The 57671-nt window shown below is 60.6% G+C and carries 43 protein-coding genes and 1 pseudogene (1 of these 44 running past the window's edge); 26 read left to right on the forward strand and 18 right to left on the reverse strand.

Annotated features, from left to right (window positions below; genetic code table 11):
- Nucleotides 1-83: 83 nt before the first annotated feature.
- The 4 genes from ACO6VD_RS04560 to gap all read right to left on the reverse strand — a co-directional run bounded on the left by ACO6VD_RS04560 (nt 84) and on the right by gap (nt 5512).
- Nucleotides 84-2678: a TonB-dependent receptor gene (locus ACO6VD_RS04560; protein WP_422417318.1), complete on the reverse strand. Its 2595-nt coding sequence runs from the start codon at nt 2676-2678 to the stop codon at nt 84-86.
- Nucleotides 2679-2797: 119 nt separating this feature from the next.
- Complete coding sequence (locus ACO6VD_RS04565) at nt 2798-3760, reverse strand: FecR family protein (protein ID WP_422417320.1); 963 nt, start codon at nt 3758-3760, stop codon at nt 2798-2800.
- 68 nt (nt 3761-3828) lie between these two features.
- Nucleotides 3829-4347 carry an RNA polymerase sigma factor gene (locus ACO6VD_RS04570; protein ID WP_422417322.1) on the reverse strand — a complete coding sequence of 173 codons (519 nt, stop codon included), beginning with the start codon at nt 4345-4347 and terminating at the stop codon, nt 3829-3831.
- A 163-nt stretch (nt 4348-4510) separates the two neighbouring features.
- Entirely contained in the window at nt 4511-5512 is a 1002-nt protein-coding gene (gene gap, locus ACO6VD_RS04575) for a type I glyceraldehyde-3-phosphate dehydrogenase (protein ID WP_422417324.1), read from the reverse strand.
- A gap of 268 nt (nt 5513-5780) precedes the next feature.
- On the opposite strand from gap, the gene edd reads away from it, so the two are divergent.
- From edd to ACO6VD_RS04625, 10 genes are all read left to right on the forward strand, one after another.
- Nucleotides 5781-7607, forward strand: a complete 1827-nt coding sequence (edd, locus tag ACO6VD_RS04580; protein ID WP_422417326.1) for a phosphogluconate dehydratase — start codon at nt 5781-5783, stop codon at nt 7605-7607.
- On the forward strand, nt 7604-8605 hold the full coding sequence (locus ACO6VD_RS04585; RefSeq protein ID WP_422417328.1) for a glucokinase: 1002 nt from the start codon (nt 7604-7606) through the stop codon (nt 8603-8605). Before edd ends, ACO6VD_RS04585 begins: the two co-directional genes overlap by 4 nt.
- A complete protein-coding gene (locus ACO6VD_RS04590; RefSeq protein WP_422417330.1) occupies nt 8571-9290 on the forward strand; it encodes a response regulator in 720 nt (239 codons plus the stop codon). The genes ACO6VD_RS04585 and ACO6VD_RS04590 overlap by 35 nt, the downstream gene beginning before the upstream one ends.
- A gap of 43 nt (nt 9291-9333) precedes the next feature.
- Nucleotides 9334-10728, forward strand: a complete 1395-nt coding sequence (locus ACO6VD_RS04595) for an ATP-binding protein (RefSeq protein ID WP_422417381.1) — start codon at nt 9334-9336, stop codon at nt 10726-10728.
- Nucleotides 10729-10872: 144 nt separating this feature from the next.
- The gene (locus ACO6VD_RS04600; RefSeq protein WP_422417332.1) at nt 10873-12135 is read left to right on the forward strand and encodes an ABC transporter substrate-binding protein; all 1263 of its coding nucleotides are present in this window, start codon (nt 10873-10875) and stop codon (nt 12133-12135) included.
- A 102-nt stretch (nt 12136-12237) separates the two neighbouring features.
- Nucleotides 12238-13146 carry a carbohydrate ABC transporter permease gene (locus tag ACO6VD_RS04605; protein WP_400173726.1) on the forward strand — a complete coding sequence of 303 codons (909 nt, stop codon included), beginning with the start codon at nt 12238-12240 and terminating at the stop codon, nt 13144-13146.
- Complete coding sequence (locus tag ACO6VD_RS04610; RefSeq protein ID WP_400173727.1) at nt 13139-13984, forward strand: carbohydrate ABC transporter permease; 846 nt, start codon at nt 13139-13141, stop codon at nt 13982-13984. The genes ACO6VD_RS04605 and ACO6VD_RS04610 overlap by 8 nt, the downstream gene beginning before the upstream one ends.
- 6 nt (nt 13985-13990) lie before the next feature.
- Nucleotides 13991-15148: an ABC transporter ATP-binding protein gene (locus ACO6VD_RS04615; protein ID WP_422417334.1), complete on the forward strand. Its 1158-nt coding sequence runs from the start codon at nt 13991-13993 to the stop codon at nt 15146-15148.
- 54 nt (nt 15149-15202) lie between these two features.
- Nucleotides 15203-16549, forward strand: a complete 1347-nt coding sequence (locus tag ACO6VD_RS04620) for a carbohydrate porin (protein WP_422417336.1) — start codon at nt 15203-15205, stop codon at nt 16547-16549.
- Nucleotides 16550-16629: 80 nt separating this feature from the next.
- Nucleotides 16630-17484, forward strand: coding sequence for a D-hexose-6-phosphate mutarotase (locus ACO6VD_RS04625; protein ID WP_422417338.1), 855 nt, complete (start codon nt 16630-16632; stop codon nt 17482-17484).
- Here the strand turns inward: ACO6VD_RS04625 and hexR are convergent.
- Nucleotides 17477-18337, reverse strand: a complete 861-nt coding sequence (gene hexR, locus ACO6VD_RS04630; RefSeq protein WP_422417383.1) for a DNA-binding transcriptional regulator HexR — start codon at nt 18335-18337, stop codon at nt 17477-17479. The two genes, ACO6VD_RS04625 and hexR, sit on opposite strands and share 8 nt — an antisense overlap.
- Before the next feature lie 214 nt (nt 18338-18551).
- On the opposite strand from hexR, the gene zwf reads away from it, so the two are divergent.
- From zwf to ACO6VD_RS04645, 3 genes are read left to right on the forward strand one after another with little or no spacing between them, the layout of a single operon-like run.
- The gene (gene zwf, locus ACO6VD_RS04635; RefSeq protein WP_422417340.1) at nt 18552-20021 is read left to right on the forward strand and encodes a glucose-6-phosphate dehydrogenase; all 1470 of its coding nucleotides are present in this window, start codon (nt 18552-18554) and stop codon (nt 20019-20021) included.
- Nucleotides 20008-20721, forward strand: coding sequence for a 6-phosphogluconolactonase (gene pgl, locus ACO6VD_RS04640; protein ID WP_422417341.1), 714 nt, complete (start codon nt 20008-20010; stop codon nt 20719-20721). Before zwf ends, pgl begins: the two co-directional genes overlap by 14 nt.
- A gap of 17 nt (nt 20722-20738) precedes the next feature.
- Complete coding sequence (locus ACO6VD_RS04645) at nt 20739-21413, forward strand: bifunctional 4-hydroxy-2-oxoglutarate aldolase/2-dehydro-3-deoxy-phosphogluconate aldolase (protein WP_422417344.1); 675 nt, start codon at nt 20739-20741, stop codon at nt 21411-21413.
- A gap of 77 nt (nt 21414-21490) precedes the next feature.
- On the opposite strand, the gene ACO6VD_RS04650 is transcribed toward ACO6VD_RS04645, so the two are convergent.
- The 6 genes and pseudogenes from ACO6VD_RS04650 to ACO6VD_RS04675 form a co-directional block, all read right to left on the reverse strand.
- Nucleotides 21491-22357, reverse strand: a complete 867-nt coding sequence (locus ACO6VD_RS04650) for a methyl-accepting chemotaxis protein (protein ID WP_400173889.1) — start codon at nt 22355-22357, stop codon at nt 21491-21493.
- Nucleotides 22358-23476 (reverse strand): annotated as a pseudogene (locus tag ACO6VD_RS04655) (nitrate- and nitrite sensing domain-containing protein); the annotation flags it as partial. It abuts the gene before it with no gap.
- A 251-nt stretch (nt 23477-23727) separates the two neighbouring features.
- Entirely contained in the window at nt 23728-25401 is a 1674-nt protein-coding gene (gene leuA / locus ACO6VD_RS04660; RefSeq protein ID WP_422417346.1) for a 2-isopropylmalate synthase, read from the reverse strand.
- A 312-nt stretch (nt 25402-25713) separates the two neighbouring features.
- Complete coding sequence (locus ACO6VD_RS04665) at nt 25714-26538, reverse strand: peptidoglycan DD-metalloendopeptidase family protein (protein WP_400173882.1); 825 nt, start codon at nt 26536-26538, stop codon at nt 25714-25716.
- Between the two features lie 3 nt (nt 26539-26541).
- Complete coding sequence (gene xseA / locus ACO6VD_RS04670) at nt 26542-27921, reverse strand: exodeoxyribonuclease VII large subunit (protein WP_400173883.1); 1380 nt, start codon at nt 27919-27921, stop codon at nt 26542-26544.
- 53 nt (nt 27922-27974) lie between these two features.
- Nucleotides 27975-28919: a LysR family transcriptional regulator gene (locus ACO6VD_RS04675; protein WP_422417348.1), complete on the reverse strand. Its 945-nt coding sequence runs from the start codon at nt 28917-28919 to the stop codon at nt 27975-27977.
- 102 nt (nt 28920-29021) lie between these two features.
- Here ACO6VD_RS04675 and ACO6VD_RS04680 point away from each other — a divergent pair, with 102 nt between their 5' ends.
- From ACO6VD_RS04680 to guaA, 4 genes are all read left to right on the forward strand, one after another.
- Complete coding sequence (locus ACO6VD_RS04680; protein WP_422417350.1) at nt 29022-29804, forward strand: sulfite exporter TauE/SafE family protein; 783 nt, start codon at nt 29022-29024, stop codon at nt 29802-29804.
- Between the two features lie 18 nt (nt 29805-29822).
- A complete protein-coding gene (locus tag ACO6VD_RS04685; protein WP_400173886.1) occupies nt 29823-30380 on the forward strand; it encodes a sugar ABC transporter ATPase in 558 nt (185 codons plus the stop codon).
- An 85-nt stretch (nt 30381-30465) separates the two neighbouring features.
- Nucleotides 30466-31935 carry an IMP dehydrogenase gene (gene guaB / locus ACO6VD_RS04690; RefSeq protein ID WP_400173887.1) on the forward strand — a complete coding sequence of 490 codons (1470 nt, stop codon included), beginning with the start codon at nt 30466-30468 and terminating at the stop codon, nt 31933-31935.
- 79 nt (nt 31936-32014) lie between these two features.
- Complete coding sequence (guaA, locus tag ACO6VD_RS04695; RefSeq protein WP_422417352.1) at nt 32015-33592, forward strand: glutamine-hydrolyzing GMP synthase; 1578 nt, start codon at nt 32015-32017, stop codon at nt 33590-33592.
- Nucleotides 33593-33824: 232 nt separating this feature from the next.
- Here the strand turns inward: guaA and ACO6VD_RS04700 are convergent, their stop codons facing one another.
- Nucleotides 33825-34310 carry an ester cyclase gene (locus ACO6VD_RS04700; RefSeq protein WP_422417354.1) on the reverse strand — a complete coding sequence of 162 codons (486 nt, stop codon included), beginning with the start codon at nt 34308-34310 and terminating at the stop codon, nt 33825-33827.
- 210 nt (nt 34311-34520) lie between these two features.
- Between ACO6VD_RS04700 and ACO6VD_RS04705 the strand changes: the two genes are divergently transcribed.
- A complete protein-coding gene (locus ACO6VD_RS04705; protein ID WP_422417356.1) occupies nt 34521-37148 on the forward strand; it encodes a dermonecrotic toxin domain-containing protein in 2628 nt (875 codons plus the stop codon).
- Nucleotides 37149-37212: 64 nt separating this feature from the next.
- Here ACO6VD_RS04705 and ACO6VD_RS04710 read toward each other — a convergent pair whose 3' ends face one another.
- Nucleotides 37213-39906, reverse strand: a complete 2694-nt coding sequence (locus ACO6VD_RS04710; RefSeq protein ID WP_422417358.1) for a dermonecrotic toxin domain-containing protein — start codon at nt 39904-39906, stop codon at nt 37213-37215.
- Between the two features lie 216 nt (nt 39907-40122).
- Between ACO6VD_RS04710 and ACO6VD_RS04715 the strand changes: the two genes are divergently transcribed.
- Nucleotides 40123-41502 (forward strand): multicopper oxidase family protein, encoded by a 1380-nt coding sequence (locus tag ACO6VD_RS04715; RefSeq protein ID WP_422417360.1) that lies wholly within the window; start codon nt 40123-40125, stop codon nt 41500-41502.
- Nucleotides 41502-41984, forward strand: a complete 483-nt coding sequence (gene tadA, locus ACO6VD_RS04720) for a tRNA adenosine(34) deaminase TadA (protein ID WP_422417362.1) — start codon at nt 41502-41504, stop codon at nt 41982-41984. The genes ACO6VD_RS04715 and tadA overlap by 1 nt, the downstream gene beginning before the upstream one ends.
- 141 nt (nt 41985-42125) lie before the next feature.
- On the opposite strand, the gene mltF is transcribed toward tadA, so the two are convergent.
- Nucleotides 42126-43586, reverse strand: a complete 1461-nt coding sequence (mltF, locus tag ACO6VD_RS04725) for a membrane-bound lytic murein transglycosylase MltF (protein ID WP_422417386.1) — start codon at nt 43584-43586, stop codon at nt 42126-42128.
- Nucleotides 43587-43831: 245 nt separating this feature from the next.
- Between mltF and purL the strand changes: the two genes are divergently transcribed.
- Both purL and ACO6VD_RS04735 read left to right on the forward strand, forming a co-directional pair.
- Nucleotides 43832-47731, forward strand: coding sequence for a phosphoribosylformylglycinamidine synthase (gene purL, locus ACO6VD_RS04730; protein ID WP_422417364.1), 3900 nt, complete (start codon nt 43832-43834; stop codon nt 47729-47731).
- A gap of 2 nt (nt 47732-47733) precedes the next feature.
- Complete coding sequence (locus tag ACO6VD_RS04735; protein ID WP_422417387.1) at nt 47734-48045, forward strand: NGG1p interacting factor NIF3; 312 nt, start codon at nt 47734-47736, stop codon at nt 48043-48045.
- A 64-nt stretch (nt 48046-48109) separates the two neighbouring features.
- Here the strand turns inward: ACO6VD_RS04735 and ACO6VD_RS04740 are convergent, their stop codons facing one another.
- From ACO6VD_RS04740 to ACO6VD_RS04755, 4 genes are all read right to left on the reverse strand, one after another.
- Nucleotides 48110-52672: a hemagglutinin repeat-containing protein gene (locus ACO6VD_RS04740; protein WP_422417366.1), complete on the reverse strand. Its 4563-nt coding sequence runs from the start codon at nt 52670-52672 to the stop codon at nt 48110-48112.
- A 24-nt stretch (nt 52673-52696) separates the two neighbouring features.
- Nucleotides 52697-54397 (reverse strand): ShlB/FhaC/HecB family hemolysin secretion/activation protein, encoded by a 1701-nt coding sequence (locus ACO6VD_RS04745; RefSeq protein WP_422417368.1) that lies wholly within the window; start codon nt 54395-54397, stop codon nt 52697-52699.
- Nucleotides 54398-54575: 178 nt separating this feature from the next.
- The gene (locus ACO6VD_RS04750; RefSeq protein ID WP_400170564.1) at nt 54576-55133 is read right to left on the reverse strand and encodes a murein L,D-transpeptidase family protein; all 558 of its coding nucleotides are present in this window, start codon (nt 55131-55133) and stop codon (nt 54576-54578) included.
- Nucleotides 55134-55152: 19 nt separating this feature from the next.
- A complete protein-coding gene (locus ACO6VD_RS04755; protein WP_422417370.1) occupies nt 55153-55707 on the reverse strand; it encodes an NUDIX hydrolase in 555 nt (184 codons plus the stop codon).
- 132 nt (nt 55708-55839) lie between these two features.
- On the opposite strand from ACO6VD_RS04755, the gene ACO6VD_RS04760 reads away from it, so the two are divergent.
- The 4 genes from ACO6VD_RS04760 to ACO6VD_RS04775 all read left to right on the forward strand — a co-directional run.
- Nucleotides 55840-56439 (forward strand): CoA pyrophosphatase, encoded by a 600-nt coding sequence (locus tag ACO6VD_RS04760; protein WP_400170562.1) that lies wholly within the window; start codon nt 55840-55842, stop codon nt 56437-56439.
- Between the two features lie 43 nt (nt 56440-56482).
- The gene (locus ACO6VD_RS04765) at nt 56483-57007 is read left to right on the forward strand and encodes a gamma carbonic anhydrase family protein (RefSeq protein WP_400170561.1); all 525 of its coding nucleotides are present in this window, start codon (nt 56483-56485) and stop codon (nt 57005-57007) included.
- Complete coding sequence (locus ACO6VD_RS04770; protein WP_038614178.1) at nt 57007-57219, forward strand: DUF1289 domain-containing protein; 213 nt, start codon at nt 57007-57009, stop codon at nt 57217-57219. The genes ACO6VD_RS04765 and ACO6VD_RS04770 overlap by 1 nt, the downstream gene beginning before the upstream one ends.
- Nucleotides 57220-57282: 63 nt before the next feature.
- Nucleotides 57283-57671 carry the 5' portion of a VUT family protein gene (locus ACO6VD_RS04775; RefSeq protein ID WP_422417373.1) on the forward strand. The gene runs 79 nt beyond the window's last position, so the window shows 389 of its 468 coding nt (coding positions 1-389); its start codon is at nt 57283-57285; its stop codon lies off the right edge, out of view.

Here is a 57671-nt window from a genome sequence, read left to right on the forward strand (position 1 = left end):
AAAAGAGGAAGCACGAAGGGAAAAAATCCTCACTTCCTCGTGGAACAATCCCCTCCAGAGTGGGCGCTTGTCCCGCGATGGCTTCAGATATCCCAGATCAGGTTGATGGCGAAGTTGCGGCCAGGCATGGTCAGGCGATCGAGGTTGGCGGGTGCAGTCACAGCGGCTTCGCCGAGACCGTCGTAGCCACGTACGTCATCCCATTGCCAGTATTTCTTGTCGGTCAGGTTGTACAGGCCGGCATTGACCGTGATGTCGTCGGTGACCTTGTAGAACCCCGTCAGGTCGAGTACCCCGTAGCCCGGCGTGCGGAATTGCTTGCTGGTGCCGTCGGGAGCGAAGAAGGTGGTGTCGTCGACCCGGTCCTTGCGCTTGACCAGGGTCCAGCTCAGCAGGCCGCCGTAGTGCTCCTGCTCATAGCCCAGGCCCATCACGGCAGTCAGCGGGTTGACGCTGTTGAGCGGCTGGCCGGTGTCCTCGTTACGGCCGTAGGCATAGGCCAGCGAGCCCTGGGTGTACAGGCCATGTGGCGCGCCGAAGGCATCCAGGTTCAGGCGGCCCTTGAACTCGGCACCCTTGATGGTAGCGTGTTTGATGTTGTTGGCCTCGAAGGTCTGGCCCAGGTTGCTGCCCTGTACGGCGTCTTCGTTGATGAAATCGCGGTACTTGTTGTAGAACACTGCCACGTCAAAGGTACCGGCATCGAAGTTGCCACGCAGGCCGGTTTCGTAGCTTTTGCTGGTTTCCGGCTCCAGGTTGGAGTTGCCACGCACACTGTAGCCCAGGCCCGGGTTTTCGAAGCGACCATAGAGCGCTTTTGCCGTTGGCGTACGGAAGCCTTCGGCGTATTGCCCGTACCAGGTGTAGTTTTCGTTGAAGGCATAGGTCAGACCGAACTTGGGCGATACCCGGTGCCACTTTTTCTGGTCATCGTCAATCGGGTCGGTGCTTGATGCTTCGACCCCGCGCAGGTACTCATCGGTCATGTGCGGCTTGAGCTGGGTGTAGTCGTAGCGAACACCCGGCAGGAAGGTCCACTGGTTCCAGCGGATCTCGTCCTGGGCGAACAGGCTGTAGGTGTTGACGGTCGGGTCCGGGAAGTCGCTGACGCGTACCTGGCCATCACGCGGGCTGTCTGCGCCGATGGCTCGACAGGTGCCGCCGACGTTCAAGCAAGTGCCGGTGCCGCTGCGCGAACCGGTGACTTTTTGCTGCTTGAGGGTAGTGCCGTAGGTCAGCAGGTGTTCGGTCTCACCGATGCTGAAGGCTTTGTCCAGTTGGGCATCGAGGACCCACTGGCGATCTTTGTAGGTTGTCTGGCGATCACGCAAGACCTCACGTCCACTGGCAACGTAGAGTTCATCGGTACGCTGATCAGTCTTGCCGATCTGATAGTTCAGGCTCCACTTCATGTTGTCGGCAAGCAGGCTGCCCAAAGCAAACTCATGGTTGATGCCGAACCGCTCGCGGGTCACGGTGTCATTGCCAGTACGGTCGCGGTAGGAGTTCATGGCACCGAAACCAGGAATGAAAGGCCCACCTACAGCGCTCTTCTGATTCAGGTCGCGGTCGTCCTTGTAGTGCTCGTAGGTGAAGGCCAGGCGTGCGTCGTCGGCATAGTTCCAGCCGGCCTTGGCCAGAATGTTGGTGGTGCGCACGTCTTCAGGGTTTGCCTCGGTACGTTCAAGGCCAGTGCCGCCGTGGCTGCCATAGGACTCGGTTTCATGGCCGTTGCGTTGACTCAGGTGCAGCAAACCGTCGAAGTCGCCCTGGCGGCCGGCAACGGTGGCCGAGTTCAGCCAGCTTTCATCCGCCGAGCTGTAACCGGTCTTCAGGCGTGCGCCGACGTCCTCACCGGGCTTGATGATGTCGTCGGGATCCAGAGTGAAGTAGCTGACTGCGCCGCCGATGGCGTTGCTGCCATACAGGACCGACGCTGGGCCTCTGAGGATTTCCACGCGTTTGACGATTTCCGGGTCGACGTAATTGCGCTGGGTCTGGGCGTAGGGCCCGAAGAAGAAGCTGTCAGGGATCGACACACCGTCGATCTGGGTCAGTACGCGCTCACCGTCGATACCACGAATGTTGTAGCCGTTCAGCCCGCTGCGCTGCCCGGTGCCACTCACCGAAACGCCCGGCTCATAGCGCACCAGTTCCTTGATGTTGTTGACGTTCTGGCGGTCGAGTTGTTCGCGGGTCTGCACCGAGACCGTGCTCGGCACCTGACTGATGTCCTGGGCGCTACGGGTAGCGCTGACGGTGATCTGCTGCAGGGCGATGGCGGTTGAGTTGCTACGCTCCAGCACGACGTTACCGGCACTGAGGGTGCGGTACTTCAAGCCGGTGCCGGCGAGCAGGCGCTGCAGTGCAGCTTCCGGTTTCAGCGAGCCGTGCACACCCGGCGAGGCGACGCCTTCTGCCAGTTCAGCCGACAGCCCGACCTGCCAGCCGGTCACGGCGGTAAAGGCATTGAGCGCCGATACCAGCGGCTGCTGGCCGATTGCAAAGCGGTAGTCACCCATGCGTGGGGCGCTGGCCTGGGCCGGTTCGGCGGCCAGCGCCGGCAGGCTGCAGGCGCCACTGGCGAGCATGGCCAGGGTCAACAGGGAGAGCGTGCAACGCTGCAGGCCAGGTGTACGTGAAGTGTCTGAAGACCGACGAGTGAAACCGGTTGGCATCGAAAGCGCTCCCTGTCGCGCGAATGTTATAGGTGCTGACTAATTCAAAAATAAGAATCAGTTGCATTGGCTATAACGAGACGTATCGCCTCAGGGGATCGCGTAAAAAAACTTTCCGGTCAGTTAAGAATCACCACCGCAGGGAACTCGTGCAGCTGTGCCGAGGTGATGTGAGCCAGGGAACGCAGGGTTTCCAGCGGTTGGTCGAGGCGATAGTTGCCGGTGACCGCGACCTGCTCCAGGCGTTCGTTGCGGGAGATGATCAGGCCTGGATAGTAGCGGCGCAGTTCGGCCAAGACCTGGTTCAGCGGGCAGTTCTCGAACACCAGTCGGCCCTGGACCCAGGCCAGGTCCTTCTGGGCATCGACGCGTTCGCGCTGGCCGAAGCCGTGGGGGCCGACGCGAATGCTGTCGCCGCTGGACAGGCGAATGCGCTGGTCACTGCTGGCCTGCAGGTCGACATCGCCGCGTTGGACGCGGACCTGGGCTTCGCCATCGAGGTAGCGTACGGCGAAATCGCTGTCGCGGACACTGGCGCGCAGTGGGCCTGCCTGCAGTTCCAGTGGCTGGTTAAGGCCTGCAGGAACCTCGAAGTACGCTTCGCCCTGGTACAGGCGGGCGACACGCTGACGGGCGTCGATGTCGCTGGAGAACGCTGAGTTGGTGTTGAGCAGGACCTTGGAGCCGTCCTCCAGTTGCAGACGCTGGCGCTCCCCGACCACAGTCAGATGATCAGCCTGCAGGCGTACCGGCAGGTTGCCGACGGTGAATACACCGATCAGCAGTACCGCGGCAGCGGCCAGGGGTTTCCAGTGCGGGCGCAGACGCGCCAGGCGCGAAGGGCGATAGGCTTGGGCAACCTGACTGGCGACCTGGCGCAAGGTGTCGCCTTGCCAGAGAGCTTCAGCTTCGACATAGGCCTGGGCATTGGCCGGATCGGCTTCCAGCCAGGCTTCAAACGCCTGGGTATCTTCGGCAGTGGCGCATTGCAGGCGAATCAGCCAGTCCAGCGCCTGGTCCATGGCACTGTCGCAGGCAGCCTGGTCTGGCGGCGAAGGGCGATGAGGGGCGCTATCGGTCACGGTAGATCCTGGGTGGTCTTGTAATTCTGCTAATGATCAAGCGTAACGGCGTGAGTGGCAAGCCAGGGTCAATCGCGGTTCAGACGATCGGCAACCCCGACACAGATGGCCATGATCAGCTTCAGTTCCTTCTGAACCGTGCTGGCCGAGACATTGAGCTGCTCGGCAATTTCCAGGTAGCTGGCACCGTGCAGGCGGCTGAGGATGAAAATCCGCTGCTGTCTCGAAGTCAATTGACCGAGGCTGACGCTCAGGCGCTTGAGCAGTTGCTCGGCATGCGCGGCGTCTTCGGCGCTGCTGCTGGGCGCCGCGACGTTGTGCAGGACCTGCTCGGGCACATCATCAACAAGGTTGCGCGAGTGCACCCGACGCGCGCGCAAATGATCGAGTGCCAGGTTGCGAGCGGTCTGGAATACAAAAGGCTCCAGGTGTTCGATCGGGCGTTCGCCCAGCGCCCGGGTGACACGCAGGTAGGTCTCCTGCAGCAGGTCTTCGGCGGTGCTGGGGTTGTCGACCATGCGCTGCAGGGTTCGCAGCAGGCTGACCCGCTGGGCGAGGAATACAGTGTTGAACTGGGACTGACTCACAGCGATACCCGAGCAATGCGAAGCGAATGATAATGCTTATCATCAACGCATTGGTCAAGTATTGCATGCTCGGTAGGAGCGGGCTTGCCCCGCGATCAAGGGGTGCCAGATATTTTTTATCGCGGGGCAAGCCCGCTCCCACAGGGTGAGTGGGAATGTTCATTCACACCGCGTTGCACAACGCCAGACAGTTATCCAGCATGCGGTTGGAAAACCCCCACTCGTTGTCATACCAGGCCAGCACCTTGAGCATGCGGCCGTTGGTACGGGTATGGTTGGCATCGAAGATCGACGACAACGGGTTGTGGTTGAAGTCGCAGGACACCAGCGGCAGGCTGTTGTAACCGAGTACCTTGGAGTGACGGCTGGCCTCCTTGAACAGCTCGTTGACCTCTTCGACGCTGGTGTCGCGCTGGAGGTTGATGGTCAGGTCGACCAGCGACACGTTGATCACCGGTACCCGCACCGCCATGCCGGTGAGTTTGCCGGCCAGTTCTGGCAAAACCAGGCCTACGGCTTCGGCTGCACCAGTCTTGCTCGGGATCATCGACTGGGTCGCCGAGCGGGCGCGGAACGGGTCATTGTGGTGGATATCGATGAGGCTCTGGTCGTTGGTGTAGGCGTGGATAGTCGTCATCAAGCCCTGCTCGATGCCCAGCTCACGGTGCAGCACCTGGGCGATTGGCGCCAGGCAGTTGGTGGTGCAGGAGGCGCTGGAGATGATCTGGTGCGAGGGTCGCAGGATGTCGTGGTTGACCCCGTAAACAATGGTCGCGTCGGCGCCCTTGGCCGGTGCCGAGATGATGACTTTGCGCGCCCCGGCAGTAAGATGGGCAGTTGCCTTGGCGCGGTCGGTGAAGTGGCCGGTGCATTCGAACACCACGTCGATGGCTTCGGCTTTCCACGGCAGCTCGGCCGGGTTGCGGATGGCACTGACAGCAATGCGGTCACCATTGACGGTCAGGCTTTCGTGATCGGACTCGACATCGGCAGCAAAGATGCCATGAACGCTGTCGTACTTGAGCAGATGCGCATTGATCGCGCTGTCGCCCAGGTCGTTGATCGCGACGACCTGCAGGTCCTGACGGTAGCCTTGGGTATAGAGTGCGCGAAGGACGTTGCGGCCAATGCGGCCAAAGCCATTGATTGCGATACGAAGGGTCATAGAGCTACCTCTGGAAGACCGGGTGAAGCCCGTGGCACAGGAGGAACTGCTTCACTGAATCTGATTTTGTTGTTGGAATTACAAGATTATTCGTAAAAAAATAGAAAACAAGCCTTTTTACTGGCAGTATTTTATTCAATCTACAACGATCGATCGGCCAAGCCGTTCCACCCGCAACCGTTGCCCCTGCCTTTGAGCCTAGGTGGCGATTGTTGATAAGGGAAACTGCCGCAGAGGTCGCAACCACCGATAGCCTGGAGTCCAGTACATGCATCCGCGCATTCTTGAGGTCACCCAACGGCTGATCGACCGCAGCCGTGCCACCCGTGAACGCTACTTGCAGTTGATTCGCGGGGCTGCCAGTGACGGGCCGATGCGGGCCAAGCTGCAATGCGCCAACTTCGCCCACGGCGTGGCCGGCTGTGGCACCCAGGACAAGAACAGCCTGCGCATGATGAACGCGGCCAACGTCGCCATCGTGTCTGCCTACAACGATATGCTCTCGGCTCACCAGCCCTACGAGCACTACCCCGAACAGATCAAGCAGGCCTTGCGCGACATCGGCTCCGTGGGCCAGTTCGCTGGCGGCGTGCCGGCCATGTGCGATGGCGTCACCCAGGGTGAGCCGGGCATGGAGCTGGGCATTGCCAGCCGCGAAGTGATCGCCATGTCCACGGCCATTGCCCTGTCGCATAACATGTTCGATGCGGTGCTGATGCTGGGGATCTGTGACAAGATCGTTCCGGGGTTGTTAATGGGCGCGCTGCGCTTTGGTCACCTGCCGACCGTCTTCGTCCCTGGCGGGCCGATGCCTTCAGGTATTTCCAACAAGCAAAAAGCCGATGTGCGCCAGCGTTATGCCGAGGGCAAGGCCAGCCGCGAAGAGCTGCTTGAATCGGAAATGAAGTCGTATCACAGCCCAGGGACCTGCACCTTTTACGGTACTGCCAACACCAACCAGCTGTTGATGGAAGTGATGGGCTTGCACTTGCCAGGTGCGTCATTCGTCAATCCCTACACGCCGCTGCGCGATGCACTCACCGTCGAGGCTGCACAGCAGGTTACGCGCATGACCAAGGCCAGCGGCGACTTCATGCCACTGGGTGAGATCGTCGACGAAAAATCCCTGGTCAACTCCATCGTTGCCCTGCACGCCACCGGCGGTTCGACCAACCACACCCTGCACATGCCGGCCATTGCCCAGGCGGCGGGTATCCAGCTGACCTGGCAAGACATGGCCGAGCTGTCCGAGGTGGTGCCGACCCTGTCTCACGTCTACCCGAACGGCAAAGCCGACATCAACCATTTCCAGGCCGCTGGTGGCATGGCTTTCCTGATTCGCGAGCTGCTCGATGCCGGGTTGCTGCATGAAGATGTCAACACCGTGGCCGGTCACGGTCTGCGTCGCTATACCCAGGAGCCGTTCCTACAGGAGGGCAAACTGGTCTGGCGCGAAGGGCCGCAAGCAAGCCTCGACGAAACGATCCTGCGCCCGGTAGCAAGGCCATTCTCTCCGGAAGGTGGCCTGCGGGTGATGGAGGGCAACCTCGGACGTGGAGTCATGAAAGTCTCCGCCGTTGCGCCTGAGCATCAGGTGGTCGAGGCCCCGGCGCGGGTGTTCCATGATCAGCAGGCGCTGGCCGATGCCTTCCAGGCCGGTGAGCTGGAGTGTGATTTTGTTGCCGTGATGCGCTTCCAGGGCCCGCGCTGCAATGGCATGCCGGAGTTGCACAAAATGACCCCGTTCCTTGGTGTGCTGCAGGACCGCGGCTTCAAGGTGGCATTGGTGACTGACGGGCGTATGTCCGGTGCCTCGGGGAAAATCCCGGCGGCCATTCATGTCTGTCCGGAAGCCTTTGATGGCGGCCCGCTGGCGCGCGTGTGCGATGGTGACATCGTGCGGGTCGACGGCGTTGCCGGCACCCTGAGCGTGAAAGTCGACGCTGCCGAACTGGCGGACCGGCAAATTCCGCCTGCACCCACCGGCAACGATCTGGGCTGCGGCCGCGAGCTGTTCGGCTTCCTGCGCATGGCCCTGAGCCCGGCAGAGCAGGGCGCCAGTGCCTTCACTTCGGCTTTGGAAACGCTCAAATGAAGCGCGCCCTAGTCGGTGACATCGGCGGCACCAATGCCCGCTTTGCCCTCTGGGAAAACAACCGGATGCACTCGGTACAGGTGTTCGCCACGGCTGACTACACCAGCCCTGAGCAGGCCGTCGGTGCCTATCTGTTGGCTCAGGGGTTGACCAAGGGTGATCTCGGTGCGGTCTGCCTGGCTGTCGCCGGGCCGGTCAGCGGTGACGAATTTCGCTTCACCAACAATCACTGGCGCCTCAGTCGCCAGGCGTTCTGCAAGACCCTGCAGATCGAGCAACTGTTACTGATCAATGACTTTACCGCCATGGCGCTGGGGATGACCCGGCTGCAGCCTGACGAGCGTCGCATGGTCTGCGCCGGCGCGGCTGAGGCAGGGCGTCCGGCAGTGGTGATCGGCCCTGGAACCGGATTGGGGGTAGGCACCCTGCTCGGCCTGGATGACGGCCGCTGGCTGGCATTGCCAGGCGAGGGCGGGCATGTCGACCTGCCGGTCGGCAATGCCCGCGAGGCGCAAATCCGCGAGCAGATCGCCAGCGACACCGGGCATGTCAGTGCCGAGACCGTGCTCAGTGGCGGTGGGCTGTTGCGTCTGTACCAGGCGATTTGCGTGCTCGACGGGCACAGCGCAACCTTGCAGAGCCCGGCGGCGATCACCGATGCAGCCCTGGCGGGCGATCCTCTGGCGTTGGCGGTGATCGAGCAATTCTGCCGTTTTCTGGGGCGGGTGGCTGGTAACAATGTGCTTACCCTTGGCGGGCGAGGTGGCGTATACATTGTCGGCGGCATCATTCCGCGTTTCGCCGAGCTGTTTTTGCGCAGCGGTTTTGCCCAGAGCTTTGCCGAGAAAGGCTGTATGAGTGGCTACTTCAAGAATGTCCCGGTGTGGCTGGTGACCGCCGAATTCTCCGGTTTGTTCGGGGCCGGTGTCGCCTTGCAACAAGTGGGAGCCCACAAGGAATTACATGGTGAGCAAGTCGATACTGCTGGTCGACGATGACCAGGAAATCCGCGAGCTGTTGCAAACCTACCTGAGCCGCGCCGGTTTCAGTGTGCAGGCGGTCGCCGATGGCCAAGGCTTTCGCCAGGCCCTGGAGGGCAGCGACTGCGACCTGGTGATCCTCGATGTGATGCTCCCCGATGAAGACGGCTTCAGCCTCTGCCGCTGGGTGCGCCAGCATCCGCGCCTGGCGCAGGTGCCGATCATCATGCTGACCGCCAGCTCCGATGAGGCCGACCGCGTCATCGGCCTGGAACTGGGTGCCGATGATTACCTGGGCAAACCCTTCAGCCCACGCGAGTTGCAGGCGCGGATCAAGGCCCTGCTGCGCCGCGCCGGCTTCGGCCAGGAACGCAATGGCGGTGATGTACTGGCCTTCGATGATTGGCGCCTGGATACGGTCAGCCACCGCTTGTTTCATCGTGACGGTGAAGAGGTGATCCTCTCCGGCGCCGACTTTGCCCTGCTCAAACTGTTTCTCGATCATCCCCAGCAGATTCTCGACCGCGACACCATCGGCAATGCCACCCGTGGACGTGAGCCCATGCCCCTGGACCGCATTGTCGACATGGGTGTGAGTCGTTTGCGTCAACGCTTGCGCGACACGCAAAAGCCGCCGCGGCTGATCCGTACCGTGCGTGGCAGTGGCTACCTGTTGGCGGCAAGCGTTGCGCCCGCGCACTGAGGGGCGCTGGCGCTTGCCGCTGCCGCGTTCGTTGTTGGGGCGCATGCTGCTGTTGACTCTGTTGGTGGTGTTACTGGCTCAAGGGCTGTCGAGCCTGATCTGGTTGTCGCAACTGCGCGCCAGCCAGATGGAGGGCTTGATCGCCAGCGCGCGCAGCCTGGCGCATTCGATGAGTGCCAGTGTCAGCTATTTTCGCTCGCTGCCGGTGGCCTACCGGCCGATGGTGCTGGACCAGTTACGCAACATGGGCGGCACACGCTTCGTGGTCTCGCTCAACGACAAACCCTTGGACATGCAGGCACTGCCACCTACACCGCGCAAGCAGGCCGTGATCGGCGCGGTGGACGAAGTGTTGCGCCAGCGTCTCGGCGCACAGATGGACATCTCCCTCGAGTTCGTCAGCCCACAGGACCTGCGGATCTTCAACAGCGGCCTGAAACTCGATGAACTGCCGCGTTCCTGGGCGCATTACGCGCTGACCCTGGAGCCGGTCAATCCACCGATACTGGTCACCCAGATCCGCCTGGGCGAAGGCGAATGGTTGTACATCGCCTCGTTGATGCCCGAGCCCTACACCAGCCTTGAAGACGAAGGTCTGCCGCGTCAGCAGGTGTGGTTCATTGCCCTGACCAGCTTCTTTCTGCTGCTGTTCATCGGCCTGCTGGTGCATTGGCAGAGCCGCCCGCTCAAGCGCCTGGCACGGGCTGCACGGGAGATGTCGCTGGGGGCTGATGTGAAGCCGGTGGTCGAAGGGGGTGGCAGCGAGGTGGTCGAAGTCGGCCGGGCGTTCAATGCCATGCGTGAGCGCATCAGTCGATACCTGACCGAACGCAGTCAGTTGTTCAGCGCCATTTCCCATGACCTGCGTACACCGATTACCCGTCTGCGCCTGCGCGTCGAATTGCTTGAAGATGAGCAGCAGCAGGCGAAGTTCAGCCGTGACCTGGACGAGCTGGAGATGCTCGTCAAGGGCGCGCTGCAGTGTGTGAAAGACACCGATATCCACGAGAACATCGAACCTGTCGACCTCAACCATGCCCTCGATTGTCTGGTCGAGCCGTATCTGGCCAGTGGTCGCGTGACGGTGCAGGGCAGGGCGCTTTCACCCTACGCGGGCAAGCCGCTGGCGCTGCGCCGGTGCATGGGCAACCTGATCGACAACGCCTTGAAGTACGGCGAGCGCGCCCACCTGCGCGTGCTCGACAGCGAATCAGGGTTCGTGTTGCAGGTCGATGATGAGGGCCCGGGTGTGCCCGAGCAACGCCTGGAGCAGGTCTTCGAACCGCATGTTCGCCTCGCCGGTCAGCAGCAGGGCTACGGTCTGGGCCTGGGGATTGCGCGCAATATCGCCCACAGCCACGGCGGTGAAGTGAGTTTGCGCAACCTGCAGGACGGTGGTTTGCGGGTGACCTTGAGCTTGCCGCGTAGCGGGGAGTGACGCGTTTTGCCAGCGAATGTCACCGTTTGGTGACATTCGCGCATCTGTTCGTTACTTCTGCCACTCAAGCGGCTGGTTAGACTCTGATGCAAGCGCAAGCACCACGACTTGCACCTGCATAACAACAAGAAAAGGTTCTGCTCGATGAATGCGATCAATCGCCTCGCCGCTGTTATTTCTCTCGCCTCCTTGTTGCCCCTGAGTGCCATTGCCGCCGATACAGGTACCGTTGAAGTCCTGCACTGGTGGACCTCCGGTGGCGAAGCCAAGGCCGTTGAAACCCTCAAGGCACAGGTGCAGAAAGACGGTTTTATCTGGAAAGACAACGCCGTTGCCGGGGGTGGCGGGGCGGCGGCCATGACCGTACTCAAGACCCGCGCGATTTCCGGCAACCCGCCAGCCGCCGCGCAGATCAAGGGGCCGGACATCCAGGAGTGGGGCACGCTGGGGCTGCTGACCGAACTCGATGAGGTCTCCAAGGCCAACAACTGGGATACCCTGCTGCCGAACAAAGTCGCCGAGATCATGAAGTACGACGGTCATTACGTGGCGGTGCCGGTGAACATCCACCGGGTCAACTGGCTGTGGATCAACCCGCAGGTATTCGACAAGGCCGGGGCCAAAGTACCGACCACCCTCGATGAGCTTTTCGCCGCTGCCGACAAGCTCAAGGCGGCGGGTTTCATTGCTCTGGCCCATGGCGGTCAACCGTGGCAGGACAGCACCGTATTCGAGGACCTGGCCCTGAGCATCCTGGGTCCCAAGGGGTATCACGCGGCCTTTGTCGAGCTGGATGAAAAGACCCTGACCGGCACGCAGATGATCGAGGTGTTCAAGACCCTGCAACGCCTGGGCACCTACATGGACCCCAACCGCGCCGGACGTGACTGGAACATCGCTGCCGCCGAGGTCATCAACGGCAAGGCCGGCATGCAGATCATGGGCGACTGGGCCAAGAGTGAATGGACCGCAGCTGGCAAGGTTGCAGGCAAGGATTACCAGTGCGTGGCCTTCCCTGGCACCCAGGGCAGCTTCGCCTACAACATCGACTCGCTGGCGATGTTCAAGCTCAAGAACGAGAACGACATCAAGGCCCAGAACGACCTGGCCAAGGTTGCCCTGGAGCCGCAGTTCCAGACGGTGTTCAACCAGAACAAAGGCTCGTTGCCGGTGCGCCAGGACATGGACATGAGCCAGTTCGACGCCTGCACGCAGAAGTCGGCGGTGGACTTCAAAGAAGCTGAAAAGGGTGATGGCCTGCAGCCAAGCATGGCCCACAACATGGCGACGACCCTGGCGGTACAGGGGGCGATTTTCGATGTGGTCACCAACTTCCTCAATGACCCGAAAGCGGATCCCGCAACGGCGGTCAAACAGCTGAATTCGGCGATCAAGTCGGCCAGGTAAAGGTTTGCCGGCCTCTTCGCGTGGCAAGCCCGCTCCCACAGTAGTCACACATCCCCTGTGGGAGCGGGCTTGCCCCGCGATACCCTAACGCGAGATCTACTCATGAGCACTGTTGCCACCCTCAACAAGGCCTCGCCCTTCGACGCCTTGCAACGCTGGCTGCCGAAGCTGGTACTGGCACCCAGCATGCTGATCGTCCTGGTGGGCTTTTACGGCTATATCCTCTGGACCTTCATTCTTTCCTTCACCAACTCCAGCTTCATGCCCAGCTACAAGTGGGTGGGCCTGGCGCAATACGCGCGGCTGATGGAGAACGACCGCTGGTGGGTAGCGAGCAAAAACCTACTGGTATTCGGTGGTCTGTTCATTGGCATCAGCCTGGTGATCGGCGTGCTGCTGGCGGTGTTGCTCGACCAGCGCATTCGCCGCGAAGGCTTTATCCGCACGGTCTACCTGTACCCCATGGCGCTGTCGATGATTGTCACCGGTACCGCCTGGAAATGGCTGCTCAATCCCGGTCTTGGCCTGGACAAGATGCTCCGTGACTGGGGCTGGGAAGGCTTTCGCCTGGACTGGCTGGTGGATCCGGACCGGGTCGTCTATTGCCTGGTGATCGCAGCGGTGTGGCAAGCCTCGGGCTTTGTCATGGCGCTGTTCCTGGCGGGGTTGCGCAGCGTCGATCAGTCGATCATTCGCGCCGCGCAAGTCGACGGCGCCAGCCTGCCGAGCATCTATCTGCGCATTGTGTTGCCGAGCCTGCGCCCGGTGTTCTTCAGTGCGTTGATGATTCTTGCCCACATCGCCATCAAGAGCTTCGACCTGGTCGCGGCGATGACCGCAGGCGGCCCGGGATACGCCTCTGACCTGCCGGCGATGTTCATGTACTCCTTTACCTTCAGCCGCGGGCAGATGGGCATGGGGTCGGCAAGTGCGATCCTGATGCTCGGCGCGATCCTGTCGATCCTGGTGCCTTACCTGTATTCGGAACTGAGGAACAAGCGCCATGACTAGAACACTGGCTGCGCGTCGGTTCAACTTCAGCCGGATGGCCATCTATGCCACCTTGCTGCTGGCCTGTGCGCTGTATCTGATTCCCTTGATCGTGATGCTGCTGACCAGCTTCAAATCGCCGGATGACATCCGCACCGGCAACCTGTTGAGCTGGCCCGAGGTGATTACCGGCATCGGCTGGATCAAAGCCTGGGACACGGTGGGCGGTTACTTCTGGAACTCGGTGAAGATCACCCTGCCAGCGGTGGTGATCTCGACGCTGCTCGGGGCGCTCAACGGTTATGTCCTGTCGATGTGGCGCTTTCGCGGCTCGCAACTGTTCTTCGGCCTGTTGCTGTTTGGCTGCTTCCTGCCGTTCCAGACCGTCTTGCTGCCGGCGTCTTTCACGCTCGGCAAGCTCGGTCTGGCCAGTACCACCACCGGCCTGGTGCTGGTGCACATCGTCTATGGCCTGGCGTTCACCACGCTGTTTTTCCGCAACTACTACTGCAGCGTACCGGATGCCCTGGTGCGTGCGGCGCGCCTGGACGGGGCGGGGTTCTTCACCATCTTCGGACGCATCCTGCTGCCGATGTCGGTGCCGATCATCATGGTCTGCCTGATCTGGCAGTTCACCCAGATCTGGAACGACTTTCTCTTCGGTGTGGTGTTCGCCAGTGGTGATGCGCAACCGATCACCGTGGCCCTGAACAACCTGGTCAACACCAGCACCGGGGTCAAGGAATACAACGTCGACATGGCGGCGGCGATGATCGCCGGGTTACCGACCCTGTTGGTCTATGTGCTGGCTGGCAAGTATTTCCTGCGCGGGCTTACGGCCGGCGCGGTCAAGGGGTGAAACAACATGGCAACGCTTGAACTGCGCAACGTCAACAAGACCTACGGCAGCGGTTTGCCGGATACCCTGAAGCACATCGACCTGGCGATCGATTCTGGCGAGTTCCTGATACTTGTCGGGCCTTCCGGCTGCGGTAAGTCGACGCTGATGAACTGCATTGCCGGTCTCGAACAGATCACCGGCGGCGCGATCCTGGTAGACGATGCCGACATCAGCGGCATGAGCCCCAAGGACCGTGACATCGCCATGGTCTTTCAGTCCTATGCGCTGTACCCGACCATGAACGTGCGCGACAACATCGCCTTCGGCCTGAAGATGCGCAAGATGCCCGCAGCGGCGATCGATGAAGAAGTGGCGCGGGTGGCCAAGCTGCTGCAGATCGAGCACCTGTTGACGCGCAAGCCCGGTCAGCTTTCCGGTGGCCAGCAGCAGCGTGTGGCCATGGGCCGGGCGTTGGCGCGGCGGCCGAAGATCTACCTGTTCGACGAGCCGCTGTCCAACCTCGACGCTAAGTTGCGGGTAGAAATGCGCACCGAGATCAAGCTGATGCACCAGCGCCTGAAGACCACCACGGTGTATGTCACCCACGACCAGATCGAAGCCATGACCCTGGGCGACAAGGTGGCAGTGATGAAGGATGGCCTGATCCAGCAGTTCGGCACACCGCAGCAGATCTACAACGACCCGGCCAATCTGTTTGTCGCCAGCTTCATTGGCTCGCCGCCGATGAACTTCATTCCACTGCGCTTGCAGCGCAAGGACGGACGTTTGCACGCCTTGCTCGACAGTGGCCAGGCCCGATGCGAACTACCCTTGGGGGTCAGTGATGCCGGGCTTGAAGACCGTGAAGTGATCCTCGGTATTCGTCCAGAGCAGATCTCCCTGGCGTCGGCCCAGGCCAATGGCCTGCCGAGCATTCGCGCCGAGGTGCAGATTACCGAGCCGACGGGACCGGACCTGCTGGTGTTCATCACCCTTAACCAGACCAAGGTCTGCTGCCGTCTGGCGCCGGATGTGCCGACCCGGGTCGGCGACACCCTCACCCTGCAATTCGATCCGGCGCGGGTGTTGCTGTTCGATGCTGCCAGCGGTGAACGCCTGGGGATCAACGTCACACCACCGCAAACCGGCACAGATAACGTGGCGCAATTTAAAGGCCGCTGAATGCGTTGCCCGTCGTACAAACCCATCAAGAACAATAAAACGAGGACACAAGGGATGGATCACTTCAAACGCATCAAGCCACTGGCGCCGCTGACCTTGCTGGCGGCGCTCGGGGTCAGCTGCGGGGCGCAGGCTGCCGATGCCTTTGCCCCGGAGTCGCAATGGATGACCGGCGACTGGGGCGGTAACCGTACCGAACTGCTGGAGAAGGGCGTCGACATCAAAATCGACTACGTGGGTGAAGTTGGCGCAAACCTCGATGGCGGCTTCAACGATGACAAGACTGCACGTTACAGCGACCAGTTCGGCCTGGGGGCCGCGCTGGATCTGCAAAAGCTGCTGGGCTGGGACAACACTCAGGCCAAGATTCAGCTGACCAACCGTAACGGCGAGAACATTTCCAATGACCGCATTGGCGACCCGCGTGCCGGCACCCTGAGCTCATCGCAGGAAGTCTACGGCCGGGGGCATATGGTGCGTCTGACCCAGCTGTGGATTCAGCATCAGTTCTTCGACAACAAGCTCGACATCAAGGCCGGTTACTTCGGCGAAGGCGAAGACTTCAACTCCTTCCCGTGCGATTTCCAGAACCTGGCGTTCTGTGGCTCCCAGGTGGGTAACTGGGCCACTAACATCTGGTACAACTGGCCGGTCAGCCAGGCGGCGATCCGCTTCAAGTACAACATCAACGATGAGCTCTATGCGCAAGTCGGGGCGTACAACCAGAACCCCTCTCAGCTGGAGCACGGCAACGGCTTCAAGCTCAGCGGCAGTGGTACCGCCGGTACGGTGTTGCCGGTCGAGCTGGTCTGGTCACCGAAAATCAACAGCCTGCCGGGCGAATACCGTGTGGGTTACTACAAGAGTACGGCCGACGCCGATGATGTGCGTGAGGATGACAGCGGCCAGGATGCGGCGACCACGGGTAACAGTTATCGCGTGCATGACAGCAAGCATGGCTACTGGTTTGTCGCGCAACAGCAACTCACCCGCCATAACGGCGATGCCAGCCGTGGCCTGAACATCGCGGCAAACGCCACCTTCCATGACAAGGACACCAACTTCATCGACAACTACCAGTCGTTGATGTTTGTCTACAAAGGCCCGTTCGATGCGCGTCCGAAGGATGACATCGGCATCGGTTTTGCCCGTATCCATGTCAACGACGACGTGAAGAAAAACGCCGAGTTGCTCAATGCCGCCAACGGTGTGGGCAATTACCAGGACCCGTTGTTCTCGCCGCTGCGCACCACCGAGTACAACTACGAGCTCAACTACGGTTTCCACGTGACCAACTGGCTGACTGTGCGTCCGAACCTGCAGTACATCACCCACCCGGGTGGGGTGGACGAAGTGGACAACGCGCTGGTCGCGGGTTTGAAGATTCAGTCGTCGTTCTGAGGCAATATGTTGTAAATTTACGAGCTTATCGCGGGCTTGGCCCGCGATGAGACCCTAACTAACAACAAGAGTCCCAGGTTATGCCCGAGCACCCGCTACAACGCTTCTTCACCTCGCAGAGGCCGCGACCGACCTTCGAGTGGGAGCGTTATCAGCAGCGCGATGTGCTGATCATCGATCACCCCCAGTGCCAGGCCGTATTCAGCCGGCAGGGTGCGCAGCTGTTGCACTTTCAGCCCACAGGCGACCGGCCCTGGCTGTGGTGCGCCGCGCAGTGGCCGCAGGTTGGCGCCATTCGTGGCGGTGTGCCGGTGTGTTGGCCCTGGTACGGTCGCCACCCCAGCGAAGACATGTGGCCAGCGCACGGCTGGGCGCGTTTGCTCGACTGGAAACTGATCGACAGCAGTGAAGATGAAGAGGGCGTGACCCTCAAATGGCGTCTGCAGCTGTGTGACTGGCAGGTCGACCTGTTGGCCAGGTTGGGCAAGCGCATGGAGTTGCAGCTCAGTACCGAACATCAGGACAGTCAACCTTGTCAGCTGAGTCATGCTCTGCTGGCTTACTGGCGTATTAGTGACGTTTCTGAGATAGCGCTATCCGGGCTAGAAAACATTGAGGGTTATGACCGTTTGAACCGTCAGGCCTGCCGTCAGAAAGGTGCCTTGAAGGTCCATGGTGGCTGTCAGCGGGTGTTCCCCAATGCGGCGACCGTGCAGCTGCACGATCCGGCCTGGCAACGACAATTGAGCATCGATACCGGTGATAGCGAGGACACCATCGTCTGGCATCCGGGCAGTCGCCCCTTGATGGGCGTCAGCAGTAGCGAAACCCTGGGCTTCGTCTGTGTCGAGGCGGCCAGTGGCAGCAGTGACAGCCTGAGCCTGGCGCCAGGGGAACAGGCACACCTGCGGTTGCAGGCGCATCTGCTCAGTTGAGTTCGTCGTCGACCGGATAGCGGCTGGCGTTGAGGCTTTCCTTGATCTTGCGCAGGTGTGGCTGGAAGTCCACACCGCGGCGCAAGGTCATGCCGGTGGCCAGGACGTCGAGCACTGTCAGCTGGATGATCCGCGAGGTCATCGGCATATAAATATCGGTGTCTTCTGGCAGCGGTATATTCAGGCTCAGGCTACTGGCTTTAGCCAGGGGCGAATCGGCGGCAGTCAGGCCGAGCACCGAGGCGCCATTTTCCCGGGCCAGGCGCGCGACTTCGACCAGTTCGCGGGTGCGGCCGGTGTAGGAGATGATGACGAACAGCTCGCCGGTGTGGGCCACCGAGGCCAGCATGCGCTGCATCAGTACATCAGCGTGGGCCGAAACGGCGAGGTTGAAGCGGAAAAACTTGTGCTGGGCGTCCAGCGCCACGGGCGCTGAGGCGCCGAGGCCGAAGAAATGGATCTGCCGGGCCTGGATCAGCATGTCGACAGCGCGGCTGATCAACTGTGGATCAAGCTGCTGGCAGGCACTGTCCAACGAGGCGATGGCACTGCCGAAGATTTTCTGGGTATAGGACGCCGGGTCATCATCGGCTTCCACTGCCCGGCTGACGTAAGCCGCGCCGCTGGCCAGGCTTTGCGCCAGTTGCAGCTTGAGCTCGGGATAGCCACTGACGCCGAACGAACGGCAGAAGCGGTTCACCGTCGGTTCGCTGACCTTGGCGGCCTGGGCGAGGGCGGCGATGCTGAAGCGGGTGGCTTGCTGGGGATTGTGCAAGATGACTTCGGCGACTTTGCGCTCAGCCTTGTTCAGCTCTTCGAGGCGGCCCTGGATCTGCTCCAGGAGGTTTCGCACGCGGTCCATGGGTATGTGTCCTTGGGTCGATGAGGCAGCCGGCTACCGGTGGTAGTGGGCTTTTGACGCGGTGGCCTATCGTACTGATGGCATGGGAGGCACACCACTTGAATCTGTGTATCGGATAAAATGTTGTGGTTTTTACTACATTATTCCTTGAAAACTCCGATTGAAACCGGTATTTCTACGTCAACTTGATAAAAGAACCAACATCATGGCATCGATCAGCGTTGAACCTTGCACCTTTGCCCTGTTTGGCGCCCTCGGCGACCTGGCGTTGCGCAAGCTGTTTCCGGCGCTCTACCAGCTCGACCGCGCCGACTTGCTGCACGCCGATACACGGGTGCTGGCACTGGCCCGCGAGCCGGGCAGTGTCGAGGCGCACCTGGCGTCGATCGAGGCGCACCTGCGCGAGTTCGTCCCGGAAGGGCAGATCGAAACCCTGGTGTTGCAGCGTTTTCTCGCGCGCCTGAGCTATCTGCACGTGGACTTCCTCAAGGCCGAGGACTACCAGGCACTGGCCAATCAGGTCCGTGACGACAGTCAGCTGATTGCTTACTTCGCTACGCCTGCGGCGGTCTATGGCAGCATTTGCGAGAACCTCGACCTCGTCGGTCTCAGTGCGCGTACCCGCGTGGTGCTGGAAAAACCTATCGGCCATGACCTGGACTCTTCGCGCCGGGTCAATGATGCGGTGGCGCAGTACTTTCCGGAAAACCGTGTCTATCGCATCGACCATTATCTGGGCAAGGAAACCGTCCAGAACCTCATTGCCCTGCGCTTTGCCAACAGCCTGTTCGAAACCCAGTGGAATCAGAATTCGATTTCCCATGTGGAAATCACCGTGGCCGAGAAGGTCGGGATCGAAGGGCGCTGGGGCTATTTCGACAAGGCCGGGCAACTGCGCGACATGATCCAGAACCACTTGTTGCAGCTGCTCTGTCTGATTGCCATGGACCCGCCCAGCGATCTTTCCGCCGACAGCATCCGCAATGAGAAGGTCAAAGTGCTCAAGGCGCTGGCGCCGATCACCGGCGAAGGCCTGAGTACTCACGTGGTGCGTGGCCAATACATCGCCGGCTACAGCGAAGGCAAGTCAGTGCCCGGTTACCTGGAAGAAGACAACGCCAACGCCCAGAGCGATACCGAAACCTTTGTCGCCCTGCGCGCCGACATCCGCAACTGGCGCTGGGCCGGTGTGCCGTTCTACCTGCGTACCGGCAAGCGCATGCCGCAGAAGCTGTCGCAGATCGTCATCCATTTCAAGGAAACCCCGCACTACATCTTCGCCCCGGAACAGCGTTTGCAGATCGGTAACAAACTGATCATCCGTCTGCAGCCGGACGAAGGTATCTCGTTGCGGGTGATGACTAAAGAGCAGGGGCTGGACAAGGGCATGCAACTGCGCAGCGGCCCGTTGCAGCTGAATTTTTCCGACACCTGGCGTAGCGCGCGGATTCCCGATGCCTATGAGCGCTTGTTGCTGGAAGTGATGCGCGGCAATCAGAACCTGTTTGTGCGCAAAGACGAAATCGAATACGCGTGGAAGTGGTGCGATCAGCTGATTGCCGGCTGGAAGAACAGCGGCGATGCGCCCAAGCCTTACGCTGCTGGCTCCTGGGGGCCGATGAGCTCGATTGCATTGATTACCCGTGATGGGAGGTCCTGGTATGGCGATATCTGAACTGCAACTGCCGGCTAACGTGACGGCACATGACTTCAACGGTGCCGCGCAGCTGGCTGCCGGCCTGGCCAAGGATGTAGCAGGGCGCCTGAATGCGGCGATAGCAGCCAAAGGCCAGGCGACCCTGGTGGTGTCCGGTGGGCGTAGCCCGGTGGCGTTTTTCCAGGCACTGATCCAGCAGCCGCTGGACTGGTCGAAGGTGCTGGTGACGCTGGCCGATGAACGCTGGGTGCCGGTCGAGCATGCCGACAGCAATGCCGGTCTGCTCAAGCGACACCTGTTGACGGGCAACGCCGCCAAGGCGCGTTTCCTCAACCTGTATCGTGCTGCCGCCAACCTTGAAGTGGCAGCGCTGGAAGCCGATCAAGCCTTGGCCGAGCTGCCGGGCATCGACGTGCTGGTGCTGGGCATGGGCGACGACGGCCATACCGCCTCGCTCTTCCCGGGCAGCCCGAACCTGACCGAAGGCCTTGATCCGCAGAGCGCGCGCCGCTGCTTGCCGATGCTGGCGCCGACGGTGCCACATCAACGATTGAGCATGACCCGTGCCTTGCTGGCGACTGCCGCTTTCACCGCCTTGTCTGTGCAAGGCCCGGGCAAACTCGCTACCCTGCGCGCCGCGCTGGCGAGCGATGACCTGAGCGACATGCCGATTCGCGCCTTCTTACAAGACCCTCTGGATATTTACTGGTGCCCATGAGCCAAGGATCCGCCGTTATGACCACGCATGAACTGAAACAGCCGGGAGTTTCGATGACCGACAAGATTGCCCGGATCGATCAGATCTGCACCCAGGCGCGCATTCTGCCGGTGATCACCATCGCCCGCGAAGAAGACATCCTGCCGTTGGCCGATGCCCTGGCTGCCGGTGGTATCAAAACGCTCGAAGTGACCCTGCGTTCGGCGCATGGCCTGAAGGCCATCCAGGTGCTGCGTGAGCAGCGGCCGGAACTATGCGTAGGCGCCGGTACCGTGCTGGATCGCAAAATGTTTGCGGCGGTGGAAGCCGCTGGTGCCCAGTTCGTGGTCACGCCGGGTATCACCCAGGATGTGCTCGAGGCCGGTGTCCAAAGCGCAATCCCGTTGCTCCCAGGTATCAGCACACCATCGGAAATCATGATGGGCTATACCCTTGGTTACCGGCGCTTCAAGCTGTTCCCAGCTGAGATCAGCGGTGGTGTGGCGGCGATCAGAGCCTTCTCTGGACCGTTCGGCGATGTGCGTTTCTGTCCGACCGGAGGGGTAAACCCGGGCAACGTGAAGAGCTACATGGCGCTACCCAACGTGATGTGTGTGGGCGGTACCTGGATGCTCGACAGTGGCTGGATCAAGAATCGCGAATGGTCGCGGATTACCGACTGCAGCGCCGAGGCACTGGCGCTGCTGGATTGAACTGATTCGTTGTGTGCTACACGGCTTATGGGGCGCTTGGTCGGCGCCCCTTTTTTTTGTCTGTCTGACCTGAAGTCCTAGGCAACCTTGAACTGGCTCACCAGATCCTGCTGGTGTTCAGCCAGTCGTGCGAGTTCCTGGCTAGTCACTGCGGTCTGTTGGGCTCCCGCACTCACCTGAATTACCAGATCGTTGATCTCGTTCACGTTGCGATTGATGTCTTCGGACACCGCGCTCTGTTCCTCGGCAGCCGAGGCAATCTGGATGTTGCGGTCGTTGATGCGGGCCACGCCGTCTGCAATCTCTGCAAGCAGCTCGCCGGCCCGTCCTATCTTGCTGGCACCTGACTGGGCTTTACCCAGGGTCTCCAGCATCGAGCTGCTGGCGCGGTCGGAGCCAATCTGCAGGTTGCTGATCATCTGCTGGATGCTCCCGGTCGATTCCTGCGTCCGTTGCGCCAGGGTCCGAACTTCCGAGGCGACCACGGCAAATCCGCGACCGTGATCACCGGCACGGGCCGCTTCGATGGCGGCGTTCAACGCCAGCAGGTTGGTCTGTTCGGCGATCCCGCGGATGACGTCCAGGACCGAAGAGATAGCGTCACTTTCATGCTTGAGGTCGTCGATGGTGGTTGCCGTCTGCTCGGCCTGGTCGGAGAGCTGGCGGATCAGTTCGATAGTGCTCTCGATTTCGACAAGGCCTTGTGTCGTGCTGACGTTGATCTGTTGCGACATACATGCCGCATCGCTGGTGCTATGGGCCACCTCGCGCACAGTGGCGCTCATCTCGTTGATGGCGGTGGCCACCAGCTCGGTGCTCTGGCGTTGCTGCTCGACACTGCGGCTGGTCTGCAGGGTGACCGCAGAGGACTCTTCGGCGGCAGTGGCCACCTGTGCAGTGGCGTTGCCAATTTCTTCGACGATGTCGGTGAACTGTTCGCTCATGCGGTTGAGGTTATCGGCGATCTGGCCGAACTCGTCCCTGCTCTGGTAGCTCGCCCTGGAGGTCAGGTCGCGTTCGGCGAGTTTGTTCAGCACCTGGTTGATATCGCGCACCGCCACATCGATGCTGCGGATGATCGCCCAGGACAACAGTGCAACCACCAGCAAGGCGACAGCGGCGCTGCCGATGGTCAGCCACAAGGCTTTGCTCGCGGTATCTCGGGCCTGTTCGGCCAGGGTGCCAACGGCCAGCGCCAGTGATTGCTCGACTTCACCCATCTGGTCGATGCGCTGTGTGGCTGTTTCGAACCAGCTTTCAGGCTTCAAGCCGAGTTTCTGGCCCAGGGGGATCTCAAATGCCAGGCGTTGCAAGCGGTCAACTTCTGCAGCTGCAGTTGATTGCATCTTCTCGTCGAATTGGCGCTGGGTAATCGCCGATGCCTTGCGACGAAATCCGTCGGCATATGCGTTGAACTCTCCGAGGTTGCGGCTGAAGCGCGATAGCAGGGTTTCATCGAAATGATCCTGATTGAAGACCAGGCCGAGTATTACCCGTTCGCGGCCGGCGCGCTCTTTCATTTCAATAAATTGATTGAGTGCACTCAGGGCGTGAACAACAGCGGTATTACTAACGCGGGTTTCCAGTGAGTGGGTATAGCCGATCAACTGCTGGATGATCTCGGTGTAATGGGTTCCAGACGCTGTGCTGTCGATGCTTAGTTTATCGACTTGGCTGCGGATATCGGGCAAGCGCTCAAGGGCGGCAAGTACTTTCTCGAGGTCGCGGTCGTGGGTGTTGCGCTGGCTGCGGACGGCTTCAACGGCCGCGCTGGATTCACTGCGCATGGTCGCCAGGCGATCGGCCATAGCGGTTCCCCGGCTGCCAAGGAATACTCCGCTGGCACCGCGTTCGCGTTGTAAGGTGGTAATTAGCTGGCTGAGGGACTCTGCGGTGCTGCTGGCCTGTACAGTGGCTTCCATGTCCTTGAGGGTTCGGTAGTTATCGGCGATGAACAGGCCGCCCAGGCTCAGGAATCCGAGCAGGGGAAATACCAGTATCAACAATAGTTTCAGACGAAGCGGAGCGTTCTTGAGCATGCTGACTTCAAACCTTATATGCATTCAGTAGTTGGCGCGTGGTCGTGTCCTATTGTTGTTTGATGGCGCGCAGCCACTATTGTACGTGAGTGAATATAAGTTGAACGATGTTTTAGTGGTTTATCTAGTTGTTGGCTGTTGCACTAACATGCGCTTGTTAGTTGTGGCATTGATCTGAATCAATTTTGCTTTGATATATAAGTGCTTTAAGTAAAGTGAATGCATAAAAAGCCCGTATCAATGGATACGGGCTTTTTTACTTTGCCTGAATCAGCTTACGCCGCTTTCGCTGCCTGCTGGCTCAAGGAGCGGTTCAGCGCACTGAACAGTGCCTTGAAGCTGGCGGTGGTGATGTTTTCATCGATACCCACGCCATGAACCGGGCGTCCACCGGCAACACGCAGTTCGATATAGGCTGCGGCTTTGGCGTTGGTGCCCGCACCGATGGCGTGCTCGTTGTAGTCCATGATCTCCACGGCCACCGGCAAACCGGCCACCAGGGCTTCCAGGGCGCCATTGCCCTTGCCGCGCCAGTGCAGGGTGGTTTCACCTTCGCTGGACACTTCAACTTCGACCTTGCTGTTGCCGTTCTCTTCCTGCAAGCGATGGCTGACCAGCGCGTACGGCGCGTTGGCTTGCAAGTACTCGCGATGCAGCAAGTTGTAGATCTGCTGGGCAGACATTTCCAGGCCCAGGCGATCGGTTTCACCCTGTACCACCTGGCTGAACTCGATCTGCATGCGGCGCGGCAGGCTGATGCCGTATTCCTGTTCGAGCAGGTAGGTGATACCGCCTTTGCCCGACTGGCTGTTGACGCGGATCACCGCCTCGTAGCTGCGGCCGATGTCGGCCGGGTCGATCGGCAGGTACGGCACTTCCCACTTGGCGTCGTCTTTCTGCTGGGTGAAGCCCTTGCGGATAGCGTCCTGGTGCGAGCCGGAGAAGGCGGTGTGAACCAGGTCACCGACATACGGATGACGTGGGTGCACCGGAATCTGGTTGCACTCCTCGACCACCTTGCGCACGCCATCGATGTCGGAGAAGTCCAGCTGTGGGTCCAGGCCCTGGGTGTAGAGGTTCAAGGCCAGGGTCACCAGGTCGACGTTACCGGTACGCTCGCCGTTGCCGAACAGGCAGCCTTCGACGCGGTCGGCGCCGGCCATCAGGCCCAATTCGGTGGCGGCGACGCCGGTACCACGGTCGTTGTGGGTGTGCAGGCTGATGATCACGCTGTCGCGACGGTTGACGTTGCGGCCAAACCACTCGATCTGGTCGGCGTAGATGTTCGGCGTCGAGACTTCGACGGTGGCCGGCAGGTTGAGGATGATTTTGTTGCTCGGCGTCGGGTTCCACACCTCGATCACCGCATCACAGACTTCCTTGGCGAACTCAAGCTCGGTGGCACTGAAGGTCTCGGGCGAGTACTGGAAGGTCCACTGGGTTTCCGGTTGCTGGGCGGCGTATTTGACGAACAATTTGGCCGCATTCACCGCGATGTCTTTCACGCCTTGCTTGTCCTGGTTGAAGACGATGCGGCGGAACGACGGGCTGGTGGCGTTGTACAGGTGGACGATGGCCTTTTTCGCACCGCGCAGCGATTCGAAGGTACGGGCGATCAAGTCTTCACGGGCCTGGGTCAGCACCTGAATGGTGGTGTCGTCAGGAATGTGGCCATCTTCGATCAGGGTGCGAACGAAGTCGAAATCGGTTTGCGAAGCCGACGGGAACGAGGCTTCGATCTCTTTCACGCCAACGCTGACCAGGGTCTTCCAGAAACGCAGCTTCTTCACCGCATCCATAGGCTCGATCAACGACTGGTTGCCATCACGCAGGTCGGAGCTGCACCAGATTGGCGTCTGGGTGATGGTCTTCGATGGCCAGGTACGGTCAGGCAAGTTGACGGTAGGGAAGGCGCTGTATTTTTTCGAAGGGTCTTTGAGCATGGTCATGAAAAGCAATCCTTAGTGTGCGGCCTGGAAAGGTGGCCTGCCGAACGAAAACGAGATGAAAAGGCGAGGCGACGCGATTCAGCTTGGTAGTCGTGCACTGACCAGGCAGAGGCTGCGATGTTGACGAAGCAGAATGAGGGTCTGAAAGGTTTTCATGGCTTCAACCCTACCCAGTGGGGTTAAAGATGGCAAGCCTTGAGAGAAAATTGATAGAAATGCTTAAAAAGTAAGATTTGTCGATATTTTATAGCGCGCCACAAATGAAAAGACCGCGCCAGTTGCGCGGTCTTTTTGATTGGCGCAAGCGAAGCGTCAGGGTTGGAACGCCCCGATGAAAATTGCCGGATCCACCCGCGCATCGTTGAGGCTGACGTTCCAGTGCATGTGCGGGCCGGTGGCGCGGCCGGTTGCGCCGACCCGGCCAACGATCGCGCCGCGGCTGAGTTGCTGGCCGGGTTTGACGTCGATTTTCGACATGTGACAGAACATGCTGATAAAGCCCTGGCCATGGTCGACGAAGACTGTGTTGCCGTTGAAGAAGTAGTTGCCGATCAGAATCACCTTGCCGTTGGCCGGGGTCTTGATCGGGGTGCCGGCCGGTACAGCGAAATCCAGCCCGGCGTGGGGATTGCGTTCTTCACCGTTGAAGAAACGGCGCACGCCGAACTTGCTCGACAGCGGGCCGTTGACCGGCTTGTCGAGGATCAGGTTGCTCGGCAGGGTCGGGCTGAAACTGCGGTAGGCCTTGATCTGTTCGGCAAGCTCGGCATCGATGCGCTTGAGGTCGGCCGGGTCGGGGTTGACCTGGCGCTTGTTCTTCAAGGTGATGCGTTGCTCCGGATATTTCTTGCTGCCGACATTGAAGGTGAGCGTGCGCGTGCCCTGGGTGAGCTGCGCCTGGCCGGGCTTTTGCGTCAGCGGCAGGCCGACGATGGCCAGCCAGTTGTCCTGCTCCCTGACCACCAGTACCGGTTTACCGTCGAAGCGGGCGTTGGGGGCCTGAGCCGCAGGGCCGAGATTGACGACCGCGACGCCACCGGGTACCGGTTTGTTCAGTTGGCGGGTGATGTAGCTGGCCTGGGCGCTGCTGGCGAACATCAGGCACAGCAACAACAACGGGGCAAACAGACGAGGCATGGTTCAGTCCAGTAATGAAAGCGTGACCGGAGTCAGGTGATTGTCTTCGACCCGCACGAGCAACTCGCCTTCGCCCAGGCGTGCAGTCAGGCGCTGGCCATTGTGGGTCTGGGCCGCGCTGCGAACAGCCTGGCCGCGTTCGTCGAGGAGAATGCTGTAGCCGCGCCCCAGGGTGGCCAAAGGGCTGACCACCTGCAGGGTTTGCACTTGGGCTTGCAGGCGCTGGCGACGGTCTTTGAGGGTTTCACGCATGGCCCGTGGCAAGCGCTCGGCCAGGCTGTCCAGGCGCTGCTTGAGCAGGGCCAGGGTGCGTCCCGGGTGCTGCGCCGCCAGGCGTGTGTCGAGACGCGCCAGGCGTTCGCGGCGCTGGTTCAGGCGTTGTTCGAAGGCGCGGCGCAGGCGCATGTCGAGGTCGTCCAGGCGCTGAGCTTGCTGGCGCAGACGCTCGCCAGGGTGACGCAGGCGCCGGGTCAGGCTGTCCAGGCGCAGACGGTCATGCATCAAGCGGCTCTGCATACGCAGCAGCAGGCGGCGCTTGAGGCTGTCGATGCGCCGTTGCAGGTCGCTGCTGTCCGGTGCCAGCAGTTCGGCGGCTGCCGAGGGCGTGGGGGCGCGCACGTCCGCGACAAAGTCACTGATCGAGACGTCGGTTTCATGCCCGACAGCGCTGACAATCGGGGTTACACAGGCAGCGATAGCCCGCGCTACGGCTTCTTCGTTGAAGCACCAGAGGTCTTCCAGCGAACCACCGCCACGGGCCAGGATCAGCGCGTCGAAGCCGCGGCTGTCGGCCAGTTGCAGGGCACGAACGATCTGGTTGATCGCTTCGCGGCCTTGTACCGCGGTCGGGATCAGGGTCAGCTCGACCTGTGGAGCACGGCGGCGGAACACGCTGATGATGTCGCGGATCACCGCGCCGGTGGGCGAGCTGATAATACCGATGCGTTGCGGATGGGCGGGCAGGGCTACTTTGTTCTCGGCGCTGAACAGGCCTTCGGCGCCGAGCTTTTCCTTGAGTGCTTCGAATGCCAGGCGCAATGCACCATCGCCGGCAGGTTCGACCGTGTCGAGGATAAGCTGATAGTCACCGCGACCTTCGAACAGCGAAACCTTGCCGCGTACCTTCACCGCCAGGCCATCGCGCAGCGCCTGGCGAACGCGCACAGCGTTCTGCCGGAACAATGCGCAGCGCACCTGGGCACCGCTGTCCTTGAGGGTGAAATAGACATGGCCGGAAGCCGGGCGGGCGAGGTTGGAGATCTCGCCTTCGACCCAGACATTGCGGAACACGTCCTCGAGCAGCACCCGGGCGCGGCCGTTGAGCTGGCTGACGGTCAGGACTTCGCGGTCCAGGCCGAGTCTTTCGAAGGGGTCTTTGATCATGGGCTGCATCATAAAGGATTGTGGTGTCGGGATGGCAGTGGGGCGGCGAGTCTTCATTCGCGGGGCAAGCCCGCTCCCACAGGGGCTCCGCACACGGTGGGAGCGGGCTTGCCCCGCGATGAGGTCATATGATCGACAAATTGCCACACCAAAGCCCCGGCATCCTGGCGATAGGCCAAAGCCACTGTACTGCTGCACCCTTCATCCGTCAGGGCAATGAAGCGCAGTGAAGGCGGGGCAATCTCCTGCATGCACTGCGGCAGCAACGCCACACCAAAGCCTGCCTGGATCAACTGTAACTGCGTTGTCTTGCGCGACACCACCCGTGCAGCTTTCGGAAAGAACCCTGCCCCCATGCACAGTTCGGCAGACAGGTAACTCAAGCCGCCACGCTGGCGATGGGGGATGGAAATAAAGGCCTCATTGCGCAGCTGCGCCAGACAAACGCTGGTTTCCCTGGCCAACGGATGATCGTCGGCGACCGCCAGCAACAAGGGCTCTTCAAACAGTGGTTGCACACAAAGGCCTTCATGCTGGCGCAGCACTGGCAAGCGCAGCAGGCCGATTTCCAGGCGATCTTCCGCCAGCTCTGCAAGCTGGGCCTCGGAAGACTGCTGGGCGATTTCCATGGAGATGCCCGGATGCTCATGCAGATAGCCACTGAGTCGGGTCAACAGCTGTCCGGTCAACGGCACGGTACTCGAATGACTCAGGCGCAGACTGCCACGTACGCCCTGGCCGACCTCCCGGGCCAGGCGTTGGGCTTTTTCCAGGTCCACCAGCAGAGTGCGGGCTCTGGGAAGGAAGGCCAGGCCCGCCGCGGTAAGGCGTGGCTGGCGAGCGGTGCGTTCGAACAGCAAGGTCTCAAGCTGCGCCTCCAGCTCCTTGATCTGCCGGCTCAAGGCCGACTGGGCAATGAACAGGCGTTCGGCGGCACCGCTGAAACTGCCGCATTCGGCGATTTCGACGAAGTATCGCAACTGACGGGTGGAGATCATGATTGATATGCCGTTTCGAGATGACTAGTGGCGTAATTGCATATTAGTCGGCATGGCTTGGTGCTGGCTAAAGTTTCCACACCTCCACTGTTGGCGACCGCCATGCTCTCGACTCTGTTTGCCCAGATACCCTTCACCGACTTCGACTGGCTGCCGATCCTGCTCGGCATCGGCGCCGCCTATATCGTCTTCGGCATCGCCGGCTTCGGCACGGCGCTGGTGGCGGGACCTGTACTGATCAACTTCATGCCACTATCGCGGATCATCCCGTTGCTGGTGTTGCTGGATTTTGTCGCCGCTTTCGGCAACTGGCTGCCGGCGCGCAAGGCCGTGGCCCGTGCGGAACTGCTGCGCCTGCTGCCGTGCATGGCACTGGGCTGCACCCTCGGCGTGGTGTTTCTGCTCAACCTCAAATCCGACCTGTTGTTGCTGTTGATGGGCCTGTTTATCAGCGCCTATGCCTTGTATAGCCTGGCGGTAAAGATCAGGCCGGCACAGCTCTCGGCCGCCTGGTCGGTACCGATGGGAACCGTGGGCGGACTGTTCGGTGCCTTGTTCGGCAGCGGCGGCTTCCTCTATGCCATTTATCTCAATGCCCGGCTGCCGTCCAAGGAACAGGCGCGGGCGACCCAAAGCGCGCTGATCAGTTGCAGCACCGTGGTGCGCCTGAGCCTGTTCCTGTTCGCTGGCGTGTACGCCGACCTGCCGCTGTTATTGCTGGCGCTGTGCTTGCTGCCGATGATGGTGATCGGGCTGTACCTGGGCCGGCGCCTGACCCTGAACATGTCGCGGGAGACCTTCGTGCGTCTGGTCACCTGGCTGGTGCTGGCCAGCGGCATTGCCCTGATCGGTCGCTACCTGAGTGAGGTAAACTGGCAGCTTTGAGCATGTTTGGCTGCCGTCATGATTACCCAGAGCATCATTGTCCCGAAGATCTCCACCGTTCCTGTGCATGAGCCGCGTGCGCGGGCGATCCTGCGCTGGCTGGTGCGCGAGAAGGTCATCGAGGAGCAGCTCAGCACTTGTGGGCGCACCGGCAACCGCATGGCCTACGCCATCGCCGAAGGCGCGCGTAAAGTGGTCGAGCGCCCGCACCTGTTGCCGTATGGCAAGGCGGTGAACGGCCTGGAAGTCATCACCAAACGTTGCATCTATACCCCGACCCGGGGTTTTCTCGAAGAAGCGGGCTGCGCCGAATGCCGCAAGGAAGTGGGGGTGGAGCTGTTCGCCAGCCTGGAAGAGTGGATGCCCAACCAGAGCGACAACTTCACCTGTCCACGCTGTGGCCATGAAGACGACATCAACGGCTTCCTGTTCCTGCAACCGTGCGCGTTTTCCAACCTTGGATTCATTTTCAACGACTGGGCGGCGGCCGGCTTCAAGGCTTCCTTTATCGCCGACTTTGCCGACTGGCTGGACCAGCCGGTGGCGGTGGTACAGGTCGAGTTGGACGACAACTGACCGAAGGCCCATCTTTGCATTGAGTGAAGGGCTCTGGATGAGTATAATGGCGCGCTTCCATTTTTCCCGCCCGGGAGCCCCCGCGATGCTGCGTATCAGCCAAGAAGCCCTGACCTTCGACGACATTCTCCTAGTACCTGGTTACTCAGAGGTGCTACCTAACGAAGTCAGTCTCAAGACCCGTTTGACCCGTGGCATCGAGCTGAATATTCCGTTGGTTTCCGCCGCCATGGATACCGTGACCGAAGCCCGCCTGGCCATTGCCATGGCCCAGGAAGGCGGCATCGGCATCATCCACAAGAACATGACCATCGAGCAGCAAGCTGCCGAAGTGCGCAAGGTCAAGAAGTTCGAGGCCGGCGTGGTCAAGGACCCGATCACTATCGAAGCCGATGCTACCGTGCGTGACCTGTTCGAACTGACCCGCCTGAACAACATCTCCGGCGTGCCGGTGCTGCACGATGGCGACCTGGTCGGCATCGTCACCTCCCGCGATATTCGTTTCGAAAGCCGTCTGGATGCCACCGTCCGTGAAGTGATGACGCCGAAAGAGCGTCTGGTCACTGTCAAGGAAGGCGCCGACAAGAACGAAGCGCGCGAGCTGCTGCACAAGCACCGCATCGAGCGCGTGCTGATCGTCGACGACAAGTTCGCCCTCAAAGGCATGATGACCGTCAACGACATCGAGAAGGCCAAGGCCTACCCGCTGGCGAGCAAGGACGACCAGGGTCGTCTGCGTGTTGGCGCTGCCGTCGGTACCGGTAAAGACACCGGTGATCGCGTTTCCGCACTGGTCGCTGCCGGCGTTGACGTGGTGGTGGTCGACACCGCTCACGGTCACTCCAAAGGCGTGATCGATCGCGTTCGCTGGGTAAAAGAGAACTTCCCGCAAGTTCAGGTCATCGGTGGCAACATCGCTACCGGCGCTGCTGCAAAGGCTCTGGCCGAAGCCGGCGCTGACGCAGTCAAGGTCGGTATCGGCCCTGGCTCGATCTGCACCACCCGTATCGTCGCCGGTGTCGGTGTGCCGCAAATCAGCGCCATCGCCAATGTTGCCGCTGCCCTTGAAGGCACCGGTATCCCGCTGATCGCCGATGGCGGTATCCGCTTCTCCGGTGACCTGTCCAAGGCCATCGTTGCCGGTGCTTCGGCGGTGATGATGGGCTCGATGTTCGCCGGTACTGAAGAAGCGCCGGGCGAGATCGAACTGTTCCAGGGTCGTTCCTACAAGGCTTACCGCGGCATGGGCTCGCTGGGCGCCATGTCCCAGGCCCAGGGTTCCTCGGATCGTTACTTCCAGGACTCCTCGGCCGGCGCCGAGAAGCTGGTACCGGAAGGTATCGAAGGTCGTGTGCCGTACAAGGGTACCCTGACCGCGATCATCCACCAGCTGATGGGTGGCCTGCGTTCCTCGATGGGTTACACCGGCAGCGCCAACATCGAAGAAATGCGTACCAAGCCTGAGTTCGTGCGCATCACCGGTGCCGGCATGGCCGAGTCCCACGTGCATGACGTACAGATCACCAAAGAAGCGCCAAACTACCGCGTAGGTTGATGCTTCTGGCAACACTTGCAAGCGGGGCTGTTTTCGACAGCCCCGCGTCGTTTCCGATTTCCACTGACGAGATTGAGTCATGGCCCTCGACATTCACGCTCACCGCATCCTGATCCTCGACTTCGGTTCCCAGTACACCCAGCTGATCGCCCGCCGCGTGCGCGAGATCGGTGTGTACTGCGAACTGCACCCGTTCGACATGGACGACGAAGCGATTCGCGAATTCGCTCCGCGCGGTATCATCCTGGCCGGCGGCCCCGAGTCCGTGCATGAAGCCAACAGCCCGCGCGCGCCACAGGCCGTCTGGGACCTGGGTGTGCCGGTATTCGGCATTTGCTACGGCATGCAGACCATGGCCGAGCAGTTGGGCGGCAAGGTTGAAGGTTCCGAGCTGCGCGAATTCGGTTATGCCCGCGTTGACGTAGTCGGCAAGAGCCGCCTGCTCGATGGCATCGAAGACCACGTCGATGCTGACGGCGTACTCGGCCTGGACGTATGGATGAGCCACGGTGACAAGGTCACCCGCATCCCGGAAGAATTCCACATCCTCGCCAGCACCCCGAGCTGCCCGATCGCCGGCATGGCCGACGACACCCGTGGCTACTACGGCGTGCAGTTCCACCCGGAAGTGACCCATACCAAGCAGGGCGGTCGCATCCTCTCGCGCTTCATCCTCGACGTCTGCGGCTGCGAAGCCCTGTGGACGCCGTCGAAAATCGCCGAAGACGCGATTGCCCAGGTGCGTGCCCAGGTCGGTAGCGACAACGTCCTGCTCGGCCTTTCCGGCGGCGTTGATTCCTCGGTGGTTGCCGCCTTGCTGCACAAGGCTATCGGCGACCAGCTGACTTGCGTCTTCGTTGATAACGGCCTGCTGCGTCTGCACGAAGGTGAGCAAGTGATGGCCATGTTCGCCGAGAACATGGGCGTCAAGGTGATCCGCGCCAACGCCGAAGATCAGTTCCTGAACAATCTGGCTGGCGAAGCGGACCCTGAGAAGAAGCGCAAGATCATTGGTCGTACCTTCATCGACGTATTCGATGCCGAGTCGAACAAGCTTGAGAACATCAAGTACCTGGCTCAGGGCACCATCTACCCGGACGTGATCGAGTCGGCTGGCGCCAAGAGCGGCAAAGCCCACGTGATCAAGTCGCACCACAACGTCGGTGGCCTGCCGGAAGAGATGAACCTCAAGCTGGTCGAGCCGCTGCGCGAGCTGTTCAAGGACGAGGTCCGTCGCCTCGGTCTGGAACTCGGCCTGCCGTACGACATGGTCTACCGTCACCCATTCCCGGGCCCGGGCCTGGGTGTGCGTATCCTCGGTGAAGTGAAGAAAGAGTACGCCGACCTGCTGCGTCGTGCTGACCACATCTTCATCGAAGAGCTGCGCAAGGCCGACTGGTACCACAAGGTCAGCCAGGCATTCGTGGTGTTCCAGCCGGTGAAATCGGTCGGTGTGGTTGGTGATGGCCGCCGTTACGCCTGGGTCGTGGCCCTGCGTGCGGTAGAAACCATCGACTTCATGACCGCACGTTGGGCGCACCTGCCTTACGAGCTGCTGGAGACGGTCAGCGGCCGGATCATCAACGAGATCGAAGGCATCTCGCGCGTCACCTACGACGTCTCGAGCAAGCCGCCGGCAACGATCGAGTGGGAGTGATCGGGCGTCTGCTCCCATAGGTGGGAGCAACTGTCTTAACCAGCCTCCACGGTGGGAGCGGGGGGGGGGGGGGGGGGGGGGGGGGGGGGGAGAGGGGGTGGGGGGGGGAGAGTAGAGGGCCCCCCCAATACGCACCCGCTCCCCCCCCCCCCCCCCCCCCCCCCCCACCCCCCCCCCCCCCCCCCCCCCCCCGCTCCCACCGTGGAGGCTGTTTTGCGACTGCCGGTTGCAATTACCAACCCAGCTGTTTGTTGAACGACAACGCATCGTAATAGTCATGCTGCGAGGCGATCTTGCCATCCTTGAGCTTGATGAAGCTGACACCCTTGAAGGACAAGGGCTTGTTGGTTGCAGGTGTATCCGGCGCCCAGGCACCGGTGTTGTGCCCATCGAACTGCCACTCGAAGGCGATGTTGTCACCGTCGATGATCGGCTGGCCAAGCATTTGCCATTTCAAGTCAGGCACCGCGTCGATAAAGAGCTTGATGACTTCGACCTTGGCGGTTTCCCTACCGACCTTGGGCACCCCTACGGACGCATCCAGAAACTCCCCGTCTTCGGCAAAATACTGTGCCGCTGCATCAGAGTCGTGTTTGTTCCAGGCGCTCATGTAGGCATTGATGACCTCCAGGGTCTGCTGTTTTTCCGCCGCAACCGTGAACTGCGCAAACAACAGCAAGGTCAGGAGACTGGCGAAGCGAAGTGATATCCGCGGCATGGTATTTCCTCTTCGATTATTGCTGTTGTTGGAGAGACGGAAATCAGTGGTGCCCAGGCATGCCCAGATAATTGTAGAAGCTTTCGCTTTGGTGGTTGCGGTTCGGCATCTTCGCGAGGTTTTCCCGCAGGTGGGGCGCTATAGCCATTCGAGGCCTCTTTTTGGCCTGTGGTAACTATCTAACGCCGGGTCTGAACGCAGACTTGCAAAGTGTGCCTCTTTCAAACTGGAGGCTATCGAATGACCCAACCACCCCTGTCCACGATCTTGCATGATGAGCTCTTGGCAATTGCCCAGAGGGTCGTGCAAGCCTTCCCTGATCTGCGCGCTGAAGCTCGTCAGGCAGCAATCGATCTGCTCAACGTCGAGGGTCTCCCCTGTACAGACCCGGATCAAATCTATTGGCATCGTTTCAGCGAGGCGGCCAGTAGCAGCAGAACCTTCACCGGTTGGGAGCATTTCAGTGCGCCGCAACAATCCCTGACCTTGACCGAGTTGGTGATGCGACGGTTTCGCGTCAGTGATCAGGACAATGCCGATCTGCTGTCCTTGTACGGTGGCTTCTACACCGCCGGACCTGAGGCGGGCAGGTTCGATGAAAGCAATGAAGTACGCCTGGTTCCTGAGCATGTCCTCAAGGCATTCTGGCAACTCGACTTCGGTGCTGCCTTCCAGCGCCGTGCTGCGACGTTCTGGAAGGATTACGGCGATGAAGTGCGTACGCTGGCCAAGCTCAACTACCTGTCTGAAGCCTTGCACGCGGGCTTGAGTGGGCAACTGGACGAGTATCAGTTGAAACTGGTGTTCGACGCGGTCGGCTTCGACAGTGTTGTTGCCCCGCAGTTGCAGCACTTCGAACAGTTGCACTCGCCGCCCCCCGGCATTCAGATTGCGACTTTGAGCCTGGGTGGGCAAACCTCCTCGGATATCATCTGGCTCAAGGGGCCAGGTGATCAGCAGGTGCTCTACTTGCCGGGGTCGATGCCCTCGTTCCAAGGCTTCGGCAGTGAGCGGGAGGTCGTTGACTGGCTGTTTGGCTGGCTGCAGGTGAGCTTGAGTCAAGAGCACCTGCTGGCTCACTTTACGGCTGAGTCGGAGCGTTTGCAGGCGTTGCGTGGCCAGTTTCAGGGTTGGTCGCTCGGCACTGTCGAGCAGTTTGCCGCTCAGGTTCAGCGTGCACCGATAACGGGCGAGCTGTTCACCTGGATGCGCGACAGTGCCAAGCAGCGTATGGATAGTGAAACCGACGCCGTGTTGCGCACTAACAGCGAACTGCGCGTTCAGTTGTGGATCGGCTACCTGGCGGTGGCGGGGCGGTTGTTCGGCTACATGGCGCCTGTGGGCTGGCCAATGGTGCTGCTGGCGATGGCGGTGGGAGTCGCCAGTCTGGCGCTGAATATCGAGCAGGCGGTTGACGGCGATAACAAAGAAGAGCGCCATGCTGCTGTGCTGGGTGCGATTGGGGCGGGTGTCGAGTTACTGCTCAACTTGCCATTCCTGCTGCCATTGGGCCGCAGTTTTGAACCGAATCTGGATGACTTCGAGGCTAACGAGATCGTCAATGAGCCATCTGATCCGGACGGGCCCTGGCAAGGCATCAGTACGCTTGCCAATGGTAGGCAGTACGCCGAGATTGCCGGGGTGTCGTATCGGGTTCGCTACGATCAGACCGTGGGCACCTGGATGATTGTCCCGGAACACAATCCGTACAGCTTTACCGGCGGGATCCCGATCCGCCTTGATGAGGCAGGGCAGTGGGGCGTCTTTGAGGCAGCCTGTCTGCGTGGAGGCGGGCAGTGTTTGGGGGGGATGAGGCCTGAACCGGCGGTTGAGCTCATTGATTACTCGCCATTTGAAACCGTAGCAGGTAGCTACGAAACTCCAGCGCATGCCCGTCCTGCGATGCGCGAGCTGATCAGTGTTCGCAACCAGCGGATGATTTCGGGAGATTTTTACGACCCTCAATCGCCGCTGAATGATATCTGTGAAAGCCTGGAGCGAACTCGCCAGCTACTGCAGGAAGATGCTAGTAGTTTTTTTGCCGGTGCACCATTGCAGCCCGGCCTCAGGATCGTTGCCCCGGCGCCATCGCTTAGCCCGCAACGCGCGTTCATACAGTTGTTCGATGAGTACCAGGGGCTGGTGGTGGGTGAGTCGCACGGATCCATCGCCAGCAAGCGCTGGTTGATGAACAATTTCAGGCCGCTGTATGACAAAGGTGTGCGCACACTTTACTTCGAGCACCTGATGACCGACATGCATCAGGCCGATCTGGATCTTTTCAGCCGCACGGGGCAAATGAGTCGACACCTGGAAACGTACCTCAGACAACTGGATGAGGGGCACTTCACCGATCCGGCAGGTCAATCCACTTTTCTGGAGCTGGTCAGAAAGGCTCGGGCTAATCGTATCCAGGTACAGGCGATCGATTGTGTCGCGAGTTATCGACTCGATGGCCTGGATGCGGTGCACTGGGGGGATCCACTGCGGCAGAAAATGATGAATTTTTACGCCCATCGAGTCATTACAGCCAAGCAAGCTGCGCATCCTGCTGATAAATGGATAGCCCTTGTTGGCAACACGCACAGTAACTTCTACAAGCGTGTACCAGGGGTGGCAGAGCTGCAGGGCGTGCCTGGTTTGCGCATCGTCGATGCCGGGCCTGGGCAAGCAAGTGGAATCACCCTGGATCCGGGTGAGTACTTCCTGCCGAGCATGGGTAACCCCGATGGTATCGTGCAAGCTGACCTGCGTCTGGCGCTTCAGACCAGATATCAGCCGGTCGAATATCTGGACCCCGCCACTGCACCGCCTGGGGTGATTCGGCCGAGGGGTTAATGAGCAACAAGGGCACCTGCTGGTGCCCTTGTTGCATAGGGTGTTCAGATTGGTGTGTACGGCGCTACATCCAAGGACGCGAAATGGCTACTTGTAGAAGCAGGTCATTCCTGACGAATAACGCATCGCCTTCCACCTCGTCCCAAAGGCCGGGATCGGCGCCAATGCCGCCCACCTGGCCTATTTCGATGTCTTCGATCCGCAAGCCGATGGCGCCTTGCAACTCGCTCAAGCCAGGTGCGCCGCCAAAGGTGTTGGCGTGAGAGTTACCTACCAGGGCAACCCATCGTCCTGCTCCACGCTGTGCCTGGTCGGCCGCAATGATTCGGTGAGCAAAGAAATTCATCATCTCCTGGCGGATGATTGGCGAAGGCTTCACGTACCAGACTTGACGGTAAGAGGCCATACAGTCGATGGCTTGTAGGCGTATGTTTTGCTTGTGTGCCTCATAGAGTACTTTTTTCAGCGTGTAGGGCGTTGGTTTGCCGAGTGTGGCCATGTAGTCATGATTCTCGACATAGGCTTTCAGCTCGGCTGGCATCGTTCCGGTCTGATTGAACAGGTCCATATCGGCTTGCTGGAAATCTGTCATGAAGTGTTCCACGTAGAGCACATCAACACCCTGTTTCTTGAGCTGGCGCAGATTGTTTATCAGGAACTGCTTGGCGCTTTGCTGGGTATGGGATTCGCCGATTACGAGCCCGTTACTCTGTTCGTACAGGCTGCGCAGTATTTCTTTGGCGCTGGCAGTGTGGGGAATTTCCGGTATCGATGGGCGTGGAGGTTGTACGAATGAAGAGAAGTATTGTTGTGCATCAGCGGCCAATTGGTCGCGCAGTTGCCGATAGTAGTTATAGGGGGCTCCATTATGGGGATCGCTCAGTGCCAGATTCTGTCTACCGTTAGCGGCAGGCTTCAATGCTTCGCGCTCTGATTCCGGTACTTCATAAGGGCCAGGTTCCAATGGCGGTAAGGCAGGTCTTGGCGCCAGTCTGCCCCAGGCCTTGAGTAGAAACCGAGGTGTTCCCCCTTTGAGGCCGAGGGGTTCCAGCAATCGCCAGTTGCCTGCGTCGTCCATGCCAATTGCAATGGTGCGAGTAAACGAATAGGGGGTGTCCGGATCGATGATGACCCAGGTCTTCAACTCAGCAACGTAGCGGACCTGGTAGGTTTCCTCGCCGACCATGGCGTACTGCTTGCCATCTTGAACAAAAATGCCCTGGAATCGACCGCCATCCGGCGCGTTCCTGAGAATTTCGTTGCTTTCCAGTGATTCCAGTAACGGCGCCAATTCGCTTTGGCGAAACGATGTGGGGACCCAGGCTTCGATCTCGGCGAGCGTGGCGGGTTCTAGCTCGTCGCTCGCCAGTTGCTGCTCTTCGGCTGGTTCATGGCGGCTACCACTGCCTTCTGCGGTTTCGTCGATCTCGGCCAGTTCCTCGATCTCAGTGCTGGCATTTACACCGCTGGCACGGAACAGCGTTGCGTTGAACAGGGTATTGATTCCGGCCAGGATGGCTCCTGTTACGCCCGCCTGGCGTTCGGCTGTGGTGTGACCATTGATTGCCTGATTGATGTTCAAGCCGGTTTCGGCCAGGCCAGCGCCCACGACGGCCAAAGCCACCGGCCAATCAACCGCCGCCATGGGGCCGAAGACTTTGCCCACTGCTGCCAGGTAGCCGATCCAGAGTTGTTTACGCAGGTCCGTGTTGGAGCGCAGGGCAAAATGGGCGTCGTCGATCATGCGCTGACGTGCAGCATCGCGAAGGTGGCGGAAGGCATCGTCGTGCACTGTATTGTCCAGCGTGTTGAGCCCCTTTGGGGTCGTACTGTGCCACTGCGACCTGATGATCTCGAGCAGGTGCTCGAGGTCCACGTTGGGGTCGCTCTCGCCATGGCTGCTGAGTGGGAAGTGGCTCATGAAACGTGCCCGATCTTGTGCTATGCGAGTGCGTGCCAGGACCCACGAATAGACTTCCCGGTCGTTGGTGAATAGTTGCAGTGCATCGACTTCGCCGGGGATATAGAGCAATTGGCAGCCATCATCCATCACTACTCTGAAAATATCGCTGGCAATATGGCCGCCGATATCGAAGGAGCACAGGCGAAATCCTTGGGGCGGGGTGATCATGCGCTGCAACTGTCGCAAGGTTGGAGGCCAGGTCAGCTTGCCGCTCAAGGCTTCAGCGACCTGGCGAGCGCGCTTGGCCAGCGCACTGTTGCCCTTCTGGGCAGATACCTCCAGAACGTGGGCGAGAAACGTGGATTTGGCCAGGATGCGGTAGGCGTCTGCGTAGTGGGACCAGAAACTATCAAGGCGCTGGTGGAAATCCTTGCTGAAATCGATCTCCCAAAAGTGCTGAAGAACCTCACCGGGTGCCAGTGGGATTTCATTGTGCTCGTCGTAAGACTCCTGACCGGGTCCGTCGCTGTAGAAACCGGTGTAGAGGGCAAGCTGGTCGGCATTGTCCTGTTCGTCGGCACTGAAACGATGCATGACCAGTTGCGGCAAGGTCAGTGATTGGTATGGGGGACTGTAATGCTGCCAGCCGCTGAAAGTACGCGGACTGCTGGAGCCTGAATGGAAACGGTGAAAGTAGACATGGTCAGGGTCGTGGCCCGCAAGGTTGTGCCGGGTTAGCAGGTCCTTCGCGATATCGCGGGCCAGTTGGCGAATGTCTGGGCAGTGTGTGCTTACCTGGGTTGCCATCAGCCTCAGGTCTTCAAGGTCGCTGTTGTGCTGCGTGGTCACAAGCATGAGCGTGCTCCTAATGATGGGGGAGCGGCGCAGGGTGAGGGAGGTGATCTGCAAACAGGTGGTAATTAGTGCTGCGCAGGTGCGACATCATGCGCAGGCGATAGCGCAAGACTTAACTTAATCTTTCGCAATTGCAGGTGTATCGTATTCGCCCTTCATCGTCGGCACCTGACAGGTGCGGGCATGTTGTTCCTGGCATTACGAGGTACCTGCTGCATGTCCTTTACCCGGCGACAAATACTCGGTGGCCTGACCGGCCTGGTGGCAATCGGCCTGGGCGCCGGTGGTGCATCCCGCTACTGGCTGGGGCGCAGCGACCCGAATGCCGGGCACGACTACGAGTTGATTGCCGCACCGCTGGATGTGGAGCTGGTTTCTGGCCACAAGACCGAAGCCTGGGCTTTCGGCCCGTCGGCGCCAGGTACCGAATTGCGGGTGCGTCAGGGCGAGTGGCTGCGGGTGCGTTTCATCAACCACCTGCCAGTCGCCACGACCATTCACTGGCACGGTATCCGCTTGCCGCTGGAGATGGACGGGGTACCCTACGTCTCGCAACTGCCGGTGTTGCCGGGCGAGTATTTCGATTACAAGTTCCGAGTACCGGATGCCGGTAGCTACTGGTATCACCCCCATGTGAACAGTTCCGAAGAGCTTGGCAAAGGTTTGGTCGGTCCGCTGATTGTCGAGGAGCGCGAGCCTACCGGGTTCAAGCATGAACGCACCCTGAGCCTGAAAAACTGGCACGTGGACGAGCAGGGCGCCTACCTGCCGTTCAGTATCCCCCGCGAAGCTGCCCGTGGCGGTACGGCTGGGCGCCTGATCACGATCAATGGCCAGGCCAATGCTGTCGTCGACATGCCCGAGGGGCAGATTGTGCGGGTGCGTCTGCTCAATCTGGACAACACGCTGACCTATCGCATCAACCTCAAGGGTAACTTCGAGGCGCGGATCTACGCCCTCGATGGCAACCCGATCACCCCGCGGCCGTTGGGCAAGGATTACTGGCTGGGTCCTGGAATGCGCATTTGCCTGGCAATCAAGATGCCGCCTGCCGGTGAAGAGCTGTCGTTGCGCGACGGCTCGGTACGCCTGGGAACCCTGCGTTCGGTCGCCAGCAGCGAAGCGCCTGGAGAGTGGCCGGCTGCGCTGCCAGCCAATCCGATTGCCGAACCGGACCTGGCCAATGCCGAGAAGCTCAACTTCAATTTCGAATGGGTCGGTTCGGTCTCGGTAAACACCGAGAACGGCAAGCCGCCGAGCCTGTGGCAGATCAATGGCAAGGCCTGGGACATCACCGACAAAACCTGTGCCGACCGGCCGATTGCCACCTTGAAGAAGGGCAAGAGCTACATTTTCGAGCTCAAGAACATGACCCAGTACCAGCACCCGATCCACCTGCATGGCATGAGCTTCAAAGTGCTCAGTTCGAACCGGCGCAAGTTCCAGGAGCAGTACTTCACCGACACTTACCTGTTGGGCAAGAACGAGAGCGCGCAAGTGGCGTTGGTGGCCGATAACCCAGGGACCTGGATGTTCCATTGCCATGTGATCGACCATATGGAAACCGGTCTGATGGCCGCGATCGAGGTGGCCTGATGCGTCAGCCGCATATCATTGATCGCAGCCGCGACCAGGAATTCATGCGCCAGGCGCTGGAGCTGGCAGCGCAGGGCGCGGCCATGGGCGAAGTGCCGGTGGGGGCCGTGCTGGTGCAGCATGGTCAGGTCATTGGCCGTGGCTTCAACTGTCCGATCAGTGGCAGCGATCCTAGTGCCCATGCCGAAATGGTCGCCATCCGTGCTGCGGCCCAGGCTGCGAGCAATTACCGCCTGCCTGGCAGCACCCTGTACGTGACGCTGGAGCCCTGCAGCATGTGCGCCGGGCTCATCGTCCATTCACGCGTTGCCCGCGTGGTGTACGGCGCGCTGGAGCCCAAGGCGGGCATCGTGCAGAGTCAGGGACAGTTTTTTACCCAGGGTTTTCTCAACCATCGGGTGTTGTTCGAGGGCGGGGTGCTGGCCGAGGAGTGCGGGACAATCCTTTCCGAATTCTTCAAGGCGCGTCGGGCCAAGGCCTGAGTTGTCTATCGCGGGGCAAGCCCGCTCCCGCAAAATTTGGGGGGGGGGGGGTGTTCCCCGCCAGACCTTCCAGAGTTGTGGGGCAGGGACCACCCCTGTCATGGGGTTTGGGGAGGGGGGGTCCTCCCCCCGCGATGCATTTCAGAGCGGCGGAGAGGGCTCAGTCGGTTTGGTCTTGTCGACGCCCGGTACATGCAGGTTACCGTCTGCCACCTGGCTGCCTTCCAGCTGTGGCTGGGTTACCCAGGTGAGAATGTCGTAGTAACGCCGGATGTTGGCCACGAAGTGCACCGGTTCGCCGCCGCGGGCATAGCCGTAGCGGGTCTTGCTGTACCACTGTTTCTGCGACAGGCGCGGTAGCATCTTCTTCACATCCAGCCACTTGTTCGGGTTCAGCCCCTCACGTTTGGCCAGTTTGCGAGCATCGTCCAGGTGCCCGCCGCCGACGTTGTAGGCCGCCAGGGCAAACCAGGTGCGGTCCGGTTCCTGAATGCTGTCATCAAGCTGTTCTTTTACGTGCATGAAGTACTTGGCCCCGCCACGAATGCTCTGCACCGGATCCAGCCGGTTAGACACCCCCATGGCCTGGGCGGTGCGCTGGGTCAGCATCATCAGCCCGCGTACGCCGGTCTTGGAGGTGACTTCAGCCTGCCACATCGACTCCTGGTAGCCGATGGCTGCCAGCAGCCGCCAGTCAACCTGTTCTTTCTTGGCCGACGCCTTGAAGTGCTTTTCATAGCGTGGCAAACGTTGCTGAAGGTGCTGGGCGAAAGTGTAGGCACCGACATAGCCGAGTACATCGACATGGCCGTAGTAGCGGTCTTTCAGACGTTGCAAGGTGCCATTCTTCTGCACCTTGTCGAGAAATTCGTTGATCTCGTTGAGCAGGCTGTTGTCGTCGCCGGCAGCCACGGCCCAACGCTGGTCACGGGAGTCGCCCAGGTCGAAAGCCACCCGCACATTGGGAAAGTAAACCTGGTTCATCGCCAGCTCGTTGGAGTCGACCAGGGTCAGATCGATCTGACCTTCATCGACCATGCGCAGTAAGTCGACCACTTCTACAGCGTCAGACTCTTCGTATTCGAGTGCCGGATACTGCTTTTTCAATTCCGCCAGCTGTTCGGCATGGGTACTGCCCTTGAGCACCATGATTTTCTTGCCGACCAGGGCGTTGGCATCGGTCGGCCGCGAACGGCCGTTGCGATAGATGACCTGTGGCGTCACTTCCAGGTAGGGATGGGAAAAGCGTACCTGTGCTTTGCGCTGCTCGCTGCTGACCAGGCCAGCGGCCGCCACTACCGGCCCGGAGGGCTTGCCGAGCTGTTCGTAGAGCTCGTCGAGGTTGTCGGCCGTCTCGATTTTCAGCTCTACCCCGAGGTCATCGGCAAAACGTTTGACCAGCTCGTACTCGAAGCCGGTTTCACCGTTGCGGTCCTCAAAGTAGGTGGCAGGGCTGTTGCGGGTAATCACGCGCAGGACACCGTCCTCCTTGACGCGCTCCAGGGTGCTGGGTTTTTCAACACAGGCACCGAGCATCAGGAAGAGTCCGGTTGCGATGAGCCATCTGGCGCAGCGCTGGCGCAAAGCAGTTTGGGCGAACATAGGTTGCAGTATACGCAAAGGACTGGTCCCGCCATATCTCGACAACGGTTTGCTTGTCTGCTAGCGCACTTTGCGCTAGGCAAAGCATGATGACAGGAAGGGGGCGGTTTTTTGACCCCCGAGTCCGCTTTGTTCCGCCGACATGCGGCCGCGTCAGAATGCTGTGTTGCGGGTGCCGAAAGCGACGGATTTAGGCTAGAATGCACGGCCTCTAAGCACACCCCCTTCCTGAGGCTGTCCCGACGATGTTGATCCTGCGCGGCGCTCCTGCCCTTTCTGCCTTTCGCCACGGTAAATTACTCGAGCAATTGAGCCAGAAAGTCCCCGCTGTTAGTGGTTTGTACGCTGAATTTGCTCATTTCGCCGAGGTTGACGGCGATTTGACCGCCGACCAACAGCACGTGCTCACGCGCCTGCTCAAGTACGGCCCGAGCGTACCGGTACAGGAGCCGACCGGTCGCCTGTTCCTGGTCATGCCCCGATTCGGCACCATCTCGCCCTGGTCGAGCAAGGCCAGCGACATCGCCCACAACTGCGGCCTGGAAAATGTCCAGCGTCTGGAGCGCGGTATCGCCTTCTATGTCAGCGGCGAACTGAGCGAAGCCGATGCAGCCAACGTCGCCGACGTGCTGCACGACCGCATGACCCAGATCGTCCTGAACCAGCTTGAAGAGGCCGCCGGCCTGTTCAGCCACGCCCAGCCCAAGCCGCTGACTGCCGTGGACATTCTCGGTGGTGGCCGTGCCGCGCTGGAAAAGGCCAACGTTGAACTGGGTCTGGCCCTGGCCGAAGACGAGATCGACTATCTGGTCACCAGCTTCCAGGGTCTCAAGCGTAACCCGCACGACATCGAACTGATGATGTTTGCCCAGGCCAACTCCGAGCACTGCCGTCACAAGATCTTCAACGCCAGTTGGGATATCGACGGCGAAAGTCAGGAAAAAAGCCTGTTCGGCATGATCAAGAACACCTACCAGATGCACAACGAAGGTGTCCTGTCTGCTTACAAGGACAACGCCTCGGTGATCGTCGGTAACGTCGCCGGCCGCTTCTTCCCGAATCCTGAAACCCGCCAGTACGGCGCGGTGCAGGAGCCGGTGCACATCTTGATGAAGGTCGAGACCCATAACCACCCGACCGCCATCTCGCCGTTCTCCGGCGCCTCCACCGGTTCCGGTGGTGAGATCCGTGACGAAGGCGCTACCGGCCGCGGTGCCAAGCCCAAGGCTGGCCTGACCGGTTTCACCGTTTCCAACCTGCGCATCCCAGGCTTCGAACAGCCTTGGGAGAAGGCCTACGGCAAGCCGGACCGGATCGTCAACGCCCTCGACATCATGGTCGAAGGCCCGCTGGGCGGTGCCGCGTTCAACAACGAATTCGGTCGTCCAGCCCTGACCGGCTACTTCCGTACCTTCGAGCAGTCGATCAATACCCCGCACGGCGAAGAAGTGCGCGGCTACCACAAGCCGATCATGCTCGCCGGTGGTATGGGCAACATCCGTGAAGACCACGTGCAGAAGGGCGAGATCACCGTCGGCGCCAAGCTGATCGTGCTCGGTGGCCCGGCCATGCTGATCGGTCTGGGTGGCGGTGCGGCTTCCTCCGTCGATACCGGCGCCAGCTCCGCCGACCTGGACTTTGCCTCGGTACAGCGCGAGAACCCGGAAATGGAACGCCGCTGCCAGGAGGTCATCGACCGCTGCTGGCAGCTGGGCGACAACAACCCGATCGCCTTCATCCATGACGTCGGTGCGGGTGGTATTTCCAACGCCTTCCCTGAGCTGGTCAACGACGGTGGCCGCGGTGGCCGCTTCGAGCTGCGCAACGTGCCTAACGACGAGCCAGGCATGGCCCCGCACGAAATCTGGAGTAACGAATCCCAGGAACGTTATGTCCTGGCGGTGAGCGCTGGCGATTTCGAGCGCTTCCAGGCCATCTGTGAGCGCGAGCGCTGCCCGTTCGCAGTCGTTGGCGAGGCCACCGAAGAGCCGCACCTGACCGTTACCGACAGCCACTTCGGCAACACGCCGGTGGACATGCCGCTCGACGTGCTGCTCGGCAAGCCGCCGCGCATGCACCGTTCGGTCACCCGCGAAGCGGAGCTGGGCGACGATTTCGATCCGAGCACCCTGGAACTGCAGGATTCGGTCGAGCGCGTACTGCGTCACCCGGCCGTGGCCAGCAAGAGCTTCCTGATCACCATCGGCGACCGCACCATCACCGGTCTGGTTGCCCGCGACCAGATGGTTGGTCCGTGGCAGGTTCCGGTGGCTGATGTTGCCGTGACCGCCACCAGCTTCGACGTCTACACCGGTGAAGCCATGGCCATGGGCGAGCGCACACCGCTGGCCCTGCTCGATGCTCCGGCGTCGGGGCGCATGGCCATCGGCGAGACGCTGACCAACATGGCGGCGTCGCGCATTGAAAAACTGTCCGACATCAAACTGTCGGCCAACTGGATGTCCGCAGCCGGTCACCCGGGTGAAGACGCGCGTCTGTACGACACCGTCAAGGCCGTCGGCATGGAGCTGTGCCCCGAGCTGGGCCTGACCATTCCGGTGGGCAAGGACTCCATGTCGATGAAAACCCGCTGGGAAGACGAAGGCCGCGAGAAATCCGTGACCTCGCCACTGTCGCTGATCGTTACCGGCTTCGCCCCGGTTACCGACATCCGCGACACCCTGACCCCGGAACTGCGCATGGACAAGGGCGAGACCGATCTGATCCTGATCGACCTCGGCCGTGGCCAGAACCGCATGGGCGCCTCGATCCTCGCCCAGACCCACGGTAAGCTGGGTAGCCAGGCACCGGACGTCGATGACGCCGAAGACCTGAAAGCCTTCTTCGCCGTGATCCAGGGCTTGAACGCTGACGGTCACCTGCTGGCCTACCACGACCGCTCCGACGGTGGCCTGTTGGTCACCGCGCTGGAAATGGCCTTCGCCGGTCATTGCGGCCTGAGCCTGGAACTGGACACCCTGACCAGCAAGCGCGAAAAGATTGCCGCCATTCTCTTCAACGAAGAGCTGGGTGCGGTAATCCAGGTGCACCAGGACGCAACGCCGGACGTGCTGGCGCAGTTCAGTGCTGCCGGTCTGGGTGAAGACTGCGTCGCAGTGATCGGTCAGCCGGTCAACAACAGCGAAGTCGTGATCCAGCACATGGGCGAAGAGCTGTTCCGTGGCGACCGCGGCCTGCTGCAACGTCAGTGGGCTGAAACCAGCTACCAGATCCAGCGTCTGCGTGACAACGCCGACTGCGCCGATCAGGAGTTCGAAGGCCTGCTCGAGGAAGACAATCCGGGCCTGAGCGTCAAGCTCGGTTTCGATGTCAACCACGACATCGCCGCACCGTACATCAAGAAGGGCATCCGTCCTCAGGTGGCGGTATTGCGTGAGCAGGGCGTCAACGGCCAGGTCGAAATGGCCGCTGCCTTCGACCGCGCCGGCTTCAACGCTATCGACGTGCACATGAGCGACATCCTTGCCGGTCGCGTTGACCTCAACGAGTTCAAAGGTCTGGTCGCCTGCGGTGGCTTCTCTTACGGTGACGTTCTCGGCGCCGGTGAGGGCTGGGCCAAGTCGGCGCTGTTCAACAGCCGTGCCCGCGAAGCCTTCCAGCAGTACTTCGAGCGCACCGACAGCTTCACCCTGGGTGTGTGCAACGGTTGCCAGATGATGTCCAACCTGCACGAGCTGATCCCGGGTACCGAGCTGTGGCCGCACTTTGTGCGTAACCGTTCCGAGCAGTTCGAAGCCCGTGTGGCCATGGTCCAGGTCCAGGAGTCGAACTCGATCTTCCTGCAGGGCATGGCCGGTTCGCGCATGCCGATCGCTATTGCTCACGGTGAAGGTCATGCCGAGTTCGAAAGCGAGGAAGCGCTGCTGCAAGCCGATCTGTCCGGTTGCGTGGCACTGCGCTTTGTCGACAACCATGGCAAGGTTACCGAAACCTACCCGGCCAACCCGAACGGCTCGCCGCGCGGGATCACCGGCCTGACCAGCCGCGACGGTCGCGTCACCATCATGATGCCGCACCCTGAGCGGGTCTTCCGTGCCGTGCAGAACTCGTGGCGTCCGGATGACTGGAACGAAGACGCAGCGTGGATGCGTATGTTCCGCAACGCGCGGGTCTGGGTGAACTAAGGGTGTACAAGCTCGCCTTCTTCGTGCCACCGAGCCACGTTGAAGTGGTCAAAGCTGCTGTGTTCGCCGCTGGCGGCGGACGCATCGGCGACTACGACTGTTGCGCCTGGCAGGTGTTGGGCCAGGGCCAGTTCCGCCCGCTGGACGGCAGTCAGCCGTTTATCGGGCAGAACGGTGTGCTCGAACAGGTCGAAGAGTGGCGGGTAGAGCTGGTGGTGACCGACGAGTTGATCCAGTCGGTGGTCTCTGCTCTCAAGCGCAGTCACCCTTACGAAACACCGGCGTATGAGGTCTGGCAACTTGCCGACTTCTGAGGCCAGATAGAAAAAGCCGCGACTGCTTGCAGATCGCGGCTTTTTCTTGCCTGTGCCTCTCGTTTTAACGGCGAGTTTCGGTTTGAGTAATGCTCGATGCCAAGGTGCTGGTGCGATTATGTCCACTGGTACGAAGCAGGCCGAGATCGAGCGAGTTTTCCTCTTGGCCGCTGCCTGTCGACCGGTAGGCATCGATCAAGCCACTGACCAGATCCACTGGCGCATTCGAGGCATTGAGGCTCACTTCACGGCGGTAGTCGCGACCGCTCAGCGATTCCTGGGTGATGGCACTGTTGCCCAGTTCGACCTTGCCGTTGGCTGCTTGCAGGCGGGCAGCGGAGAGCCCGGTGGCGCCTCCGACCGCCAGGGCAATGCCATCACGGCCGCTGAGTACGCTTTGACTGGCGACGCTTTTGCGCTGAGTGTGCTCGACGTTGAGGTTGAGCGTTGGCGAGAAATTCGGATCGGCTTTCTGCACCGCCTCTCCTGCATGCTCCTCTACCTTGTTGCCCAGGGGGCCCGCCAGCGCACTGGCGGCGTTGATGTAGCCCTGGGGATTTTTTTCCTGGCTCAGTCGTGCGTCCACTTCAACCTTCAAGGCGTTGACACGATCCTGGCGACTGGTAACGCGCAGATCACCACCAATCTGGCCATCGATGCGTTCGGCCTCCATGCGTACTCCTTCCAGGCGCGTATCCCCCAGGCTATCGAGGGTGATCTTCCCGGCGCGCCACTGACTGTTTTCATGGGTGAGGTTGTCACGGCGGTCGATGTTCACCAGTGCCCGGGCGTACAAGCCCCGTTTGTCTTGCTCGGCAGTCGTGCCGGGAGCCGCGTTGATCCCGGCGCCTGCCTTCACCTCCTGATTGTTGCGCTGGTCAGTATTGCTCGCGGCTTCGATCAGGATGCCACCGTTACCGGCGCTGATACCGATCTGCGCCGCCGATGCCCTGACACCTTGCAGATGCACGGCATCTGCATTGGTGTCGGCACTGCTTACCGTCAGCTTATCCTTGGCAAACCACTCTGCTGCGCTCGCGGTATTACTGTTCTCGTCGATGCGCCCAATGCCGAAATGGCCTCCGGCGCCGGCACCCTTGCCACCGGCTGTGCTTGAGGCCTGCAACTCCAGGCCACCATTGATCGTGCTGCCTTGCGCTTTATGAGTGTCGGTAGCGGTCTTGGCCTGAAGCGTACCGACACTCTGCAGGTTGATGTTGCCGACCTTGGCGGTGTTGCTGCCGATCCGGCTACCCACCAGTTCGAGTGCACCCCCTGCTTGCAATTGCACGTCACCCTTGGCGTCGATAGTGGCGACCCGGGCCTGGGTATCGGTACTGTTGCGAGTGTTGTGGTCCAGGTAGCCACGCAACTCCAGGGCACCTCCTGTGGGGTTGTTACCGCCCTTGGCCCAGGCGTTGCTTTGCAGTTGCTTCAGGCTGTTCTGCTGTACATCGTTGGCTTGGGTCAGGCTCAGGTTGCCGTCGGCCAGCAGCTTCAATGCGCCATCGCCCGCATCGAAGCGGGTGCCTTCATACAACCCGTCGCTACCCAACTGGATCTGAATGCCGGTTTGGCCATAGAGGCTGCCGGGCTGTGCAGTCTGCTTGAGGTCGTTCTTTTGCAAAGAGCCGCCTTTGCCCGAGAGTCGCAGGTTGATATCGCTGCCGGTGCTGGTGTCGACACGTACCCCGCTCTCGACATCCAGACTTCGAACACTGGAGTTGCTGCTGTCCTGAGCGGCAGCGAGGCGGTGGGAGCGGGCTTGAATTGTCAGTGGTCCCTGCTCGGCCCGGTAGCGGGTACCGGTATCGTCGAGGGTGTCGGCATTAATGTTGATGCTGGCGCCTTTCAGCTCGGCGACCTGCGCAGTCGTGGACTGCTGGGTGGTCACGCGGTTCAAGTGTTTGAGCTCGAACTCGGCGCCGAGGCTCGGTGGTGCCAGGGCGTCTTCAACGGCAGACTGCTGGAATCGACTCGCTTCCTTACCCATGATCAGGTTTTCAATTGGGCGGGTGAGATCTTTGTAGGCAAGGCTGGCACCCAGGCTTGCTTGCCAGTTTTTCTCGGTCAGCCTGGAAACCTGGGTATCGTCTACCGATCGGTTTTCCAGCTTGCCAGCTTTTAGCTCCAGCGCTTCGCCAGCCGTAAGCTTGGCGGCTTCGTTGATCAGCGTAGAAGTCGTAATGCGCAGGTTGCCAGAGGCACCGAGGTTGCTGCGCTGGGCCTGACTTGAGCGCTCTTCAAGCACGGTTTGCTGGTGATAACCCTCAAAGGCGCTACCCAGTTTATCGATGCCACCGCTGACCTTGAGGGCACCACCGCTGTTGCGGGTGCTGGTATGTTGCGACTGTTCGTTATGCTGCGCCGCGAGATTGACGTTGCGGGCATCCATCTGCAAATCGCCTGCGGTCGCGTTGAGGTTTGAGCCTTTAATGTTGACGTCCTGCCGGCTGTTGACCTCGACTTGCCCCCCGCTGAGGGTGCTGGCCACCTGCTTTTTATCCGTCTGCGTCGCATCTACCTGGCTGACGTTGTAGCCCAGTGAGGCGCTGTACTGGTGCGAGCCGGGTTTGCCCTCGCTGGCATCCACGGTCTGGCTGGCATTGGCGCTGAAGCCTTTGTTCTGCTGCCGTGTGGTCACGCTCTGCAATTGTTCGGCAGCACTGACGGTGATGTCCTTGTTGGCTTGCAGCTGCAATTGCTTTGCGGCGTTGATCTTGGCCCCAAGCACCCGCAGTTCATCGGCACTGGCCAGGCGCAGGTTGCTTTGCGATGCGAGGTCACTGACTAGCACATCCTTGCGTTGCTCTTGGCGTGCGGATTTTTCAGAGATCAGGCCAAACAGTTTGCTATCGCTTTCGCGCTGGTTGAGGGTGGACTGATTTTTTGCCGCTTCGACCGTCAGCAGTCCTTTTTCACTGATCAGCACGGCATCGCCCTGGCTGTTGACGCTGGATCCTTTGATTTGTACCTGGTCAGCCCCCACGGTCAGTGCGCCTCCCGCCTGGATCTGGCTGCCGCTGGCGGTCTGACTTTCGCTATCGGATTGCCCGTCCTTGCCGAAGAACGTGCCCGACACCAAGTCGCCTCGATAGCCTTTGGACTGTTGCGAGCTTTTCAGCGACACCTCGGCTATCTCCACAGTGCCGGCCTTCAGGGTAATGTCGCCTGCACTCTTCAGGGTGCTGCCCAGCACCTGCGTACGTCCCCCCGATGTCATAGAAACCTGTCGGCCGGACAAGTCACTGGCCTTGGCGCTCTCCTGGTACCGGCTGCTGGCCTGGTCGCCGCGCCACAGGTGTTTGCGCTGACGAATCTGTTCATCCACCTGGTGGCTGTCGATCCCGGCACTGATGTTCAGTGCATCGCCTGCTTGTACATTGAGCTTGCCTGCGGCCTGGACCGTGGCGGCAACCAGATTGATATCCTTGCCTGCTTGCAGGGTAATGTCCTGGCTTGCCTGTAATTGACTGCCGAGATGCTCGCGGTCGGTTCGGGTGTTTTCGCGATCATAGGTTTCGGTGGTGACGAACCACCATTTCTCTTCCCGATTGTCACGCTCGCGTTTCAGTGATTCGCGCATTCGGGTATCGAGGGTCAGGTTTTTTCCGGCCTTGGCCTGAATTTGCTGTGCTTTGATCTCAACCGCCGTCAGGCTGAGGTTATCTGCGGCGTTCAAGGTCACGGCACCTTGCTCGCTGTTCAACCGGCTACGCTGTTGCGCCGTACCGCTGATTTCGATCGCGCCTTTTGAGTCAATGACAATCCCTTCGCGGGCCTGGACAGGGTTTGCGCCCATGCGCACGCCGGCACCTTCAGCACTGCTGATAATCTTGATGCGTCCGGCCTGCATGGCCCCGAACAGGCTGGCATCGACACTGCCGGTGGGCGCGGCGAGGTGGTCGATTACTTGCTGATCCGTGTTGCGGACAAGATTGCGTCCGGCGGTAAGATTCAGTTCGTCGCGGGCATTGAGCGGGCCCTGACTGTCAATGCGCGGAGCGATCAGGTCGAGGGCGCCGTCAAGGTTGCTCTGGCCACCTTGGAGAATTTGCAGGGTGCCAGTGGCGTTGCGCGAGTCGAGGTTCTTGATGCGTTGGTCATCGAGTTCGGGGGTACCGACCAGGAAGCCTGCGCGGGTGGTATTGATGAAGCTGCCGCCGTTGAGGGTGATGCCGTTGGGGTTGGCGAGTATGTAGTCAGCCGCTCTGCCGAAGATTTCCTGGGTGCCCTCGATGCGTGAGGGGTTGCGGCTGATGACTTCGTTGAGGATGGTCGAGGCGGCCTGGCCCTGAAACTGCGGGTTTGCTGCCAGGGCTCCGGCCAGTTGCGATTGTCCGGCTTGTAGCGCGTTGTTGAGGACGACCCCGGGCTTGTTGACGTTGTAGTCGAGAAACTGGTTGTGCGACAGACCGCTGGCGTTGGGGGCAACAATATCAATGACCGGCACGCCGTGTTGATTGTTTATCAGTGGGGTGCCAGCGGCGCCGGCAGCGGCCTGCAGACCATTCTCGGCCAGACTGACACAGGGTGTAAGCAGGCAAAGGGCAATCATCCAGCGTAGATGATTGGGGCTAAGTCGGGCAAAGGCTGGGGAGGGGAGTTGGGCTTTGGTGGACATCATGGTCTTCTCTCTTTGTTGGGGACATCAGATGTTCAATACCCACTCCAGCAGCCAGTAGCCTGCTTCCAGGTGCTGGCGATGTACTGCGCTGGCATACAGGGCGCGTTGGTAGTCAAGATTGAGGCGACTGTTGGGCAGGCTCAGCTCAAGGCCGGCATGCGAGCCGACCAGCCGCTGCGCTGCACGGCCGTGGTCGAATTTGCTCCAGCCCAGATCCACACCCAGTTGCGGGCGCAAGACCAGGCCTTGGGGCAAGTCCAGGGCGAGGGGTTGGCTCAGGGTGTTACGCCAGGTAGCGCCACTGGCACCGGCGACCACCAACTGGCGGAAACCGCGTATACCGGTGTTATCGCTTAACTGTTGCTGTTCGACGGCAGGCAAGGCATCGGGGCTGTACTGCAGATTCAGTTCACTCTGCCAACGCCAGGGCCAGTTCGGGTCACGGCCCTGGCTCAGGCGCAGGAGGTTGGCGCGGTACTTGCGAAAGCGCGGTTGTGGAGCGTTGCGGTGTAACGGCTCGCGATCGGCGCCGAACCAGTCCAGGCCCTGGCTCACGCCCAGATAAGCACTCCACAGGCCGTCGTCGAGCCAGAGCAGGTTGAGGCCGGCTTCAAGGCTTGTAAGGGTCGGACTTTGCAGGTACAGCCGCTGTTCGCCGAGGCGATTGACCAGGCGTTTTTGTTCCAGGCGCACGCTGGTACTGAGCAGCCCTTGCCGATTGCGCCACAGGTTGCGTTCCAGGCCCAGGCTGTAGAAATCGCTTTGGCCGCTGGCGTGCAGGCGCCGGCCGGGAAGCTGTGACTGGTAGTGCAGTTGATTGACGCTCAGGGCATAGGACCAGGCGCCGTAGGGAATGCTGTAGTACAGGCCATAGCCCCGGCTGTAACTTGAGCCAGGCTGGAGCGTGGAGTTGGCCGACACTTGTGCGAAATCATTGAGCTGCAGGGGGCTGTCCAGACCGAAGTTCAGGCCCAATCGTTCGCGCCCGGTCTGTTCACTGCCGCGATTGTCGAAATTGCTGCCCAGGTGCCAGCGGGCATTGATCTGTCTGGGGATAACGACGATTCGGCTCGCTCCTTGAGTGCTGCCGGGCACGATGTCGGCGCCAAGATCGAACGCTTTCAGTCGGTTAAGCTGATCCATGCCCTGTTCCAGGTCGGCCAGGCGTAAGGGTTGGCCCAGCAATGAGGGAAAGGCGCTGTTCAGTGAAAGTGGGAGATCGGGGTCGGAGAGCTCGATCGACTCGACAAACCCTTCGATGATTACGATGTCCAGCGTGCCGCCTGCCACTGGCCGCTTCGCAAGATAAGGCCGGCTGGCCAGGTAACCGGCTTGAACATACTGCTGGGTAATGGCTTTGAGTACCCGGTTGATCTGCCCTGGGCTCATGCACGGCTTGATCAGCGGTTGCAGGGCGTCGTTGAGGTCGGCGGACGACAATTGTCGATTGCCGGCCAGGCGTACTCCGCGCAATGGCCAGCACGGGCCGCTATCTGCGGAGGCAGATTGTTCCTCGGTGGTGGAGGGCCGTTCGTCTGATCGTTGCAGGGTGCGCAGGCGTTGACGTTGCTCAAACTGTTCGCGTTGCAGGCGCTGATCCTGAAGTTGCTGTATGCCAGGATGACTGTCGGCTGCAGCTGATTGCGGGGCCCATAGAAAAAGCCCCACCATGGCCAAGGCAAGGCCGCAAAGGCGTAGCGCTGCGTTGCTGGAAGAACGGGGCATGGCATTGCGTCCAGGGTGTTGGGTGCTGAACACACACCCGGTTATCCGATTGCACGGATTTTATGGACGCTACTATTCGTATGGATGCGCTACGGGGCCGACAACCCTGTAGGAGGGAGGCCGCAATTGCGTAGGGTATTTCCGGCGCGACGCGCCGGAAGAACACAGGCGAGAGGAATCAGGGGCGAATTTCGATCATCGTGCCGTCAGGCACCATATTCCAAACCTCGCGCATGTCGCGGTTGGTCATGGCGATGCAGCCTTCGGTCCAGTCCAGGGTGTGGAAGACCTCTTCGGGATACTCTTCGTCCAGCGGTGTGCCGTGGATCATGATCATGCCACCCGGCGGTACGCCTTCACGCCGGGCCCGGGCTGAATCGCTGATGTTCGGGTAGGACACGTGCATGGCCAGGTTGTAGCGATCGCTTTCCTTGCGCCAGTCGATCCAGTAGAAGCCTTCCGGAGTACGCTTGTCACCCTCGCGCAACTTCGGCCCTTTGGGCTGTTTGCCCAGCGAGATGCGATAGGTTTTCAACGGCGCGCCGGCGCTGATCAATTGCAGGCGCCGTTCCGACTTCAGTACCAGAATCTTGTCGATAAGCACTGAATGCTCGGGTTTGAGCTGGAGCGGCGAGGGCGCGACCTTCTCGATAGGCTTGGTCACGATCGTTTCGGTAAACGCTGCCTGGGACACCGATGTCACACTGAGGCAGAAAAGGGCAAACAACCAGCGCATGAAACGATATCCCTGGAAACTAGGTGTTGAGTGACGAGGCGAGCGATGGTGACAGACATTCGTTGCCAATCGGGTAGCGCTGCTCGGTGCGGTCACGATAATAGCATTCTAGGGTACGACTGACGGTGCGGAAAGCCAGCTCGTCCCACGGGATTTCACTTTCATCGAAAAGTCGCACTTCCAGGCTCTCGACGCCGACGGCAAAATCCAGATCGGCCAGTTCGGCACGAAAGAACACATGGACCTGATTGATGTGCGGCAGGTCGAACAATTGATAAAGCGTCATCTGCCCGACCCGGGCGCAGGCTTCCTCGACGGTTTCGCGGCGGGCGGCGTTTTCCATGGTCTCGCCGTTCTCCATGAAACCGGCTGGCAGGGTCCAGTAACCCCGGCGCGGCTCGATGGCTCGGCGACACAACAGTACCTGGCTACCCCAGGTCGGCAGTACGCCGGCGACGATATTGGGGTTCTGGTAATGAACGGTATGACAGTGATCGCAGACATAGCGCAGGCGAGTGTCGCCCTCGGGAATACGCTGAATCACCTGATTGCCGCACGCACTGCAGAATTTCATGCTTTTATTCCTGTAGGTTGCGTCTATCTTGGCGCGACTTTCACCGCGGCTGCAAGCCGGTTCACCTCAGGGCTTGGGCGGCTCGCGGCTTTGGTGCATCATGCAGGTCATGCTTAGAATCGAGAGAGAGCAATGCTGGACGAGCTACTTCGCCGCGTGAGCAGTCATACGCCGGGCACCCTGGAAACCGATCGTCGTTTTCCCGAGGCCGCAGTGTTATTGCCTATTACCCGTAGCGAAGCGCCCGAGCTGGTATTGACCCTACGCGCCAAAGGCTTGTCGACCCACGGCGGCGAAGTTGCCTTCCCGGGCGGGCGACGTGATCCGGAAGATCCTGATCTGGTGTTCACCGCCTTGCGCGAAGCCGAAGAGGAAATCGGCCTGCCGCCAGGACTGGTAGAAGTCATTGGCCCCTTGAGTCCGTTGATCTCCTTGCATGGACTGAAGGTCACGCCATTCGTCGGTTTGATTCCCGACTATGTCGAGTACCACGCCAATGATGCGGAAATTGCCGCAGTCTTCACCGTGCCATTGGAGTTCTTCCGCCAGGACCCGCGGGATCACACCCACCGTATCGATTACCAGGGGCGCAGCTGGTACGTACCCAGCTATCGCTTTGGCGAGTACAAGATCTGGGGATTGTCGGCAATCATGATCGTCGAACTGGTCAACTTGCTTTACGATGCCGACATCAATCTGCACCAGCCTCCTGAGCGTTTCATTCCAATTTGAGCGGGCTCACCCGCCACCACTGCCGGACCGTGAGGAACCACGCATGAAATACCGTCTGGGCGACCTGCGGGTCGAAACCCATCCACGCAGCTGGGCGGCGCCCACTGCCACGTTGATCGGCAAAGTGCGCCTGCAGGCTGGGGCCAGTGTCTGGTTCGGCGCAGTGCTGCGCGGCGATAACGAACTGATCGATATCGGCGAAAACAGCAACGTCCAGGACGGTACCGTCATGCATACCGATATGGGCTCGCCGCTGACCCTGGGCAAGGGCGTGACCATTGGTCATAACGCCATGCTCCATGGTTGCAGCGTGGGTGACTACAGCCTGGTCGGCATCAACGCCGTCATCCTCAACGGTGCGCGCATCGGCAAGTACTGCATCATTGGCGCCAACGCGCTGATTCCGGAGGGCAAGGAAATTCCCGATGGCTCGCTGGTGATGGGCTCGCCAGGCAAAGTGGTACGCGAACTCACCGACGCACAGAAGAAAATGCTCGAAGCAAGCGCTGCGCATTACGTGCATAACGCCGAGCGCTATGCTCGCGATCTGGCGCCGCAGGAGGATTGATGAGTAGCACTGAGCGTCCGGTCGCCTCGCCCTGCGTGCAAATCTGTGCCCTGGACGAGGCTGACATCTGCACCGGCTGTCAGCGCAGCGCTGCGGAAATCACCCGCTGGGGCCGAATGGACAACAGCGAACGTCGCCAGGTGCTCAAGCTGTGCCACGAGCGGGCTGTGGCGGCGGGGCTGATCTTTAGCGTCAGTGGCGCGCCGTGCTGATCCGCCACTTGGCCGCGGGCGGCTGCTCAAGTACCCTGTAGGGCTTGCCCAGCGGTCTATTCCATGCCTTTTCTGATTGCCTACATCAGCAGCGTCGTGCTGATCAACTACGCCTTCTCCAGCGCCCCGCACCTGGACGTCATCTGGTCCGCCTGGGGCGGGCTGGTGTTCATTCTCCGTGACATGGTGCAAACCCGCTACGGCCACGGTGCCCTGGCTGCCATGCTGGCCGCGTTGGTGCTGTCCTACATCACTTCCGAGCCTGCCATCGCCCTGGCCAGTGCTACCGCTTTCGCCGTCTCGGAGCTGATCGACTGGCTGGTGTTCAGTATCACCAAGCGGCCCCTGCACGACCGCCTGTGGCTGAGCTCGGCGCTGAGTATCCCGATCGACACCTTCATCTTCTTCGGCATGATCGGTGCCTTGACCCCGGCGGTAGTTGGTACCGCCCT

Origin of the sequence: Pseudomonas sp. GZD-222, from assembly GCF_049310525.1 — a bacterium.
Classification (GTDB): domain Bacteria; phylum Pseudomonadota; class Gammaproteobacteria; order Pseudomonadales; family Pseudomonadaceae; genus Aquipseudomonas.

Coding starts and splice junctions, on each gene's coding strand:
- ACO6VD_RS04560 (WP_422417318.1), bottom strand. CDS start 2,678: ATGCCAACCGGTTTCACTCGTCGGTCTTCAGACACTTCACGTACACCT.
- gap (WP_422417324.1), bottom strand. CDS start 5,512: ATGACCCTTCGTATCGCAATCAATGGCTTTGGCCGCATTGGCCGCAAC.
- edd (WP_422417326.1), top strand. CDS start 5,781: ATGCATCCGCGCATTCTTGAGGTCACCCAACGGCTGATCGACCGCAGC.
- ACO6VD_RS04585 (WP_422417328.1), top strand. CDS start 7,604: ATGAAGCGCGCCCTAGTCGGTGACATCGGCGGCACCAATGCCCGCTTT.
- ACO6VD_RS04590 (WP_422417330.1), top strand. CDS start 8,571: ATGGTGAGCAAGTCGATACTGCTGGTCGACGATGACCAGGAAATCCGC.
- ACO6VD_RS04595 (WP_422417381.1), top strand. CDS start 9,334: ATGCTGCTGTTGACTCTGTTGGTGGTGTTACTGGCTCAAGGGCTGTCG.
- ACO6VD_RS04600 (WP_422417332.1), top strand. CDS start 10,873: ATGAATGCGATCAATCGCCTCGCCGCTGTTATTTCTCTCGCCTCCTTG.
- ACO6VD_RS04605 (WP_400173726.1), top strand. CDS start 12,238: ATGAGCACTGTTGCCACCCTCAACAAGGCCTCGCCCTTCGACGCCTTG.
- ACO6VD_RS04610 (WP_400173727.1), top strand. CDS start 13,139: ATGACTAGAACACTGGCTGCGCGTCGGTTCAACTTCAGCCGGATGGCC.
- ACO6VD_RS04615 (WP_422417334.1), top strand. CDS start 13,991: ATGGCAACGCTTGAACTGCGCAACGTCAACAAGACCTACGGCAGCGGT.
- ACO6VD_RS04620 (WP_422417336.1), top strand. CDS start 15,203: ATGGATCACTTCAAACGCATCAAGCCACTGGCGCCGCTGACCTTGCTG.
- ACO6VD_RS04625 (WP_422417338.1), top strand. CDS start 16,630: ATGCCCGAGCACCCGCTACAACGCTTCTTCACCTCGCAGAGGCCGCGA.
- zwf (WP_422417340.1), top strand. CDS start 18,552: ATGGCATCGATCAGCGTTGAACCTTGCACCTTTGCCCTGTTTGGCGCC.
- pgl (WP_422417341.1), top strand. CDS start 20,008: ATGGCGATATCTGAACTGCAACTGCCGGCTAACGTGACGGCACATGAC.
- ACO6VD_RS04645 (WP_422417344.1), top strand. CDS start 20,739: ATGACCACGCATGAACTGAAACAGCCGGGAGTTTCGATGACCGACAAG.
- ACO6VD_RS04650 (WP_400173889.1), bottom strand. CDS start 22,357: ATGAGCGAACAGTTCACCGACATCGTCGAAGAAATTGGCAACGCCACT.
- leuA (WP_422417346.1), bottom strand. CDS start 25,401: ATGACCATGCTCAAAGACCCTTCGAAAAAATACAGCGCCTTCCCTACC.
- ACO6VD_RS04665 (WP_400173882.1), bottom strand. CDS start 26,538: ATGCCTCGTCTGTTTGCCCCGTTGTTGTTGCTGTGCCTGATGTTCGCC.
- xseA (WP_400173883.1), bottom strand. CDS start 27,921: ATGATCAAAGACCCCTTCGAAAGACTCGGCCTGGACCGCGAAGTCCTG.
- ACO6VD_RS04675 (WP_422417348.1), bottom strand. CDS start 28,919: ATGATCTCCACCCGTCAGTTGCGATACTTCGTCGAAATCGCCGAATGC.
- ACO6VD_RS04680 (WP_422417350.1), top strand. CDS start 29,022: ATGCTCTCGACTCTGTTTGCCCAGATACCCTTCACCGACTTCGACTGG.
- ACO6VD_RS04685 (WP_400173886.1), top strand. CDS start 29,823: ATGATTACCCAGAGCATCATTGTCCCGAAGATCTCCACCGTTCCTGTG.
- guaB (WP_400173887.1), top strand. CDS start 30,466: ATGCTGCGTATCAGCCAAGAAGCCCTGACCTTCGACGACATTCTCCTA.
- guaA (WP_422417352.1), top strand. CDS start 32,015: ATGGCCCTCGACATTCACGCTCACCGCATCCTGATCCTCGACTTCGGT.
- ACO6VD_RS04700 (WP_422417354.1), bottom strand. CDS start 34,310: ATGCCGCGGATATCACTTCGCTTCGCCAGTCTCCTGACCTTGCTGTTG.
- ACO6VD_RS04710 (WP_422417358.1), bottom strand. CDS start 39,906: ATGCTTGTGACCACGCAGCACAACAGCGACCTTGAAGACCTGAGGCTG.
- ACO6VD_RS04715 (WP_422417360.1), top strand. CDS start 40,123: ATGTCCTTTACCCGGCGACAAATACTCGGTGGCCTGACCGGCCTGGTG.
- tadA (WP_422417362.1), top strand. CDS start 41,502: ATGCGTCAGCCGCATATCATTGATCGCAGCCGCGACCAGGAATTCATG.
- mltF (WP_422417386.1), bottom strand. CDS start 43,586: ATGTTCGCCCAAACTGCTTTGCGCCAGCGCTGCGCCAGATGGCTCATC.
- purL (WP_422417364.1), top strand. CDS start 43,832: ATGTTGATCCTGCGCGGCGCTCCTGCCCTTTCTGCCTTTCGCCACGGT.
- ACO6VD_RS04740 (WP_422417366.1), bottom strand. CDS start 52,672: ATGATGTCCACCAAAGCCCAACTCCCCTCCCCAGCCTTTGCCCGACTT.
- ACO6VD_RS04745 (WP_422417368.1), bottom strand. CDS start 54,397: ATGCCCCGTTCTTCCAGCAACGCAGCGCTACGCCTTTGCGGCCTTGCC.
- ACO6VD_RS04750 (WP_400170564.1), bottom strand. CDS start 55,133: ATGCGCTGGTTGTTTGCCCTTTTCTGCCTCAGTGTGACATCGGTGTCC.
- ACO6VD_RS04755 (WP_422417370.1), bottom strand. CDS start 55,707: ATGAAATTCTGCAGTGCGTGCGGCAATCAGGTGATTCAGCGTATTCCC.
- ACO6VD_RS04760 (WP_400170562.1), top strand. CDS start 55,840: ATGCTGGACGAGCTACTTCGCCGCGTGAGCAGTCATACGCCGGGCACC.
- ACO6VD_RS04765 (WP_400170561.1), top strand. CDS start 56,483: ATGAAATACCGTCTGGGCGACCTGCGGGTCGAAACCCATCCACGCAGC.
- ACO6VD_RS04770 (WP_038614178.1), top strand. CDS start 57,007: ATGAGTAGCACTGAGCGTCCGGTCGCCTCGCCCTGCGTGCAAATCTGT.